The sequence below is a fragment of the Thiomonas islandica genome, assembly GCF_055383445.1.
In genome coordinates, this window is record NZ_AP042391.1 from 911,511 (window position 1) to 968,437 (window position 56,927).

The following is a 56,927-nucleotide window of genomic DNA, read 5'->3' on the forward strand; positions in this document are numbered from 1 at the left end:
CCGGCACGGCGCGGTACGGTGGGGTGATCGCGGTGGCTGGCGACGACCATGTGGCCAAGAGCAGCACCGCGGCGCATCAGAGCGACCACATTTTCAAGGCCTGCGGCCTGCCGGTGTTCTTTCCGAGCAATGTGCAGGACATTCTCGATCTGGGCCTGCACGCCTTTGCGCTGAGTCGCTATTCCGGCCTGTGGGCGGGGATGAAGACCATCCAGGAGGTGGTCGAGTCGTCGGCCTCGGTCGATGTGTCCACCGACCGCGTGCGCATCGTGCTGCCGGAGGATTTCGTCCTGCCCGAAGGCGGAGTACACATCCGCTGGCCGGACGATCCGCTATCGCAGGAAGCGCGGCTGATGGATGTCAAGTGGTATGCCGCGCTGGCCTATATCCGCGCCAACCGCCTGAACCACACCGTGATGGACAGCCCGGACGCGCGGCTGGGCATCATGGCCTCGGGCAAGGCGTACAACGACACCCGGCAGGCGCTGGCCGACCTGGGGCTGGATGATGCCGCCTGCGCGCGCCTGGGCATTCGCCTGCACAAGGTCGCGGTGGTGTGGCCGCTGGAGGCGCAGCTCACCCGCGAGTTCGCCGCTGGGCTGCAGGAGATTCTGGTGGTCGAGGAAAAGCGCCAGGTCATCGAATACCAGCTCAAGGAGGAGCTGTACAACTGGCGTGAGGACGTGCGGCCCAATGTCATCGGCAAGTTCGACGAGCGCGACGGCGACCGATCGGGCGGCGAATGGAGTCAACCCAACCCCGCGACCAACTGGCTGCTTCCGGCCAAGGGCGATCTGAGTCCGGCGGTCATCGCCCGCGCCATTGCCAGCCGGCTGGACAAGCTGGGAATCCTGCGTGATGCCGGGGTGGACCTGCAGCGTCGGGTGGCCGAGCGTCTGCGCGTGATCGACCAGACCGAGGCCGCGCTGGCCGTCGTACCGACGGCAGAGCGGCGGCTGCCCTGGTTCTGCTCGGGCTGCCCGCACAACACCAGCACCCGTGTGCCCGAAGGCTCGCGCGGGATGGCCGGCATCGGCTGCCACTACATGGTGGTCTGGATGGACCGCAACACCTCCACCTTCAGCCAGATGGGCGGCGAGGGCGTGGCCTGGGTCGGGCAGGCGCCGTTCACCCGGGAGCGGCATGTGTTCGCCAACCTGGGCGACGGCACCTACTACCACTCCGGTCTGCTGGCCATCCGCCAGGCCATCTCGGCCGGAGTCAACATCACCTACAAAATTCTGTACAACGGTGCCGTGGCGATGACCGGGGGCCAGCCGGTTGAAGGGCATTTGAGCGTGGCGCAGATCAGCCGCGAGCTGCTGGCCGAGGGGGTCAGGCAGATCGTGGTCGTCACCGACGAGCCGGACAAGTACCGGCAGGTCAACGACCTCGCCCCCGGCGTGACCGTGCACCACCGCGACGCGCTCGACGCCATCCAGCGCCGTCTTCGCGACGTGCCCGGCGTGAGCGTGATCATCTACGACCAGTACTGCGCCACCGAAAAGCGCCGCCTGCGCAAGCGCGGCAAGCTGCCCGATCCGCCGCGCCGCGTCGTCATCAATCCGCTCGTGTGCGAGGGCTGCGGCGATTGCTCAGAGCAGAGCAACTGCCTGTCTGTCGAGCCGCTGGACACCGAGTTCGGCCGCAAGCGCACCATCAACCAGAGCAGCTGCAACAAGGATTTCTCCTGCCTCAAGGGCTTTTGCCCCAGTTTCGTCATGCTCGAAGGGGCACAGCTGCGCAAGCCCGAAGCCCGCGCTGGTCTGCAGGCGCTGCCGCCGGTGCCCGTGCCCGATGTGCCCGACCCCATCAAGGCCGACCGCGCCGGCGGCGGCTGCTACGGCATTCTGGTGGCGGGAGTGGGCGGCACCGGGGTCATCACCATCGGGCAGCTGCTCGGCGTGGCGGCGCACATCGAGGGCAAGGGCATCGTCACCCAGGACGCCGCGGGGCTGGCGCAAAAGGGCGGCGCGACCTGGAGCCATGTGCTCATCGCGCAGACGCCCGAGCAGATCCACACCACCCGCATCGCCCTGGCCGAGGCCGAGCTGATCCTGGGCTGCGATCCCATCGTCACCGCCGACCGCGAAACCCTCTCGCGCATGCGCCAGGGACAGACCTGGGTGGCGCTCAACACCCACGGCTCGCCCACCGCTAGTTTCGTGCACCACCCCGACTGGCAATTCCCTGCTGCTGCCTGCCGCCGCGCGATCGAGCAGGCCGCCGGCCCCGGGCAGGTGGCCGGATTCGACGCCGAGACCGCGGCGCTGCACCTGCTGGGGGATGCGATTTACGCTAACCCCATGCTGCTGGGCTTTGCCTGGCAGAAGGGCTGGATTCCGCTGGGCCACGCCGCGCTGATGCGCGCGTTCGAGCTCAACGCAGTGCAGGTGGACAAGAACAAGGCGGCATTCGAGTGGGGCCGCCGCGCCGCGCACGACCCGCAGGGGATCGCCGCCCTCGCCGCTGCCGGGCCGTCCCAAGACGGCGAGCGCCCCCACGGAGGGCAGCGGACGCAGGCGAGCTTGGGGGCAGCCCAGTTCAGTGCGGCCGAGCAGGTGATCCAGCTGGTCAAGCGGCCCACCTTGGACGAGATCGTTCAGCGCCGCGTGGCGTTTCTCACGGCCTACCAGAACGCCGCCTACGCGCAGCAATATGCGGACCTGGTCGCGCAGGTGCGCGCCGCCGAGGCGTCGCTGGCGTCAACTGCACTGACCGAAGCCGTGGCGCGCAATCTGTTCAAGCTCATGGCCTACAAGGACGAGTACGAAGTCGCGCGCCTGCAGTCCGATCCGGCCTTTGCCCGGCAGCTACAGCAGCAGTTCGAGGGCGAATTCAAGCGCCACTACTTTCTCGCACCGCCGCTGTGGAGCAAACGCAATGCCAACGGCGAGCCGATCAAGCGCGAATTCGGGCCGTGGATGGGTGTGGTGTTTCGGCTGCTCGCGCCGCTGAAGGTGCTGCGCGGCACCGCGTTCGATCCCTTCGGTCATACCGCCGAGCGCAAGCGCGAGCGGGCGCTGATCCAGCGCTACCGCGAGACGGTCATCGAACTGCTGCGCGGGTTGGATCAGGCCACACCGCAGCGCCTGAGCCTTGCGGTGCAGATCGCCCGCCTGCCCGACGGCATCCGCGGCTTTGGCTATGTCAAGCAGCGCCATCTGGAGCAGGTGCTGCCGCAGTGGGATCGCTTCATGCAGCAGTGGCGACAGCCCGCGGCGCAGCAGGACACAGCGGCGCGTGCACCGCATACCGCTTGAAATGCGGGCCGGGCGATTTCGCCGATAATCGCCCGGCCCGCCGTTTTCGACCGATGCCATGCCCGCGACCTGGATGACCGCCATCAATACCGCGCTGCCGTATATCGAATCGGTGGCCAAGATCGCGCTGCCAGTGTTCAAGCAACGCAAGTCAGACAAAGAGGCTGCCGAGTCGCTGCAACGGCAGATCGAGGAGCTGCAAACCGCGGTCACGCACAACGCCGAACATGTGCGCGCGCTCGCACAGCAACTGCAAACCACGGTCTCTGCGCTGGAGCAGGCCGGCCTGCAACTCGCCCAGGCGCAGCGCAAACAGCAGCGCTGGGCCGCACTGGCGGTGGGCCTGGGCGCCGTGGCTTTGGTGCTGGCCCTCGCAGCGCTGCTGCGCTGAAGCGCTGCGGTTGGCGCGTTGGCACTCTGCCTGCGCGACGAGTTTTTGTTTGCCGTGCGGGCGGAATACAGGGGTCTGCACCCGGCCCTGCAGCAGGTCAACCCGTCCGCCGCCTGTCTGCCTGTCGCCGGGCGCCGGTTGCGACACTGTGTCGCAGTCCTTTGGCCTGCATCAACCCCGAGGGCCGCCACACTCCGTAACCTGATGACAGATTGTTGCGCTGCAAACTTTTTTTCATCGCAGCGCCGAACAGGAACAGGTATGAACCAGAAAATGGGGTGGCGTGTCATGCTGGCCGGGCTGCTGGCCGCGCAATGCGGTCTGGCGGCGGCCAAATTTTCCGACCAGCAGGTGCAGCGCGGGGCGTATCTGGCGCGCGCTGGAGACTGCGTGGCCTGTCACACCGCGCCGGGCGGCAAACCCTTCGCCGGCGGGCTGAAGATGGTCATGCCCATCGGCGTGATCTACTCGACCAACATCACCCCGGACAAGACCCACGGCATCGGCAACTACAGCTTTGCCGATTTCGACCGCGCGGTGCGGCATGGTGTGGCGCCGGGCGGCAAGCATCTCTATCCGGCGATGCCGTATCCCTCATACGCGCGCATCACCCAGGAGGACATGCAGGCGCTTTACGCCTATTTCATGCGTGGCGTGCCGCCCGAGCCGACACCGAATCGCAAGCCCGACATGATGTGGCCGATGACCATCCGCTGGCCGCTGGCCATCTGGAACTGGCTGTTCGTGCGTGACACCACCTTCCAGCCCGACCCTAAGCAAAGCGCGGCCTACAACCGCGGCGCGTATCTGGTCGAGGGTCTGGGACATTGCGGTGCCTGCCATACCCCGCGCGGCCTGTTCTTCCAGGAAAAGGCACTCAGCGCGAAAGGGCCGAGCGGCAAACTCTATCTTACCGGCGGCACGGTTGAGCACTGGTACGCGAGCAATCTGCGCAGTTCCTGTCTGCAAAAAACCCTGAGCGCACAGGATTTCGCGCAGCTGCTCAAGACCGGCAGCGTGAACAATTTCACCGTGGCAGGCGGCATGACCGAGGTCATCCACCACAGCACCCAGCATGTGACCGCTGACGATTTGCTCGCCATCGGCACCTACCTGAAGGCGCTGCCGCCCGAGGTCAGCGCGCAGCTGGCCAGTACCCGGCCCGACCCCGCCGCAGTGCAGCGCGGCAAGGCGCTGTACGAGCAGCACTGCGTGGCCTGCCATCAGCCCACCGGACAGGGCGTGCCAGCGGCCTTTCCCAGCCTGGTGGGGAATCCGTCAGTGCGTTGCCTGAACCCGACCAACGCGATCCACGCTATCCTGGCCGGAGCGACCACCGCGGTGACTGCCTCGGCGCCCACGCCGATGGTCATGCCACCATTCGGTGCGCAGCTGTCCGACCAGCAAGTGGCCGATCTGGTCACCTTCATCCGCACCAGCTGGGGCAACGCCGCTGAGCCTGTCTCAGCCGAGCAGGTCAAGGAGTTGCGGCGCGCCATCACCTCGCACTGATCGCAACCGGCCAATGTCAGCCGCAGTGGCACCGCCGCAGCGCTGCGACAATGCGCGGCATGGCCCGAACCAGCGCGCTGCAGCGCCAGGCGGCACCCGGTACGCAATGCCTTGCGCACTGATTTCGATCTGTTGCGTGATCGGCGCTTTATCGGCTGGGCCCTCAGCGGGGCGCTGGGCAGTCGGCCATGTTCGCCTACATCGCCGGAGCGCCGTTCGTGTTCATGCAGGTATTCGGGCTGAGTTCGGCGCAATTCGCCTGTGTGTTCGGCGCCAATGCACTGGGCCTGATTGCAGCGTCGCAAATCAATCACGCGCTGTTGGCTCGCGTGGGCAGCGGCGTGCTGTCGCGCCGCGCCATGCTCAGTCTGACGATCTGGGCGAGCGTGAGGTTGGCGCTGGCCGTGCTCAAGGTGGGCGGTTTCTGGGGCGTGGCCATTCCCCTGTTCATCGCCCCGTCCAGCTTGGGTTTTTCCCAACGCCACGGCGCTAGGGCCTGGCCTTGTGGGCGAACCAGCGCCTCGCGCCGCGTTGACGCAGGCCTTGTTAAACCGCGGCGATTGCCTGCTCCAGTTCGGCAAAGCTCTGCATCTGGCCGCTGGGCTGCAGTTCGATTCCCAGTTGCCGACCGATTCGCACCGCAGAGAAAATGCCGCGCACCGCTGGCTTGCCGTCAGACTCGAGCACCAGCGCATGCTGCCGCCCCGAGTGGCGCAGGGTGAGCACGATCTCGGCCACGGTGGATCGCAGCACCTCGGCATAGTCGAGCACCTCGATGTGCTGCTGCGGCACCATGCACTGCGCCACGGTGACCGCGTCGCGCGGGATCTGGTGTTCGGTGGCCACACGCACCGGTTTTTCGCCCATGAGGTCGCGCGCGGTGATCAGGCCGACCACATGCCCTGCCGGGTTGGTGACCAGCAGCAGCCGCACCCCGGCGTGCATCATTTTTTGCAGTGCGGTATTGACCGAGGCGTCAGGCTCGATGGTGAATGCCGGGGTACGGCGCAGGTCGGTCATGACATCGACTGCGGGGGACTCGGGGGTGACGCTGCCGGGGCGGTCCTGGTCGAAGGCGACGATCGGGGTGCCCGCAGGCAGCGGGTGGTGATGCAGCAGGCGTTGCGTGGACATGATGCAGCTCTCCAAAGCGAAAAGATGATTGCTGCGTTGCAATAAGCGGCTGATGGCTTGAATTTAATCCGCCCTGCCGCATCACGGTGTATCGAAATGTCGAAACCATGACCGGATGAGGCAAATCGGAGTTTCAGTATTCCAGCGGATCGACGTCGATCGCCCAGCGCACCCGTGCGCGCAGCGCGGCGAGCTCGGCGCGCCAGCGGGTGAGCAGGGTCTGCAGCGCGCCGCGGTGTGCGCCCTCGAGCAGCATCTGCATGCGGTGCACATCGGCTATGCGCGCCAGTGCGGCGGGAATGGGCGGATAGACGGTCACGCCCAGGTCCAGCGCAAGCGGCAGCGCGAGCTGACGGGCGCGGTCGAGAAATGCTTCCACCTCTTCGATCTGCCTGTGTTCCGCGCGCAGCAGGGCCTGAAAGGAAAACGGCGGCATACCCCCACGCTCGCGTTCGGCGAGTTCGGCCTGCGCGAATCCGGGGTAGTCGTGCGCCATCAGCGCGCGGTACAGCGGATGCTCGGGATGCGCGGTCTGCACCAGCATTTCGGGTTCAGAGGGTGCGGGCCGGTCGGGATGGCCGAGATCCTGCCCGCCGGGCGCGCTCCGCACGGCCCGTCCGGCGCGCCCCGCAGCCTGCATGAGCTGCGCGAACAGGCGCTCGGGGCCGCGCGGATCGTGGCTGAACAGCCCAGCGTCCGGGTTGAGCGCGGCCACCAGGGTGACGCGCTGGAAGTCGTGTCCCTTGGTCACCATCTGCGTGCCCACCAGGATGTCCACTTCGCCGGCGTGCACGCTGTCAAAGCGGCTGGCGGCCGCGCCCTTGCGCCGCGTGGTGTCGGCATCGATGCGGGCAATGCGGGCCTGCGGATAGCGCTCGGCCAGCGCCTCCTCCACCCGTTGCGTCCCCTTGCCCACGGGCTGCAGGTCGAGGCTGCCGCAATTCGGGCAGGCGCGCGGTACCGTGCTCTGGTGACCGCAGTGATGGCAGCGCAGGCTGCGGTCGGTGCGGTGAAACACCAGATGCGCGTCGCAATGCGGGCAGTCCGACACCCAGCCGCAGTCCGGGCAGATCAGCACCGGGGCGTAGCCGCGGCGGTTGAGGAACAGCAGGCTCTGCTCGCCGCGCTGCAGGCGCAGGCGGATCGCGGCATCTAGGGCCTGGCCGATCAGTGCCCCGCCGGTGCGCAGCAACGGGTCGCGGCGAATGTCGGCCAGTCGTACGCGGGGCAGCATGCCGCTGGCGCGCTGGGTGAGGGTGAGCAGTCGGTAGCGCCCGGTCTGCGCTGCTCGCCAGCTCTCCAGCGAGGGCGTGGCCGAGCCGAGCACCACGGCGATGCCCAGTTGCTGCGCCCGCCAGACCGCCAGATCGCGGGCCGAATAGCGTGCGCCCTCCTGCTGCTTGTACGACGCATCATGCTCCTCGTCGACCACGATCAGCCGCAGCCGCGGCATCGACGCCAGCGCCGCCAGCCGTGTGCCCAGCACGATGCGCGCCCGCCCGGTGTGGGCCGCCAGCCAGTGCCGCAGCCGTTGCCCTTCGGACAGGCCGCTGTGTAGCACGGCCAGGTGTGCAGCGCCGAAGCGTTGCTCGAATCGGCGAATGAGCTGTGGGGTGAGATTGATCTCGGGCGTGAGCACCAAAATCTGCGCCGCCGGGTCACGCTGCAGCGCCTGCGCTGCAGCGTGCAGATAGACCTCGGTCTTACCGCTGCCGGTCACGCCGAACAGCACAAACGGTGCAAACCCGGTGCTGGACGCAATCGCCTGCACGGCCTGCGCCTGCTGCGGGTGCAGCGCCGGCGGTGTGTCGCTGGCATCAGCGGGCGTGTCCTCCTGGACCACCTCGACCCACCCCGCCTGCTGCCATTGCCGCAACACCCGGGCGGCCTGTGGATGCAACCTGCGGGCCTGAGGCAGCGGCAGCAAACCAGTCGTCGAGGTCGAGCCCGAGTCTTGCTGCACAGCGTTGGGCACAGCCACGCCCAGCGCCTGCGCCAGCCGCCATTGCGCCGTGCTGCGCGGCCAGAGCTGCGCGGGCAGGGCGCTGCGGCCCAGTTCGGTGCAGCGGTATGCCTCGGTCGCGGTCTGTCGTGGTGCCGCGGCGACGGCCTGCGGTTGGCGGCTGCGCAGCAGGGCGGGCAGCGCCGCGCCGATCACCTCGCCCAGGGCGCGCTGGTAATACCGCGCGACGAACTGCAGCAGATCGAGCCAGTCGGGCCGCAGCGCGGGCACCGCATCGAAGACCGCGGCAATGTCACGTAGCGCCACCGTGCTGTCGGCGACAGACTCGGCCTGCCCTAGCACGACGCCGGTCACCGTCTGCCGCCCCAGCGGCACCCGCACCAGAGTCCCGGCGGGCAGCACCGCTTCGGTGCGGTAATCGAGCGGCTGCAGACCCGGCGCGTCGATGGCAACCTGGAGGACGACGGGCATGGAATCGGTGCGCAGGGACAGGACAGGCAGCTAAGTCGGGGCTAGATAAGGATTTATTTCGCTGCCCGGAGGGTGTGGATAACTCTGTGCATCAGTTGGGTGTGCGTCGTTACACGGCCTGTGGATAAAGCTGTGCAAAATCATTTGCCGGATCGTGAAATTTTGTGAAAACCATTATGAATCAATGAGTTGTAGCGGTAAATCTCAAGCCAAGTCTGTGATCAACTTGTTGCATTGCACATGCGCCAAAAATGTGCATAAGCCGGTTTGTCAAGCTTGACAAGCCGGGAGATTTCCGGTTTGCACAGCGGCTGCGCGCTGCCGGTGATGCACCGAAGGGCATCAATTGACGGCAGGGTGCAGCGCGCGGCTATGGGTGTGCACTGCCTCGACCAGCGCAGCCACATGCTCCGGCGGTGTGAACTGCGAAATGCCATGCCCGAGATTGAACACATGCCCCGCGCCGGCCTGCACTGGGCCGAAGCTGTGCAGCAGCCGCAGCACTTCCTTTTCGATCGCCGCAGGCGGCGCGAACAGCACATTGGGGTCGAGATTGCCTTGCAGCGCCACGCGCTGGCCGACGCGCGCGCGGGCTTGGCCGAGATTGGTCGTCCAGTCCAGCCCGAGTGCGTCGGCCCCCGTGTCGGCCATGGCTTCGAGCCACTGGCCGCCACCCTTGGTGAACAGGATCACCGGCACGTCCGCCGCACCCGGGCGCTGCTTGAGCGCGGCGACCACGCGCTGGCTGTACGCCAGAGAGAACTCTTGGAACGCGCCGTCGGCCAGCACCCCGCCCCAGCTGTCGAACACCATGACAGCCTGCGCGCCGGCGTCGATCTGCGCACCAAGGTACTGTGCCACCGCCTCGGCGTTGATCGCCAGAATGCGGTGCATCAGGTCGGGGCGGGAGTAGAGCAGGGTTTTGACCGTGCGGTAGTCGTCGCTGCCGCCGCCTTCGACCATGTAGCAGGCCAGCGTCCATGGGCTGCCGGAAAAGCCGATCAGCGGCACGCGCTGGCGGCCGTTTTGCACCAGCGCGCGGCGGATCTCGGTCACCGCATCGAACACATAGCGCAGCTTGTCCATGTCGGGTACCTGCAGCGCGGCCACATCGGCCTCGGTGCGCAGTGGGCGGTCGAACTTCGGCCCCTCGCCAGCCTCGAAGCGCAGCCCCAGCCCCATCGCATCTGGCACGGTGAGAATGTCGGAAAACAGAATGGCCGCGTCTAGCGCGTAGCGATCAAGCGGCTGCAGCGTTACCTCAGTAGCGAAGTGCGGGTTCTGCGCCAGCGCGAGAAAGCTGCCGGCGCGGGCGCGGGTGGCGTTGTATTCCGGCAGGTAGCGCCCGGCCTGGCGCATCAGCCACAACGGGGTGTAGTCGGTCGGCTGGCGGCGCAGTGCGCGCAGGAAGGTGTCATTGGCAATGGGCGCGGTCATGGGCGGTATTGTCGCAAACTGCAGCCGCAGCCCAGCACGCATTTTTCTCTGGGTGTTTCAATCCGGATGTTCTGTGGGGACAATGGACGACGGCGCGGGCGCGCCAGTCGCGCTCACCGGCCGGGATGGATCATCCGGGCTTGAGCCGGTTCAATCCATGCCGAATTCCCTGCGTTTGATATAAAGCTCGCCCAAGGTGCCGATGACTTGATTTGAAATGCGGGCGAAATCGCCTCCGCCTTGCAATTGCTGCAGCGCTTCTTTCTGCTGACCCGCCAAAGCGAGACGAGCCACATCGGCGGCCGCGCGATGAAATGCAGCGTGTTCTTCAAGCAGCTGTGTGAACAGACGCTGAGTGTCGGTGCTCAGCGACGGATGGCTTTCGCGAATGTGATGGAGCCATTTGCCCAGATCGCAGCGGTTGTCCAGCGCGATGGCGTCCGGGTCGAGTGTGGAGCAGGCGCCGCCGATGCAATCGTGCAAGCGCTTCTTCCACGCTTTGTGGGCGTTTGTCGCCGTAAAAAAGTTCAGTTCCATAAGGATTGGGTTGGCGATAGTTGGGCTGATGGCCCAAAAAATATAGTATTCATAATGAAACTTCGGCGGTGCGCTTCGGCGGTGCGCCTTGGGCTGAGGGGCATCAAGATTTGGCAGATGAGGGGCCAAGTCTGCACGCGGCTGATGCTTTTTAGCATCGCCCCACGATAGGCTGCACCTCATTATCAACTCGGGAGGATCTGTGCAACAAGAACCCAAACACGGACCACGCTTCTGGTTTGGCAACGGCATCCTGGCGCTGGCCGCGCTGTTTCTTCTGTATCTCGACCAGGCCGCGCAGTGGCTGGGCACGGGGGCGGTCGCGCTGTGGATGGGGTTGGTGGGGCTGGGCGTGTACCTGATCGTCAAGGACGGCGATTCTTGAGCGCCCGCCGGAAGATCAGCGAAAAAACAGCGCGCTCATCACCAGACCGATGAGCACAATGCCCCAGCGCATCCATTCGCGCGGCACGCGCCGCGCCGTGCGTGCGCCGACGTAGCCGCCGGCGAGCACGGCCGGCAGCATCAGCGCCACCCAGCCCCAGTGCACCATGCCCGCGCTGGCATAAATCGCCACCGCGAACACGGTCAACACCGCCGAAATGGCGCTTTTCAGCGCGTTCATGCGGTTGAGGTGAACTTCGCCGATCAGGGTCAGCAGCGCCAGCAGCAGCACCCCGAGTCCGCCGTTGAAATACCCGCCATACACGCTCACTGTGAACAGCCCGAGCAGGGCCTGCAGCATCGAGGCGTGCTGTCCGGGGTGGCGCCCGAGGGTGCGCAGCAGGGCTGGGCCGAAGGCGAACAGCGCGGTGGCGAACAGCAGTAGCCACGGCACCAGTGCCCGAAATGCATCATTGCTGGTGATGATCAACAGCCCGGCGCCGATGCCTCCACCCGCTAGACAGGTCAGCATCAGCGCGGCCATGCCCACTGCGCGCGGCGCGCCCAGATCTTCGCGGAATCCCCAGGTGCTGGCCAGATAGCCCGGCAGCAGCGCCGTGGTGCCGGTGGCATTGGCCGCAACTGGCGGCATGCCGGCGTAGATCAGCGCGGGCAGGGTGAGAAAGCTGCCGCCTCCGGCGGCGGCATTGAGTGCCGCACCGAAAAACGCAGCAGCAAACACCAGCGCAAGGGTTGGCAGATCGGCAGGCATGGGCGAGGGGATCGACGGCGGCTTAGCAGGCCGTTGAAAAACTACTGCGGTGGGCCATCTGCGGCGTTGCGCGGTGCGCGCTGCCACGCCTATCTATTTGATATGTCTTGGTCGCTGCGCGCCGTGCGCCTTGCATCTGGCCATCCTCGCGACGTTTTTCAACGGCCTGTTAGCGCGCGGGCAGCTTGGCCAGCCGATGCGCGGGATGCGGGCGTTCGGAGTTTATCTGCAGACAGCCTCATCGGCCGGTTGGCAGCAAGACCCACATTTTCCCCGGCCACTGCATGCGTCCGGCCAGCTCGCCCGCGGCGTCTCCGGTGCCGGTGAACAGATCGGCGCGCACCGAGCCGGTGATCGCCGCGCCGACATCCTGCGCGAACACCAGACGGTTGAGCGGCTGTACCGTCGGGGCGCTGGCGTCATAAGGCTGCTGGGTGGACAGCCACACCGGCAGCCCGAGGGCGATGCTGTTGCGATCGACCGCAATGCTGCGCATCGCTGTCAGCGGCACGCCCAGCGCGCCGGTGGGGCCACGCTGCGGGTCGGTGTCGATCGCGGCGCTGAAAAACACCACCCGCGGATTGGCCGCCAGCATCTCGGGCACCTCGTCGGGATGCATTCGTGCCCAGGCGCGGATGACGGACATGGTGACCGTTCCTTTCACCCGCCCGGTGTCGAGCAGCCAGCGCCCGACCGATTTGTACGGCCAGCCGTTGGTGCCGGCATAGCTCAGCCGCAAAATCTGTCCATCGGGCAGGCGCACCAGACCAGAGCCCTGCACCTGTAGGAACAGCGCGTCCACCGCGCTGTCGAGCCAGACCACCACCCGGCGATCGAGCAACGCCTGCACTGTCGGGTCGGACTGGATTTGCGCCCGGCTCCAAAACGGCATGACGCGCTGCTGGCCATCGACCCAGACCACGCGGCCGCCGCTGATGCCGTCTGGCCCCGCAGTGCGCGGCACCAGTTCGGCCGGAGGCCCCCAGACCGGCACCACATACGGCCAGCCGCGCTGCAGCGCGCCGTGCAGCACCGGCTCGTAATAGCCGGTGATCAGCCCCGGTTCGTCGCGGCCGCTGGCCGGTGCGATCTGCCAGGGGGCGAAATGCGCCTCGAAAAACGCGCGCTGCGCCGAGATGTCTGCGGCAGACACGGTGGCCGCGCGTGCGCACACAGCCGCCATTTGCGCGGGCAGCCGCGCGCTGCAGTCGCGTCGAAACGCCTGCCAGACCCCGGCAAAATCGTCCTGCGTCCAGCCGGGCAGATCGGCCCATTGCGCCGGCAGCAGGCGCACTGCGGGGCCGGTCAGCGCGGCGGAGCTTGCCGCCTGCGGCGCAGGCCAGGCCGCAGCAGCGGGCGACGGGCTTGCTGCCGGCGCGGGCGGTGCGGCGGGAGGGGCGGCAGCACACGCGGCCAGCAGCAGGGCAAGCAGACCAATCAGCGCAAGCCACGCCCGGCGCGGCCAGTCGGTCAAGGACGGCAGGTATGGCATCACGCAGCTTGGTCGGTCTCGGCTGCAGCCCGGCGCGGAGGCAGGACGAAACTCCACGGACGGCGCAGCAAACGGCTGGCAATGCTGGCATAGATCGCGCGGCGTTCCTTGACCTGAATGCCGCGCGCCCGCAGCGCTAGGCGGTAGGCTAGATAGAAGCTCACTCCGACATTGAGCACGCCGTTGACCGCGATGCCCGCCAGTGCCCACCAGAACGCCGGATCGTTGACCACCGCCGGTCCCAGGCTGGCGCAGGCCGCGCCGAACAGGCCCGAGGACAGGGTGACATGGCGTACCTGCAGGTCGATGCCGAAAATGTGGAAAAACTCCGGAGTCAACCCCAGCAGCAGACCGAGCGACACATTGCCCGCGGTCACGCCCACGTTGCGCCGCCACCACGCCGCCCAGCGCGCTGCGCGCTGCGGCCCCAGACGACGGCGGATGCGCGGGTTCCAGGCAATTGCGCTGTCCAGCCGGTGCAGCACGAACGCGTTTTCCGCCCAACCGGCAATCAAAGCCGACAGAAACAGCAGCACCCCGGTGAACGCGGCAAACAGCGGCGTGGGGCCGAGCAGCGACAGCGAGCGCAGCTCATGTTCGGCCTTGGGCACCGGCATGAACTGCGGCCCGAACCAGGCTAGCCCGCCCAGTCCGATCAGCAGCGCCACCGGCATGACCACCAGCACATTGCCGAACACCCCGGCTGATTGTGAGCGGGTGAGATTGGCCACTTCGTCGACAAAGCGCTCTACCCCGCCGGGCTTGGACAGCTCTCCCAACTTGTCGGCCAGTGCCGGAGCGGTCATCGCCGGCTGCTTGGTGGCAATCGTCCAGTGCATCAGCTGCACGATAACAAAACTCACCGCATAGTTCAGCCCCGCGAGCAGCCCGGTCCAGAACAGCGCGGTGTGCAGGCTCAGAATGCCCACCTTGATCCAGGTGGTCAGCCCCATGACCAGGCCGCCGCCCATGGCCGCGCGCAGCATGGCGCGGTACTCGCGGCGGTCACGGGTGATGTACTGCTCGCCCGATTCGGCGTGGCGCTCGGCCATCTTTTTCGCCAGCAGCGCGGTGTTTTGCCGCCACAGCGCGCGCACGCTGCGGCGCTGGGTGTTCAGCCACGCGAAATCCGACAGCAGATGCGCGGTGTCGCGTGCTGGATTGTCGCCCACCAAGCAGTTGAGCAGCGCCTCGGCGCGGTCGATGCGCTGGTGCAGTTCGTGCAGTGCATAGACCAGGCTGACCGACGTGCCATAGTCCTCCAGATGGGCGTTGACCGCGTCAGCCTGCTGGCGACAGGCGGCGAGCCCTGCGCGAAACAGCGCCAGCGCCTGTGGCAGCGCGTTGGATGGGGTGTCGGGCGCGGGGCGGTCGAGCTGCGCCAGCACCGCATCGGCCTGCGCCGCAAGTTGCCGGAACGGCGCCTGGGCGTCCATTCCCTGCGGGGCGGAGCCGGCCATGCGCAGCCGCAGATCGGGCGAAAACCCGGCGGCGCGGATCTGGCTGACGGTGAAGATCAGGGCATCGGTCAGCGCAGCACGCCACAGCGTCGCTGCAGACCGTTCGGTGTTGCTTTGCGGTGCGGCGGCAAGCAGGTCGGTCAGGCGCGCGAGCAGCGTGGCGTCGAGCGCGTCGAGCCACACCACGTCGCCGGGCTCGGGAAAGAACAGCGAAAACAGCACGGCCAGATCGCGGGTTTCGGGTGTCGCCGGCAGCAGCTTGCGCGCCAGCCGCTCAGTGAGTTCGCTGAAAAACGACGAACGCGTGCTGAAGCCGAAATCCGCCAGCAGCAGCGTCGGGTCGGTGTGCCGCAACAGCCCGGTGAGGATGGCCGCAACCTGCGCAGCCTGCTGCGGCTGATGCGCCAGCAGGTCGAGCAGTGCGTCCAGACGCTGGATTTCCGCCGGAAGGTCTGCGGCGCCGGGTGTGGGCGGCTGGTCCTGGGCGGTGCGGTTCAGCCCCTCGCGCAGGGCGTGCGCAGGCGGGCCGTGGCGCAGCCAGTCCAATGCGTCGACCAGCCACAGCACTTGCTCCACCGGCGGCAATTCGGCATTCGCCCGCGCCAGCAGCGTTTGTGCGCTGGCGAGGGCTTTGCTTGCGGCCTTGCGCCGGGAGCAAAGCCAGAGCATCAGTGCAGGCTCCGCGGCTGCACCAGCGCGAATTCGGGAATAAATGCCTCGAAGCGGGTGCCGTCCTCGGAGACGCAAAAGTAGCTGCCGCGCATGCTGCCGGTGGGCGTGCCCAGTTGCGCCCAGCTGGTGTACTCGAACGCCTCACCTGGCTTGAGAAAGGGCTGCTGCCCCACCACCCCGAGCCCGCGCACTTCTTCCACCTTGCCGGCGCCGTCGGTGATGATCCAGTGGCGCGAGATGAGCTGCGCGGCCACGCGGCCGGTGTTGATCACCGTCACCGTATAGCTGTAGGCATACACCCCCCGATCCGGATCGGACTGTTCGGGCAGGTATTGCGGAATGACGGAAACGGAAAACTGATAGGCAGACATGCGCCGGATTCTAGAGATCGTCGGGCCGCGCGGGTGTTCCCCTAGAATGATCTCTCATGAAAACCTACCGCATCGCCCCCAGCATTCTGTCGGCCGACTTCGCCCGTCTGGGTGAGGAAGTGCGCAACGTCATCGACGCCGGCGCCGACTTCATCCACTTCGACGTGATGGACAACCATTACGTGCCCAACCTGACCATCGGCCCGCTGGTGGCCGAGGCGATCAAGCCCTACTGCAAGAAGGCCGACGGCACCCCCGTCACCCTCGACGTGCACCTGATGGTCGAGCCGGTGGATACGCTGGCGGCGATGTTCGTCAAGGCCGGGGCCGACATCGTCAGCTTCCATCCCGAGGCGAGCAAGCATGTCGACCGCACCCTGCAGATGATCCGCGACAGCGGTGCCAAGGCCGGACTGGTGTTCAACCCGGCTACCCCGCTGAACCTCCTCGACCATGTGATGGACAAGGTCGATCTGGTGCTGCTGATGAGTGTGAACCCCGGTTTTGGTGGCCAGAGCTTCATCGAAAGCGCGCTGCCTAAGGCTCGCCAAGCGCGCGCCAGGCTCGACGCTTACAAAGCGCAGACCGGCCGCGACATCCTGCTGGAGATCGACGGCGGCATCAAACCCGACAACATCGCCGCCGCCGCTGCTGCCGGTGTCGACACCTTTGTTGCTGGTAGCGCCATTTTCGGCAAGCCCGACTACAAGGCCGTGATCGACGCCATGCGCGCCAAGCTCGCGCAGGTCGCCTGATGGACGCGCGCACCGCCACGCCGCCTGCGGTCACCATCGCAGGCCATGCCGTGCTGGCCGCCATCGTCGATCTGGACGGCACCATGGTCGACACCTTGGGCGATCTGCACGCCGCGGCCAATGCCACCATGCGGCTGCTGGGGCTGCCCGAACTGTCGCGCGAGGACGTCGAGCACCGCATCGGCAAAGGCTCCGAATACCTGGTGCTGCAATGCCTGCGCCTGCACCTGCCAGACGAGCAGGCACAAGCCCTCTATCCCCAGGCGATCGAGATCTATCTGCAGGAATACACCCAGCTCAACGGCCAGTTTGCCGACCCGTTTCCCGGCGTCCCCGAAGGCGTGGCTGCGCTCAAGCGCGCCGGCCTGCGGCTGGCCTGTGCGACCAACAAACCCACCGCCCTGGCGCGCGAACTGCTGCAGATGAAGAGTCTGCTGCAGTATTTCGAGATCGTCAACGGCGGTGATGCCTTCCCGCGCAAAAAGCCCGACCCGATGCCCCTGCTCGAAACCTGCAAGCAGCTCGGTCTGCCGCCCGCGCAGGTGTTGATGATCGGCGACTCGCAGAACGACGCGCTGGCCGCACGCGCCGCCGGCTGCCCGGTGGCGCTGGTGACCTACGGCTACAACCACGGCGAGCCCATCCGCAGCGCGGATGCCGACGCGTTTGCCGACCGCATCGGCGATCTGCTTCTTGCCTGAGCCGGCTGTCCGAGCGCATCGAAAAAGCCGGCCGGTAATAGAAAAGCAGAAAAGCCCGCCCTGCGCCAAGCCCCTCGCCTCACCTGTCGAAAAGCAGCGCCTGATCGGCATACTCCCGGTTGGCAAGACTGAGTAGCCGCGTTCTCGGCCGAATGCGATGCGAACCCGCAGCGCGATGAGGACCCGGTCAAGGGGCGCATGATGAAGCGGGAGCTCGCTGCGGCGGCCGCCATCGGCAAGTCGCCAGCCCGCTGTGCGACCCACCCGTTCCCGAGCCAGGCCGAACCCGAGAAGGCAGTCTGCTACCTCACCGACTTCGGCGACCTGGACGATGACCACAAGGCCCGGTTGCACCCGAAGGCCAGCCTGCACGCCATCGACCGATTCTTCTCATGTCCGTGCGCTGGCGTCTGAACATGCTGGAGCGGCCGGTGGCGACCTCCAGCAAGCCTTAGCAGGCCGTTGAAAAACTACTGCGGTGGGCCATCTGCGGCGTTGCACGGTGCGCGCTGCCTCGCCTATCTATTTGATATGTCTTGGTCGCTGCGCGCCGTGCGCCTTGCATCTGGCCATCCTCGCGACGTTTTTCAACGGCCTGTTAGTCAAGGCCGTCTCCAGCCCCTTGCTTGAACTCGTTAAGCGAAGGGCTTGAGCGTGCGCTGGCTTTTTTGAGCCAACTACTTGCAAGGCGGCGGACGAGGCCGCGGCCTTGCAAGCGGCGTGATGCGATTCTCAGCTCACATTCTGCTTTTGCACCGCGGGGCTGGACAGCACACCGGCGGGCAGCATGCGCAGCATGGCCTGGTACAGCTCGGCATTGCCGGTGCCGGGGATGATGTGCGCGCCAGGGCCCATCAGCACGATGCCGTTGGACGGCTCGAATAGCAGTTCCACGGTCTCGCCCTTGGGAATCTGCTTGACACTGGCGAGCTGTTTGGCGAAGGTCTCCATCGCCGGCTTGAAGGCGGCGTATTGCGCGGTCGACACGCTCTTTTTCACGCCCGCTTCCAGCGCCTTGGCCAATGCGGGGCCGGAGATATCGGCCAGCGCGGTCAGGCGGATGGACTTGGCGCCCGGCATCGTCATGATGTCGCTGGTCGAGGTCGTGTTCTGCGGAAGATACACCGCAGCGGCCATCTTGCCGCCCAGGTTGACGACGCCCGCGCCGTTGATGAGCAACGGCACGCCGTTGGCCGGGGCGGTTTGCATCAGAGGCACGCCGCTCACTTTGATGGCGGCATGAGCGCTTGCAGCGCCGAAGGTCGTCGCCAGCGCGAACGCGGTGGCAGCCCAAACGTTTTTCATGTTGGATCCTCGGGTGGTCGAATATCAGTCAAATCTTATTTGATCAGCCAACCGCTTGCCTGTTCGGGTTTTCACCGAAAGTCGGGCCAAGCCGAGTGCGCGCTCTTTTCTGCGAGCGACTTGTTCAGTGGCGTCTTAGTTGCTGTCCGCCGCATTGCCGAGCAGCGCCCGCTTCAGGCCTTCCTCGGCGGGAGCCTTGCCCAGCCAGATCTTGAGCATGGAGTTGAAAAACTGCGGGTCGGTGAACGTGCCGCCGCTGGGCACGCCGTCGATCGCAATCGTGCTGCCTTTGCCGGGGATGTCGCGAATGGTCACGGTCTCGCCGGTCTTGAGCTGACTTTTCTGAGCAAACAGGGCGCCGAGCTGCGCCAGACTGGGGATGAAGCTGGTGAATTCCTCGGGCGTGAGGTTGTTCTTGATGCCCTCGTTGAGCTTGTCGCCGAGCTCCTTGCCGCTCACGTCGCGCAGCATGGTGAGCTTGAGTTCCTTGGGGCCGGGCATGTTGAAAATCGCCTGCGGCTGCGTGCTTTTCTGCGGCAGATACAGCGCCGCGGTGTAGACCTTGAACAGGAACACATAGCGGGTTCCTGCGCCGTTGAGCACCAGTGTCTTACCGGCGACTTCCACCTGCGGGGGAATGTCCACGCCGTGCAGGGTGAGCGCCTGCGCGCCCGGGGCGAATCCTGCAAATGCCAGGAGGGCGGTGCAAAGCGCAAGGGCTGCGCCGGGTCGGTGCGGAAGGCGTGAGGTGAGGCAGGGCATGGCGTCTCCTGTTATCGAACGGTCGTTCATTTTTAGCAAAACGCCGCGTGTTGACAAGCCGATTCGATTGCAGGGGCGTCTATGATTCATACACGAAAAGCGCAAAAGGAGATGCCATGCCCAAGGCGTTTCAGGACTTTTACCCCGACAATCTGGCGCAGTGCTACGGCTGCGGCAGGCACAACCCGCACGGACACCAGATTAAGACGGTCTGGGAGGGCGAAGAATCGGTCACCCGCTTCACTCCACAGCCCTATCACACGGCGGTTCCGGGATTCGTCTACGGCGGGTTGATCGCCTCGCTGATCGATTGCCACAGCACCGGCACCGCGGCTGCGGCGATGTGCCGCGCCGAAGGACGCGAGATGGACACGCTTGCGGCGTTTCGCTTTGTCACCGGTTCGCTGCACGTGGATTTTCTCAAGCCCACGCCGCTGGGCGGCGAGCTGGAAATCCGCGGCCGGGTCAAGGAACTCAAGGGCCGCAAGGTGATCGTGGAATCCACCGTCTTTGCCGGCGGTGTGGCCACGGCGCGCGGCGAGGTGGTTGCAGTGCAGATGCCGCCGGATTTCGGCGCCAAGTCGGCTCAAACGGCGCATTAGCTGGCGGGCGGCCCGCGCCAATTTGCTACATTTTGCGGCTGGCCACGTGCTGCGGTCATTCGCATCTCTTCCATGTTCGTTCATCGGCAACACGCGTCGGGTTCTGGCGACCGGGGGGGCCTGGCCCTGGCGAACGGCGCGCCTGTCTGCCTTCGACATTGCCGCGTGCACCGGCCCTGCCTGAGCGTCAGGTGCCGGGTTGCCGCGTGGATGCGTTGATTTCCCGCGGCGCTGCCAACGCCGCCGCACCTCTCCGGAGCCGTCCATGACCGAACACGATTTTGCCCAACTGGCCCAGCAGGGTCACAACCGGATCGCCCTGACCGCACAGGCGCTGGCCGACCTGGAAACCCCGCTGTCGCTCTACCTCAAGCTGGTGCCGCGCGGTGCGGCCGGGCGCAACAGCTTTTTGCTCGAATCGGTGGTCGGTGGCGAGCGCTTCGGGCGGTTTTCGTTCATCGGTCTGCCGGCGCGCACCCAGCTGCGGGTGAAAAACGGCATCACCGAGGTGTTGCAGGACGGCGAGGTGATCGAGCGGTCCACCGACAATCCGCTGGATTTCATCGATGCCTATTACAAGCGCTTCAAGGTGGCCATGCCCGCGGGCCTGCCGCGCTTCTGTGGTGGCCTCGCAGGCTACTTCGGCTATGACGCAGCGCGCTATATCGAGCCGCGGCTGGCGCGCTCGGCGCAGAAACATCCCAAGCCCGACCCGGTCGATCTGCCCGACATCCAGCTCCTGCTGACCGAGGAGCTGGCGGTGATTGACAACCTCAGCGGGCGGCTGCATCTCATCGTCTATGCTGACCCGACGCAGCCGCAGGCCTACACCCGCGCGCAGGCGCGGCTGGATGCGCTGCGGGCGCAGCTGCGCAGCCCGGTCGAGGCCCCCGCGCTCACGCCGGGCGAGGTCACGCCGATCGAGCGCGAGTTCGACAAGGCCGACTATCTGCGCGCGGTTGCAGTGGCCAAGGACTACATCGCTGCGGGCGATTACATGCAGGTGCAGATCGGCCAGCGGCTGCGCAAGGCCTACACCCAGCCGCCGCTGAACCTGTACCGCGCGCTGCGCGCGCTCAACCCGTCGCCGTACATGTATTTCTACGACTTCGGCGACCATCAAGTGGTCGGCTCGTCGCCGGAAATCTTGGTGCGGCAGGAGCGCACCCCGCAGGGGCAGAAGGTCACCATCCGTCCGCTGGCGGGAACGCGGCCGCGCGGGGCGACGCCCGAGCAGGACGCGGCCTTTGAGGCTGAACTGCTGGCCGACCCGAAGGAGCGTGCCGAGCATCTGATGCTCATCGACCTGGCACGCAACGACATCGGTCGCATCACCCAGACCGGCACCGTCAAGGTGACCGAGGCGTTTGCGATCGAGCGTTACTCGCATGTGATGCACATCGTCAGCAATGTGGACGGCTTGCTGCGTGAGGGCATGGACGCGATGGACGTCTTTCGCGCCACCTTCCCCGCGGGCACGCTGTCGGGCGCGCCCAAGATTCGCGCGATGGAGGTGATCGACGAACTCGAACCGACGCGTCGCGGCCTGTACGGCGGCGCGGTGGGCTACTGGAGCTTTGCCGGCGACATGGACCTGGCCATTGCCATTCGCACCGGCATCGTCAAGCAGGGGCAGCTTTATGTGCAGGCGGCTGCCGGCATCGTCGCCGACTCCCTACCCGAGATGGAGTGGCGCGAAACCGAGGTCAAGGCCCGCGCCGTGCTGCGCGCGGCCGAACAAGTGCAGGAAGGGCTGGACGGCTGACCCTGCCATGCATGCTCACGGGGCCCTCTGGTCGATCAGCACCTGGCCCAGATCGTCCTTGAGCTGCACCTCATCCACACGCAGGTGCAGGGTGTGCCTGCTGGCACCGAGCACCGTGGCGAAAATCGTCATGTGAAAGTGCGCATAGTCGGCGATGTGGCGGTCGATGATTTTCATCACCCCCGTGTCGGTGCAACGCAGGCGGCGGAAGGCCTCGGGGTGGTCATAGGTGAAGTGATACGGCGAGTTGTCGAAGTAATATCCCGCGCCGTGGATGAACAGCCGGTTGTCGATTGGGTAATCCTTGCTCGCCGTCGCATACGGGTCGAGCGCGATGTCTTCCACGTCGATGCGCAGCCGGGGGTGCGCCCTGTCGAACGCGACCATCGCCTCGATCTGCCGCTGCTCCTCGGCGGTGGCGTGCACCGGCTGGGGCGGATCGATCATTTCGGTGTTCGGCGTGAGGATCGCCGTGTCGTCGAGCGGCTGCTTCGCATACGCATAGACATAAGTTTTGAGCAGCACCGCGTTGTCGAGCACCACTAGGCCATCGCGCTGCTTGATGGCATGCACACCCAGCCCCTGGTCGATGCGCACCCTTGACGGTGAACCGGGCAGGTCGGTGTTGGACGCGCTCTGCAGATTGACCGGCTGCGCCGAGGCGGCAGGTGCGGCAGCCGGGGTGGCGGCATATGCGCCAACGGCTAGCCCGGTGCAGAGCAGCGCCGCAGCGAGCACGCTGCGCAGTGCGCTCGGGGTGCTGAGATTGAGGCGAGAATCAGCCATGGTGAGAAGTCCTGATCGGAGGGCGCGACAATTGCAGCGCAGGATGTTCAGTGTTTGTCGACGGCCGCTGCGGGGGCAGACGCGTGCTCGTCTTCCCAGCCGGTGATCATCGATTTGATGTAGGCGGTAGGCGGGTGCGCGGTGGTGGCCAGATAGACATGCAGGATGAAGAACAGCAGCATCATGTACGCGGCTGCGGTATGCGTGAGCGCCACCCAGTCAAGCTGCAGTCCCAGCGGGGATAAGCGAATCCAGTCGTAGCTGAAGAACAGCAGCAGCAGGCCGCTAGCCCAGATCAGCGGGTTGATCATCAGCTTGAGCCACAGATACGCCAGACGCTGCAGCGGGTTGTGCTTGCGGTCGGGCGCGGGGTGGTAAGGGTGGCTTTCGCCGATGAACATGCCCCAGGCGTAATAACGCGCCACCGTCCACAGGCTTTGCGGGCGCAGGTCGGGGATGTAGTTCTTCCACGCCCCGGTGGTGAAGTGCCAGAAGATGGCAAACGTCCACAGGGTGATGAGCATCCAGGCGGCGTATTCGTGAATGAGCAGCGCGGTCTCGAACTGCAAGCCACCGAGATAGCCGTGAATCTCAAAGCCGGTGAACAGCATGGTGATGATGAGCGCGGCCTGGCTCCAGTGCCAGAAGCGCTCGAAGCGGGTGAACTTGTAGACGCGGTGCGTTGCCGGGTTTTGGCTTGACATGGCGATGTCCTTTCAATGACGACGGCGGCGCAGCCACAGGCCGAAGCGGATCAGGCCGTGCAGGGTGACACCGGCGAGGGCGAGCGCAGCAGCCAGCAGGCCGATGCGCTCGATCCACGGGTTGTGGTCTCTCGGTCGGTGCGGCATGTACACGCCGTCGATGTTTTGCAACCGGCCGTCGTTGGCGTGGCACTGCATGCAGGAGAGCGCCTGCGTCTTGGGAGCGACCATGTGCTCGATCGGCCAGTACATCTCGGTCTTGACGAAGCCGTAGTGGCCGGAATACGGCAGATGCGCGGCCTTCATCCCGGCGGCGATCGCGGTCTGCCAGTTGTAACTCATGGTGTAGGAGTCTTTGTCGAAACCGAAGGAATGGAACACCGCGAGGATGCCCGTCTGGGTGTCATACGGCTGGTTGTTGCGCATGATCTTGAACGGGAAGATCTTGGACTTGCCGTCGGTCGGGCTGCCCTCGATCGCGTTGAGCTGCACCACGCCGTTGGTGTTCTTGAAGTCCTGCACCTTGTCGCCGACATTCATCCAGCGCTCCACGCCGTTGAACCAGCGGTACTGCGGCACCACGTTTACCGCCCACTTGAAGCTGCCTTTGACGCCCCAATAGGTGTTCCAGCCGTGGCGGTCGTTGATGACCAGCGGCGAGCCGTTGGGCGCGAGCTTGCCCGCGGTGGCGTAGTTCCACTCCATCTTGGTCGGCAGGCCGCCGCGCGCGAACTCGGGGATATGGCAGGTCTCGCACGCAATGTCGTGGGTATGCATGTTCAGCGTCGCGGCCTGAATCTGGCTGTTGAGGTCGTTGCCCTTGTGCGGCGTCTGTCCGTGGCACGACACGCAGCTCGCTGCCTGGGTGTTGTGCGGGTTGCCGCGCATGAACTGACGATCGTGGATCATCATGTCGGTGACGTAGCGCGAGCCGCTGACATTGTGGTTCTCGGTCTTGTGGCATTGCTGGCAGGAGAAGTTCAGGCCCTTGGCGTCCATGTGCACGTCCTCGGTGCGCGACGGGCTGACCAGCGAGCTGTCCATGTCGCCGTGCTTGACGCCGTCACCGCCGCCGCCGTAGAAGTGGCACTGGCCGCAGGTGTAGCGCGTGGGCGCGCCGACGCTCTGCGCGATCTTGGCCAGATCCTCGGCCTCGACATAGGGCTTGTCGGTGCCGTACACCTCGCCGCAGCCGGGACGCACCGCGATTTTTTCCATCGCCGGATTGCCGCCGATGAACGGAATCTTGTGGTAGGTCTTGGTCTGGTCGTGGCACACCAGACAGTCCACATGATCTTGGCTGCGGTGGACAAACGGCACGAACTTGTTCGGGTCGGTGCTGCCATAGCCCACATGGCACACGGTGCAGAACTGCTCGTTGCTGATCGGGCTGACGCAGAAGTTGTTGTAGACGTGGTTCTTGCCCACCAGCGTCCTGGTCTTTGGGTCGTAGGCCTTCCAGGTCCAGTGAATGGTGGACATGACCTGCTTGGCCGCGTCGGTATGGCAGCTCAGGCAGGCCTGGGTCACCTGCTCGGGTGAGGTGAACGGCCCCTTGAGCTGCGGAAACTGGCTGTGATCCTGCGGCATTTCCTTGCCTACGTCGCCCTGGCCTACCGTGGGCACCGCAGCCGGCACCACATGCCAGTCGTCGGCCGACGGCCCGGCAGTCTGAACCTGGACACCGCTGTGCGCCACAAAGCCGGCTGCGTCCTGCGCATGGGCCACTGCTGCGCAGGCCAGCAGGCAGGTGGCAATGCGGGTGACGGGCGTTAACCGCCGCCATGCTGCGTGCCATGGATGGCAGGCTCGGGCTTGTCGATTCGTTTGCATGACTCGCGCTCTCGTCGAAAGGAATTGGGGCAACACTGAACAAGTCCCCAGCGCGCTGCGCATCCGGGCTGCTGCGCTGCACCTCCTGGCCATTGCTCGGGCTATTGTCTCGGTATGCGCCTTGCATCCCATCCCGCGGCATCACAAGGACTGATTCAGTGTTGCATTGGCAAATGCTGCGCCCGCAGGTCAGCCGCAAGATTGACGGTTCGCAATCAGATCTGGGCGGCTGGCGCAGTAAGTTCGCCGCGCTTGACTTGACCCCGCGTTTGTCACAGAGAGATACAGAAAAATGCGATCTGTCACATATGCCGGAGCGCGTCATAGCGCAGCCAGGCAGGCTACAGTTCGAGGCTTCGACGACACCCGCAGGCGCTGCGCTCAACCCCCATCGTTCGGCCATGCAACACGACCACGACCACGACCATACCCACCACGATCACACGCTGCCGCAGGATTTCAGCGCTCGGTTCGCGCTGGGCATCGGGTTGAACCTCGTTTTCGTCGCGGTTGAAGCAATCGTCGGCTGGCGCGCGGGATCGCTGGCGCTGCTGGCCGACGCCGGGCACAACTTGGGCGATGTCGGCGGGCTGGCGCTGGGCTGGGCCGGGCTGGCCGCCGGCCGGCTGCAGGCGAGCGACCGCCACACTTACGGCTGGCAGCGTGCCTCCATCCTGGCGAGCTTTGCCAATGCCACGCTGCTGTTGGTGCTCATGGGCGGGCTGGCGTTCGAGGCATTCCAGCGCCTGACCCATCCTGGGCTGGTCGATGAATGGCCGGTGCTCATCGTCGCGGCGGTGGGCATCCTGGTCAATGGCGCCACCGCCTGGTTGTTCTTCTCCGGTGCGAAGACCGATATCAACATCCGCGGTGCCTTTTTGCACATGGCGGCCGACGCACTGGTGTCACTCGGCGTCGTGGTGGGCGCAGTCGTGGTGCTGGCCACGGGCTGGCAGTGGCTGGATCCGGCGATTTCGCTGGTGATCGCCGCGGTGGTGGTGTGGGGAACCTGGTCGTTGTTCTCGCAGTCGCTGCACCTGATGTTCGACGGCGTGCCGCAGGCGGTCGATCTGCCCGCCGTGCGCGGCAGACTGCTGGCGCAGCCGGGGGTGGTCGGGCTGCATGATTTGCACGTCTGGGCGCTGTCGACCTCCAAGATCGCACTGACCGCGCATCTCGAGGTGCGCGAAGGGGTCGACTCCGCCGTGCTGCTCGATCAGGCCGGGCACATGCTGCACGAGACATTCGAGATCACCCATGTCACGCTGCAGATCGAGCCGCAGACCTTCGCCGCACAGTGCGCGCTCGCCGGCGCATCTGCCGCTTGTCCAGGCAGTGCGGCAGGGGAGGCAGCGAGGTCGGGCCCCGCGTTGCCATAGTCGCGATCAATCCCGGACATTGCTGCGTCCAATTGGACTTGGTCATCTTCCGGGGCTATCGTTGCGTCGTCGCGCGGCGACAGCCGCATGCGACAGGGTCCCATCCACCACCTTCAAGGAGAATCTCATGCCAGCACTCAAAGGCTCGCGCACCGAGCAATGCCTCAAAGACGCCTTTGCCGGCGAATCGATGGCCAACCGGCGCTACCTCTACTTCGCCAACAAGGCCGATGTCGAGGGCCAAAACGACATCGCCGCGCTGTTCCGCTCGACCGCAGAAGGCGAGACCGGCCACGCCCACGGCCACCTCGAGTTTCTGGAGCAGGCCGGCGACCCGGCCACCGGCATGCCGATCGGCACCACACGGCAAAACCTCGAGTCGGCGGTTGCCGGCGAAACGCACGAGTACACCGACATGTACCCGGGCATGGCCAAGACCGCCCGTGAGGAAGGCTTCGACGAGATCGCCGACTGGTTCGAGACGTTGGCCAAGGCCGAGCGCTCGCACGCCAACCGTTACACCAAGGCGCTGAACGAGCTCGTCGAATAAATCGTGCGCTGGGTGTCGGGCGCCGCTGGATGCGGTGCCCCACGCACAGCGGCACGACGCCGCGCGCAACTCCGGACCAAGGACCAAAAGAGGAAGCCGACCCATGGCCACCGAAGGCAATCTCGAAGCCCCCACCCGCCATCCGCTCGACTGGAAAAACCCCGACTTCTACGACGAGGCCAAGTGCCTGACCGAGCTCGAGCGCATCTTCGACATCTGCCACGGCTGCCGGCGCTGCATCAACCTCTGCGGCGCGTTTCCCACGCTGTTCGATCTGGTCGATGCCAGCGCGACGATGGAGGTCGATGGCGTCGACAAGAAGGACTACTGGAAGGTTGTCGAGCAGTGCTATCTGTGCGACCTGTGCTACATGACCAAGTGTCCGTACACCCCGCCGCACCCGTGGAACCTCGACTTTCCACACACCATGCTGCGCGCCAAGGCGATCCGGTTCAAGAAGGGCGAGGTGAAGACGACCGAGCGACTGCTTGCCTCGACCGATGTGCACGGTCAGTTCGCCGGCATTCCGATCGTCGTGCAGGCTGCCAACGCCGCCATCCACAACAAAACGGTGCGCGGGGTGCTGGAGCGGGTCGCCGGGGTCGACAAGGAGGCTTGGCTGCCCGAGCTGGCAGGCAAACGCTTTCGTTCGGCAGCGCCGAAGGCCCAGTCGCAGCACGTGGTCGATGGCGAGAAAACGCCGGGCAAGGTGGCGATCTTCTCCACCTGTTACATCAACTACAACGAGCCGGGCATCGGTCTGGACTTGCTGAAAATCCTCGACCATAACGCGATCCCTTACGTCATCGTCGAGAAAGAACGCTGCTGCGGCATGCCCAAGCTCGAGCTTGGCGACCTCGAATCGGTCGATGCTGCCAAGCGTGCCAACATCCCTGTGCTGGCACGCTATGCCCGCGAGGGCTACGCCATTCTCGCCGCAGTGCCAAGCTGCGCGCTGATGTTCAAGCAGGAAATCCCGCTGATGTACCCCGACGATGCCGATGTGCAGCTCGTCAAGGCACACATGTGGGACCCGTTCGAATACCTCTGGGCGCGCCGGCGCGACGGTCTGCTCAAGACCGACTTTAGCCGACCACTCGGCAAGGTCAGCTACCACATCCCCTGCCACGGCCGGGTGCAGAACATCGGCCGCAAGACCGAGGAAATGCTCAAGTTCATCCCAGGCACCGAGCTCAACACAGTCGAGCGCTGTTCGGGCCATGCCGGCACCTTCGGCGTGAAAAAGGCCACGCACCAGATGGCGATGAAAATCGGCAAACCCGTGTTCAAGGCCATGGCGAGCATGAAGGACGGCAGCGCGCCCGACGTCATCAGCTCGGACTGCCCGCTCGGCGGTCACCACATCGCGCAAGGGTTCGAGGTCAACCAGCTCGGGGTGCCCGCGCTCAAGCACCCGCTGACGCTGGTGCGCGAGGCGTACGGGCTCGACTGAACAAGGGTCCATCGGCTGCGCACCGACCGAACGAGGAGACCGCGATGCAACTCACCGGAAAAATCACCCCCGACAACCTCATGAGCCTCGAGGCCTACAGCAAGTGGCGCAAGGCGCACAAGGCCGAAGTCATCGCCCACCGCAAGCTGCGCACCGTCTACTTGGGCGAGCATCTGGCAGTGCAGTTCGAAAGCGAGTTGTCGATGCGCTACCAGATTCAGGAGATGCTGCGCATCGAAAAAATCTTTGAGGAAGAGGGGGTCCAGCAGGAGATCGACGCCTACGCGCCGCTCGTGCCCGATGGCAGCAACTGGAAAGCCACGCTGTTGATCGAGTACCCTGACGTCAACGAGCGGCGGCGTGAGCTCGCGCGGCTGATTGGCATCGAAGACCGCATGTTCGTCGAGGTCGAGGGCTACGGGCGGGTCTATGCGATTGCCGACGAAGACCTCGACCGCGAAACCGCGGACAAGACCAGCGCGGTGCACTTCCTGCGCTTCGAGTTCACTTCGGCGATGCGCGCGGCGATCCGCGCCGGCGCCGCGGTCAAGCTCGGCTGCGATCACACCCACTACCCCGCGCACACCATGATCCCGCCCGAGACGCTGGCGTCGTTGGCTGGCGATCTGGCCGAGGACGCCCCGAGTGGGCGTCGCCAGCACGAGGGCTGAGGCACGCGACGAACGCGGTGCTGTTCGTGACAGAGTTGGGCCTTGGCCATTTTCTTGACCGACGTCTTCCTGTCCTTCATGCAGCCTGCGCCGCGCGGGCAGATACGACCGGGTGATTAAAGCCTGGACCGATGAGTCAATCGGTTCGAGGGCAGTTTCTTCTTCCGGGGTTCGGCGCCGATCTGCACGGCCCTATCGCCCGCATGACCCGCGTGCGTGCCGCTTGGGCACGGGCCCAAAAGGAGCAACTGCGCAAGTTCCTCGAACGCAAGCAGATCAACGTCGTGTGCGCCGTGCTCGCAGCTTCACCCGCTTCGACGCGATCAAGACCGTCATCTTCTTCATCGCCGGCCAGCTTGACTTCACAACCCTCACGCACGATAACCCGCTCGAAATTCAACAGAGCCCACATTTCTATTTGAGCGCAGGCCCGCGTCGCAGAGATAATTCAAGCTTTTGGGTGTGCGTGGTTTGGCCGGGAGGTTCAAACAAGGTATTCCGGCGAAAAAACCGGGCACATCAACGGGTACAAAAAGCGCGCCAAGCAGACAAAATATTTATTGTCAATGAGTTAGGATTGATATGCTGCTAATGATCGACAACTACGACAGCTTCACCTACAACCTGGTGCAATACTTCGGCGAGCTTGGCCAGGAGGTGCACACGGTGCGCAACGACCAGATCGACCTCAAGGCCATCGCCGCGCTCAATCCGCAGCGCATCGTCATTTCACCGGGCCCGTGCTCCCCCGCCGAAGCGGGGATTTCGGTGCCGGTGCTGCAGTATTTCGCTGGACGTCTGCCTATCCTGGGCGTGTGCCTTGGGCATCAGGCCATCGGGGCGGCGTTTGGCGGCCGGATCGTGCGTGCCCGGCAGATCATGCACGGCAAGACCAGCCCGGTCAGCCACGACGGCCGGGGCGTGTTCGCCGATCTGCCCAGTCCCTATACCGTGGTGCGCTATCACTCGCTGGCGATCGAGCGCGAGAGCCTGCCGGCCTGTCTGGAGGTCACCGCGCAGACCGAGGACGGCGAGATCATGGGGGTGCGCCATCGGCATTTTGCGATCGAGGGCGTGCAGTTCCACCCCGAGTCCATCGAGACCGAGCACGGCCACAAGCTGCTGCAGAATTTTCTGGCGATGAAAGAAACCCATTTCCATGACCATCAGTAATCACGACGCGCTGGTGCGCGTCATCGAGCACCGGGAAATCTTCCACGATGAGATGATCGCACTGATGCGCCGCATCATGACCGGGGAGATGTCGCCCGTCATGATGGCAGCGATCATCACCGGCCTGCGGGTGAAAAAGGAGACCATCGGCGAGATTGCCGCGGCGGCCGCGGTGATGCGCGAGTTCGCAACGCCGGTCGAGGTGGCCGACAAGACGCGGTTGGTCGACATCGTCGGCACCGGAGGCGATGCGGCGCGCACGTTCAATATTTCCACCGCCAGCATGTTCGTCGCTGCTGCGGCCGGCGCCCGGGTCGCCAAGCACGGCGGGCGCAGCGTGAGTTCCTCTTCCGGCTCGGCCGATGCGCTCGAGGCGCTTGGTGCGAGCATCCAGCTGACTGCCGAGCAGGTGGCGCAAAGCCTAGCGCAGTGTGGCATCGGCTTCATGTTCGCGCCCAACCACCATCCGGCGATGAAACATGCCGCGCCGGTGCGCAAGGAACTGGGGGTGCGCACCATTTTCAACATCCTCGGGCCGTTGACCAACCCGGCGGGCGCGCCCAATCAACTGCTCGGTGTGTTTCATCCCGATCTGGTGGGCATTCTGGTGCGGGTGCTGCAGCGCCTAGGCAGCGAGCATGCGGTGGTGGTGCACGGCCTGGACGGGCTCGACGAGGTGTCGCTGTCTGGCGAGACGCTGGTGGGCGAGCTGAAAAACGGCCAGATCACCGAATACACCATCCATCCCGGCGACCTGGGGCTCAAGGCTGCTCCGCTGGATGCGCTGCGGGTCGATGGTCCGGCACAATCGATCGAAATCATGCACGAGGCGCTCAACGACGTCGACGGCCCGGCGCGCGACATTGTTGCCCTCAACGCCGGGGTGGCGCTCTACGCCGCCAATGTGGCCACGAGTCTTGCCGACGGCGTGCAGCTGGCCCGCGAAGCCATCTCCCGCGGCGAGGCGCGCGACAAGCTGCAGGAATTCGTGCGCGTGACCCGTGCGTTGCAGACTCCGCAGGTGGTAGCGTGAGCGATATTCTGCAGCGCATCCTGGCCACCAAAGCCGAAGAAATCGCTGTCAATCGTCGGCGTCGTCCGCTCGAAGCCCTGCGCGAGCTTGCCGCGCAGCGCGACCCGCCCCGCGGATTTGCCGGCGCCTTGCAGCGCCGGGTCGCGCAGGGCGGACCTGCGGTCATTGCCGAAATCAAGAGGGCCAGCCCGTCGCGCGGCGTGCTGCGGGCCGATTTCGATCCGGCGGCGATCGCGCGCAGTTACGCCGAAGCGGGCGCGGCCTGTCTGTCGGTGTTGACCGATGTGCAGTACTTCCAGGGGGATGCCGCGTTTTTGCAGCAGGCGCGGGCCGCCTGCCCCCTGCCGGTGTTGCGTAAGGATTTCATCATCGACGCCTACCAGATTGCCGAGGCCGCGGCGATGCAGGCCGACTGTATTTTGCTGATTGCCGCGGCCATGCCGGCATCACGCCTGCGCGACCTGGAGGCGCAGGCGCATGCTTGGGGGCTGAACGTGCTGGTCGAAGTGCACGACGCCAACGAGCTGGACGCCGCGCTGACCCTGCGCACTCCGCTGCTGGGCATCAACAACCGCAATTTGCGCACCTTCGACACCCGGCTCGATGTCACCTTGGATCTGCTGCCGCGCATTCCGCCGGACCGCCTGGTGGTCACCGAAAGCGGCATCCTGGCACCGGATGATGTGCGCCGCATGCGATCGGCTGGGGTGCAGGCTTTTCTGGTTGGCGAGGCTTTCATGCGCGCGCCCGACCCGGGCCAGGCGCTGCGCAGGCTGTTTTTCTCGGCGCCCGAACCCCTTTGATTTGACACCGCTGAAAAAATCTCCGAGAATCTGCGGTTCGCCTCGGAGAGGTGGCCGAGTGGTTAATGGCAGCAGACTGTAAATCTGCCCTCTAACGAGTACGCTGGTTCGAATCCAGCCCTCTCCACCAGGCGCAGGAATGTGTGGTGCATTGCCGCAAGCGCAGCGGAATGCTGCGGGTGCGGCAATGTCGGGCGGCGGCACCGGTCGCACCGCGGTGGTGCAAGCAAAGTGCGGCGAGGCGGGAGTAGTTCAATGGTAGAACCTTAGCCTTCCAAGCTAATGACGCGGGTTCGATTCCCGTCTCCCGCTCCAGGCGCGCATGCTGCGTCGCGGCAACGGTTTGAACTCGAGCGCGCGAGCGTTCAGGCCCATGTGGCTCAGTGGTAGAGCACTCCCTTGGTAAGGGAGAGGTCGCGGGTCCGATTCCCGCCATGGGCACCAATTGATATGTTCTTGATTTGTCGATCTTTGTTGGCTTGAGGAGTTTGAATCATGGCGAAGGAAAAGTTTGAGCGGACCAAGCCGCACGTCAACGTGGGCACGATTGGTCACGTCGACCACGGCAAGACCACGCTGACGGCGGCCATCACCACCGTGCTGTCGGCCAAGTATGGTGGTTCGGCCAAGAAGTACGACGAGATCGACGCCGCTCCTGAAGAGAAGGCTCGTGGCATCACCATCAACACCGCCCACGTCGAATACGAGACTGCCAACCGGCACTACGCCCACGTCGACTGCCCTGGCCATGCCGACTACGTCAAGAACATGATTACCGGGGCTGCCCAGATGGACGGCGCCATTTTGGTGGTCTCTGCGGCCGACGGCCCCATGCCCCAGACGCGCGAGCACATTCTGCTGGCCCGTCAGGTGGGTGTGCCCTACATCGTTGTCTTCCTCAACAAATGCGACATGGTCGATGACGCCGAGCTGCTCGAACTCGTCGAGATGGAAGTGCGCGAACTCCTGTCCAAATACGACTTCCCTGGAGACGACACCCCCATCATCAAAGGCTCGGCCAAACTTGCCCTCGAAGGCGACAAAGGCGAGCTGGGCGAACAAGCCATCTTCCGTCTGGCCGACGCCCTTGACAGCTACATCCCCACGCCCGAGCGCGCCGTTGACGGCGCCTTCCTCATGCCTGTCGAGGACGTCTTCTCCATCTCCGGCCGCGGCACCGTGGTGACCGGGCGGATCGAGCGCGGCGTCATCAAGGTCGGCGAAGAAATCGAAATCGTCGGTCTGCGCCCCACCCAGAAAACCACCTGCACCGGCGTGGAAATGTTCCGCAAGCTGCTCGACCAAGGCCAGGCTGGCGACAACGTCGGCATTCTGCTGCGCGGCACCAAGCGCGAAGAAGTCGAGCGCGGCCAGGTGCTGTGCAAGCCCGGCTCGGTCAAGCCCCACACCCACTTCACCGCCGAGATCTACGTCCTCTCAAAGGACGAAGGCGGCCGTCACACCCCCTTCTTCAACAACTACCGTCCGCAGTTCTACTTCCGCACCACCGACGTAACCGGTGCGGTGGAGCTGCCCAAGGACAAGGAGATGGTCATGCCCGGCGACAACGTGCAGATCACCGTCAAGCTCATCGCCCCGGTCGCGATGGAAGAAGGTCTGCGCTTTGCCATCCGCGAAGGCGGCCGCACCGTCGGCGCCGGCGTGGTGTCGAAGATCATCGAGTGACGCCGTCCGCTTGAAACATGGTTTTTGTGGCGCGGCCAGCATGGCGCGCCTGGATCTGTTTGAATCGTGGCCGTTGTCTGTTTCGCGGGCAACGGCTTTCATGCCAGAAGACACAGGGGCATAGCTCAATTGGCAGAGCGTCGGTCTCCAAAACCGAAGGTTGGGGGTTCGATTCCCTCTGCCCCTGCCACTCCGAGTCGAATCGGGGCTGAACGCGCGTAAATCCGTATGGCAAATCCGTCTGTCGAAACCGTCTCCACCGGGGCGGACAAAGCCAAGCTGGTGGCGGCCGCCGTCCTGCTGCTGGCGGCGCTGGGCTTGTTCTATGGCCTGGGCAGTCAGCCGATGTGGGTGCGGGTCCTGGTGCTGCTGGCGCTGCTGGCGGGGGCGGCGATCGCGTTTCTTCTGTCCGAGCCGGGTCGAGCGCTGATTGCCTACGGGCAGGACGCCATTCGCGAAACCCGCAAGGTGGTCTGGCCGACCCGCAAAGAGGCGATGCAGATGACCGGCATCGTGTTCGCCTTCGTCATCCTGATGGCGCTGTTCCTCTGGATCACGGACAAATCACTGGAATATGTGCTCTACGACCTGATTTTGGGTTGGAAGCGTTAGGAGCATGACAATGGCACAGACGCAGTCCAAAACCGCTCAGCCCGGCAAGCAGTGGTATGTCGTCCATGCCTACTCGGGCATGGAAAAAGCGGTGCAGCGCAATCTGATGGAGCGCATCGAGCGCTCTGGCATGCAGTCTAAGTTTGGTCGCATCCTGGTGCCGACCGAGGAAGTGGTCGAGATCAAGAACGGCCACAAGAGCATCACCGAGCGTCGCTTTTTCCCCGGCTATGTGCTGGTGGAAATGGAGATGGATGACGCCACCTGGCATCTGGTCAAGCACACCAGCAAGGTGACCGGTTTCGTCGGCGGAGCGAAGAACCGCCCGGTGCCGATCAGCGAGGCCGATGTCAACAAAATCATGAGCCAGATGCAGGAGGGTGCAGAAAAACCACGGCCCAAGGTGCAGTTCGAGGTCGGCGAGATGGTGCGCATCAAGGAAGGCCCGTTCACCGACTTCAATGGCAATGTCGAAGAGGTGAACTACGAAAAATCCCGCCTGCGCGTCTCGGTCACCATTTTCGGTCGCGCCACGCCGGTGGAGCTGGAGTTTCAGCAAGTCGAGCGCTTGTAGCCCGACCTGCGGTACGACGCCGGGACGCTGTCTCGGCGCCATGCGCTGCGTCCAGACCCGCCCGGGTCGCAGCGCTTCATCGAAGGGCGGATTCCGGGGAGCCTGTGAACCAGGCGCTCGCACCCATCTGGAGTCCATATGGCAAAGAAAATCGTCGGCTTTATCAAGCTGCAAGTCCCGGCTGGTAAAGCCAATCCTTCGCCGCCGATCGGCCCGGCACTCGGTCAGCGCGGCCTCAACATCATGGAGTTCTGCAAGGCGTTCAACGCGCAGACCCAGGGTGTCGAGCCCGGTCTGGCGCTGCCGGTGGTGATCACCGCCTACGCGGACAAGTCGTTCACCTTCGTCATCAAGACCCCGCCGGCCGGTGTACTGATCAAGAAGGCGCTCAAGCTCGAAAAGGGTTCGGCCAAGCCGCTGACCGACAAGGTGGGCAAGATCACCCGCGCGCAGCTCGAGGAGATCGCCAACACCAAGATGAAGGACCTGACCGCCGCCGATCTGGACGCGGCGGTTCGCACCATCGCGGGGACGGCCCGCTCGATGGGCGTGACCGTGGAGGGCGTGTAAATGGCCAAGATGTCCAAACGTTATGCAGCCTTGCGCGCCAAGGTCGATTCCAACAAGCTCTACGCGCTCGATGATGCGCTGGCCTTGGTCAAGGAATGCGCGGTGGCCAAATTCGACGAGTCGATCGATGTGGCCGTGAGCCTGGGTGTGGATACCCGCAAGTCCGACCAGGTCGTGCGCGGCTCGGTGGTGCTGCCTGCCGGGACTGGCAAGGTCAAGCGCGTGGCGGTGTTCGCGCAGGGCGCCAAGGCCGAGGAGGCCAAGGCCGCCGGCGCCGATATCGTCGGCTTCGACGACCTGGCCGAGCAGATCAAGGCCGGCAATCTCAATTTTGATGTGGTCATCGCCTCCCCCGACGCGATGCGCGTGGTTGGTACCCTGGGTCAGATTCTCGGCCCGCGCGGCCTGATGCCCAACCCCAAGGTCGGCACGGTCACTCCCGATGTGGCTACCGCGGTGAAGAACGCCAAAGCCGGCCAGGTGCAGTTCCGTGCGGACAAGGCGGGTATCGTGCACGGCACGATCGGCCGAGCCTCGTTCGGTGCCGATGCCCTGCGCAGCAATCTCACCGCACTGATCGACGCGCTGCAAAAGGCGCGTCCGCAGGCGGCCAAAGGGGTCTATTTGAAAAAGGTGGCGCTGTCGTCAACCATGGGCGTGGGCGTGCGCGTCGATACCGCCACGGTGAATGCGGCGGTGGCTGGGCAGTGATGTTTGAACCCGCCAAGGCGCAAGCCACGGCGGACAGGAATTGGTGGGCCGGGGCGATGCTTGCGTCGCCCCGGGCGATCCAAGACCGCAGGCGCGAGGCGCTCGCCCCGCTTAATTCGGCATCCGCATGCGGAGCCAGGCCTGCGCAGATGGCGAACCCGCTGGACGAGAGAATGGGCAAGGTGCGAACCCGGCCCGTGGTCACTCCAGAGGACGCTTGTACAGGCGCCCTGCACCAACCGGTGCAAGGCAATTTCTTCAGGAGTCAATCTTGAGTCTCAACCGCTCTGAAAAGCAAGCCTCAGTCGAGGAAATCTCGGCGCTGGCGGCCAAGGCCCAGTCCTTGGTGCTGGCCGAGTACCGCGGCATTGCAGTCGAGCAGATGACCAAGCTGCGCAAGCAGGCTCGCGAAAACGGGGTGCACCTGCGGGTGTTCAAGAACACCCTGGCGCGACGCGCCGTCAAGGGCACGCCGTGCGAGCCGATTGCCGCAGACATGACCGGGCCGCTGATCTACGGATTTTCCGAAGATGCCGTGGCCGCGGCGCGGGTCATCCACGACTTTGCCAAGACCAACGACAAGCTGGTGATCCGCTCCGGCATGGTCAACGGCAAGCCACTCGATCCTGCTGGCGTCAAAGACCTCGCCAGCATCCCGCCGCGCGACGTGCTGCTGGCGCGTCTGCTGGGGGTCATGAAGGCGCCGGTGTCCGGCTTTGCCGTGGCACTGGGTCAACTGGCGAAAAAACGCGAAGAGCAAGCCGCGGCCTAACCGGGCTGCAGCCTCCCCCCCTTTCATCCAAACCATTCTCTCGGAGTCAACACATGGCGATTTCTCAACAAGACATTCTCGATGCGGTCGGCAACATGACCGTCATGGAACTCAACGACCTGGTCAAGGCGTTCGAAGAAAAATTCGGCGTGTCCGCCGCGGCGATGGCCGTGGCTGCCCCGGGCGCGGGCGGTGCCGCAGCCGCTCCGGCCGAGGAGCAGACCGAATTCACCGTAATGCTGCTCGAAGCCGGTGCCAACAAGGTCAGCGTGATCAAGGCGGTGCGCGAGCTCACCGGCCTGGGCCTGAAGGAGGCCAAGGACCTGGTCGATGGCGCGCCCAAGGCGGTCAAGGAAGGCATTGCCAAGGCGGACGCCGAAGCCGCCAAGAAGAAGCTCGAGGAAGCTGGCGCCAAGGCCGAAATCAAGTAAGCCCCTGGCGTTGCGCGGGCCCGGAAAGTCGAATCGGCTTTCCGGGCTTTCGCGCTTTCTGCCGGTTCGTGCCGGCAGAGCGGTTGCCCCATGGTCTGGGTGATTCCCGGGCCATGCGACAACTGATTTTGTCCCTGTGGAGCGGAGCGTATCCATGTCCTACTCGTTCACTGAGAAAAAGCGCATTCGGAAGAGTTTTGGCAGCCGCCAGAGCGTCCTGGATGTTCCCTATCTGCTGGCTACGCAGATCAACTCTTACGAGGCCTTTCTGCAGAAAGATCTCCCGCCCGCGCAACGCAAGGACGAAGGTCTGGAGGCGGCGTTTCGCGCCATTTTCCCCATCGTGTCGCACAACCAGAACGTGCGCATGGAATACCACGGCTACACCTTGGCCAAGCCGGTGTTCGACGTGCGCGAGTGCCAGCAGCGCGGGCTGACCTATGCCAGCGCGTTGCGCGCCAAGGTGCGGCTAATCGTCATGGACCGCGAGGCGGCCAAGCCCACGGTCAAGGAAGTGAAGGAGCAGGAGGTCTACATGGGCGAGATTCCGCTCATGACCGACAAGGGCTCGTTCATCATCAACGGCACAGAACGGGTGATCGTCAGCCAGCTGCACCGCTCGCCCGGCGTGTTCTTCGAGCACGACAAGGGCAAGACCCACAGCTCGGGCAAGCTGCTGTTCTCCGCGCGCATCATTCCTTACCGCGGCTCGTGGCTGGACTTTGAATTCGACGCCAAGGACATCCTGTATTTCCGTGTCGACCGTCGCCGCAAGATGCCGGTGACCATTCTGCTCAAGGCCCTTGGACTGAATCCCGAGCAGATCCTCGCGCATTTCTTCGCCTTCGACCACATGCAGCTGATGGACGACGGCGCGCTGCTCGAATTCGTGCCGGATCACTTCAAGGGCGAGGTCGCACGCTTTGACATCGTCGACAAGAACGGCAAAGTGGTGGTTGCCAAGGACAAGCGCATCAACAGCCGCCACTTGCGCGAGCTCGAGCAAAGCGGCACGCAGCGCCTGTCGGTTCCCGAGGACTTTCTCATCGGCAAGGTGCTGGCGAAGAACCTGGTGTCGCCGGATACCGGCGAGATTGTCGCCAGGGCCAACGACGAGCTGACCGAGCCGCTGCTGAAAAAAATCCGCGAAGCCGGCATCCAGCAGATCCAGACCCTCTATGTCAACGACCTCGATCAGGGTGCGTTCATCTCGCAAACCCTGCGCATCGACGAAGTGGCCGACCAGCTCGCCGCGAAGGTGGCGATCTACCGCATGATGCGCCCCGGCGAGCCGCCGACCGAGGATGCGGTCGAGGCGCTGTTCAACCGCCTGTTCTTCGACCCCGATGCCTACGACCTGTCACGCGTAGGTCGCATGAAGTTCAACCGCCGCCTCGGCCGCGAGGAGGTCGAGGGCGACATGGTGCTGTCGCACGAGGACATCATGGCGGTGATCAAGACCCTGGTCGATCTGCGCAATGGCCGCGGCGAGGTCGATGACATCGATCACCTGGGCAACCGCCGCGTTCGCTGCGTCGGCGAACTGGCGGAAAACCAGTTCCGTGCGGGGCTGGCGCGGATCGAGCGCGCGGTCAAGGAGCGCCTGGGCCAGGCCGAGACCGAAAATCTGATGCCGCACGACTTCATCAACTCCAAGCCCATTTCCGCGGCGATCAAGGAGTTTTTCGGCTCGAGCCAGCTGTCGCAGTTCATGGATCAGACCAACCCGCTGTCGGAAATCACGCACAAACGGCGGGTGTCGGCGCTCGGTCCCGGCGGTCTGACCCGCGAGCGCGCCGGCTTCGAGGTGCGCGACGTGCATCCCACCCACTACGGCCGCGTCTGCCCGATCGAAACGCCGGAAGGGCCGAACATCGGCCTGATCAACTCGCTTGCGCTGTTCGCACGGCTCAATGAATACGGCTTCATCGAGACGCCGTATCGCCGCGTGATCGACCGCAAGGTGACTGACCAGATCGACTACCTGTCGGCGATCGAGGAAGGCAAGTTCGTCATCGCGCAGGCCAATGCCGGCATGGACGAAAACGGGATGCTCAACGACGAGCTGGTGTCGGCGCGTGCGGCGGGCGAGTCCATCATGGTCTCGCCCGAGCGCGTACAGTACATGGACGTCTCACCCAGCCAGATCGTCTCGGTGGCCGCCTCGCTCGTGCCCTTCCTCGAGCACGACGACGCCAACCGCGCGCTGATGGGCGCGAACATGCAGCGCCAGGCGGTGCCGGTGCTGCGCCCGGAAAAGCCGCTGGTCGGCACCGGGGTCGAGCGTGTGACCGCGGTCGACTCGGGCACCGTGGTCACCGCGCTGCGCGGTGGTGTGGTCGATTATGTCGACAGCGCCCGCATCGTGGTGCGGGTCAATGACGATGAAACCCAGGCCGGTGAGGTCGGGGTGGACATCTACAACCTCATCAAGTACCAACGCTCCAACCAGAACACCAACATCCACCAGCGTCCGCTGGTCAAGCGTGGCGACCGGCTGGCCAAGGGTGACGTCATCGCCGACGGTGCCTCCACCGATCTGGGCGAGCTGGCGCTGGGACAGAATATGCTGGTGGCCTTCATGCCGTGGAACGGCTACAACTATGAAGACTCCATCCTGTTGTCCGAGCGCGTGGTGGCCGAAGACCGCTTCACCTCGATCCACATCGAGGAGCTGAGTGTGCCGGCCCGCGACACCAAGCTGGGCGCAGAAGAAATCACCCGCGACATTCCCAATCTGTCCGAACACCAGCTCGCGCGGCTGGACGAGTCGGGCATCATCTATGTCGGCGCCGAGGTCGAGGCGGGCGACGTGCTGGTCGGCAAGGTCACGCCCAAGGGCGAAACCCAGCTCACGCCGGAAGAGAAGCTGCTGCGCGCGATCTTCGGCGAGAAGGCCTCCGACGTAAAGGACACCTCGCTGCGCGTGCCCTCGGGCATGTACGGCACCGTGATCGACGTGCAGGTCTTCACCCGTGAAGGCATCCCGCGCGACAAACGGGCGCAGCAGATCATCGACGACGAACTCAAGCGCTACCGCCTGGACCTGAGCGACCAGATGCGCATCGTCGAGGCTGACACCTTCGATCGTCTGGCCAAGCTGCTCACCGGCAAGACCGCCAACGGTGGCCCGAACAAGCTGGCCAAGGGCGCGACCATCACCGCCGACTATCTGAACGAGATCGAACGCTATCACTGGTTCGACATCCGTCCGGCCGACGAGGCGTTGGCGCAGCAGATGGAACAGCTCAAGGACTCACTGGAAAAGCGCCGCCACGCCTTCGACCTGATGTTCGAGGAAAAGCGCCGCAAGCTCACGCAGGGCGACGAACTGCCCACCGGTGTGCTCAAGATGGTCAAGGTCTACCTGGCGGTCAAGCGCCGGCTGCAGCCCGGTGACAAGATGGCCGGCCGCCACGGCAACAAGGGTGTGGTGTCCAAAATCGTTCCGGTCGAGGACATGCCGCACATGCCCGACGGCACCCCGGTGGACATCGTGCTCAATCCGTTGGGCGTGCCCTCGCGGATGAATATCGGGCAGATTCTCGAAACTCACCTCGGCTGGGCTTCGGTGGGCATCGGCAAGCGTATCGACGACATGCTGCAGGCGCATGCCAAGGCGGCTGAGCTGCGCAAGTTTCTGGGCACGCTGTACAACTTCAGCGGCAAGCAGGAGAAGCTCGACGCGCTCAGCGACGCCGAGATCCTGGAGCTGGCCAATAATCTCAAGGCCGGCCTGCCGATTGCCAGCCCGGTATTCGACGGCGCCAGCGAGGCCGAGATCGGCCAGATGCTCGATCTGGCCTACCCGGACGACATCGCGCAGAAACTGCAACTCACTGCATCGAAAAAACAGGTCACGCTCATCGACGGCCGCACCGGCGAAGCGTTCGAGCGTCCGGTGACCGTGGGCATCATGCACATGCTCAAGCTGCACCACCTGGTCGACGACAAGATGCACGCCCGTTCCACCGGCCCGTACTCGCTGGTCACCCAGCAACCGCTGGGTGGTAAGGCGCAGTTCGGTGGCCAGCGCTTTGGCGAGATGGAAGTCTGGGCGCTCGAGGCCTATGGTGCGTCTTACGTGCTGCAAGAAATGCTCACCGTCAAGTCCGATGACACCCAGGGGCGCACCAAGATGTACGAGAACATCGTCAAGGGCGACCACATCATCGAGGCCGGGATGCCCGAGTCGTTCAACGTGCTGATCAAGGAAATCCGTTCCCTGGGTCTGGACATCGAACTCGAACGCAATTGATCGATGCCGTGCCGGGCGCCCTGGGCGCACCCGGCGGGCAACTGAAGGAGTGAAAGCATGAAAGCGCTACTCGACCTGTTCAAGCAGTTTCACCAGGATGAGCATTTCGACGCCATCCGCATCGGCCTGGCGTCGCCGGAAAAGATCCGTTCCTGGTCGTTCGGTGAGGTGAAAAAACCCGAGACTATCAACTACCGCACGTTCAAGCCTGAGCGCGACGGCCTGTTCTGCGCCAAGATTTTCGGCCCGATCAAGGACTACGAGTGCCTGTGCGGCAAATACAAGCGCCTGAAGCATCGCGGCGTGATCTGCGAGAAATGCGGGGTCGAAGTCACGCAGAGCAAGGTGCGCCGCGAGCGCATGGGGCACATCGAGATGGCCAGCCCGGTGGCGCACATCTGGTTCCTCAAGAGCCTGCCGTCCCGCCTGGGCATCGTGCTCGACATGGCACTGCGCGACATCGAGCGGGTGCTGTATTTCGAAGCCTATGTGGTCGTCGATCCGGGCATGACCCCTCTAAAGGCCGGGCAGGTGCTCTCCGAAGAAGAGTACGCCACCAGGCGCAGCGAGTTCGGCGACGAATTCGTCGCGCAGATGGGTGCCGAGGGTATCCATGCGCTGCTGCACAACATGGATCTTGACCTGGAGATCGAGAAGCTGCGCGGCGACATGACCGGCTCGGACACCAAGGTGAAAAAAAACGTCAAGCGGCTCAAGGTGCTGCAGGCGTTCAAGGACTCGGGCACCAAGCCTGAATGGATGATCATGACCGTGCTGCCGGTGCTGCCGCCCGATCTGCGGCCGCTGGTGCCCCTGGACGGTGGGCGCTTTGCCACCTCGGACCTCAACGACCTGTACCGCCGGGTGATCAACCGCAACAACCGCCTGCGCCGCCTGCTCGAGCTCTCGGCGCCGGAAATCATCGTGCGCAACGAAAAGCGCATGCTGCAGGAGGCCGTGGACTCGCTGCTCGACAACGGGCGCCGCGGCAAGGCGATGGTCGGGCAGAACAAGCGTCCGCTTAAATCGCTGGCCGACATGATCAAGGGCAAGAGTGGGCGCTTCCGCCAGAATCTGCTCGGCAAGCGCGTGGACTACTCGGGCCGCTCGGTCATCACCGTGGGCCCGACCCTCAAGCTGCATCAGTGCGGCCTGCCCAAGCTGATGGCGCTCGAACTGTTCAAGCCCTTCATCTTCCACAAACTCGAAACCATGGGCGTGGCCACCACCATCAAGGCGGCCAAGAAGGAAGTCGAGGCGCAGACGCCGATCGTCTGGGACATTCTCGAAGAGGTCATCCGCGAGCATCCGGTGCTGCTCAACCGCGCGCCAACGCTGCACCGCCTGGGCATCCAGGCGTTCGAGCCGCTGCTGATCGAAGGCAAGGCCATTCAGCTGCATCCGCTGGTGTGCGCGGCGTTCAACGCCGACTTCGACGGTGACCAGATGGCGGTGCACGTGCCGCTGTCGCTCGAGGCGCAGATCGAGGCGCGCGCGCTGATGCTGGCGTCGAACAATATCCTGTTTCCGGCCAACGGCGAGCCGTCGATCGTGCCATCGCAGGACATGGTGCTCGGGCTGTATTACGCCACGCGCGAGCGCATCAACGGCAAGGGCGAGGGCATTGTGTTTGCCGACGTGGCCGAGGTGCAGCGCGCGCTCGACGCCAAGGAAGTGGAAATCACCAGCCGCATCAGCGTGCGCCTGACCGAGTATGAGAAGGACAAGGCCACCGCAAGCCTCACGCCCAAGACCACGCTGGTCGAGACTACCGTGGGCCGTGCGCTGCTGTCGGAAATCCTGCCCAAGGGTCTGCCGTTCAGCCTGATGAACAAGGCGCTGAAGAAAAAAGAAATCTCCCGCCTGATCAATGCCTCGTTCCGGCGTTGCGGCCTGCGCGAAACCGCGATCTTCGCCGACAAGCTGCTGCAGGCGGGCTTCTCACTGGCGACCAAGGCCGGCATCTCGATCAGCATCGACGACATGCTGATCCCCGAGGAGAAGTACAAGGTTATTTCGCGTGCGGAAAAAGAGGTCAAAGAGATCGAGCAGCAATACGCCTCCGGCCTGGTGACGCAGGGCGAGCGCTACAACAAGGTGGTCGATATCTGGGGTCGCGCCGGTGACGAAGTCGGTAAGGCGCTGATGAACCACCTGTCCAACCAGACGGTCAAGGACCGGCACGGCAACGAGGTGCGGCAGGAATCGTTCAACTCCATCTACATGATGGCCGACTCGGGCGCACGCGGTTCTGCGGCGCAGATCCGCCAGCTCGCCGGCATGCGCGGCCTCATGGCCAAGCCCGACGGCTCGATCATCGAGACGCCCATCACCGCGAACTTCCGCGAAGGGCTGAACGTGCTGCAGTACTTCATCTCCACGCACGGCGCGCGCAAGGGGCTGGCCGACACGGCGCTCAAGACCGCCAACTCCGGCTATCTGACCCGCCGCCTTGTGGATGTGACGCAGGATCTGGTGGTCACCGAGCACGACTGCGGCACGGCCAACGGCAGCAATATGCGTGCGCTGGTCGAAGGCGGTGAAGTCATCGAATCGCTGCGCGACCGCGTGCTCGGTCGAGTGGCCGCGGTGGACGTGGTCAACCCGGAAACGCAGGAGGTCATCGTCCCCGCTGGCGAGATGCTCGACGAGGATGCGCTCGACCTGGTCGAAGCCGCCGGCATCGACGAAATCAAGGTGCGCACCGCGCTGACCTGCGAAACCCGCTACGGCATCTGTGCCAAGTGCTACGGCCGCGACCTGGGCCGCGGTACCCTGGTGACCAACGGCGAGGCGGTTGGCGTGATCGCCGCGCAGTCCATCGGCGAGCCCGGCACCCAGCTGACCATGCGCACCTTCCACATCGGTGGCGCCGCGTCGCGTGCGGCGGTCGCCTCCAGCGTGGAAGCCAAGAGCGCCGGCACGGTGCGATTCACCGCCACCATGCGCTACGTCACCAACACCAAGGGCGAGCAGGTGGTCATCTCCCGTTCGGGCGAAGTGCTGGTCACCGACGACCACGGCCGCGAGCGCGAACGCCACAAAGTCCCGTACGGTGCCACCCTGTTCGTCAAGGACGGCATGGTCATCAAGGCCGGCACCCTGGTGGCCAACTGGGATCCGCTGACCCGGCCAATCATCACCGAATATGCCGGGCGGGTGAAATTCGAGAATGTCGAAGAAGGCGTGACCGTGGCCAAGCAGGTCGACGAGGTCACCGGCCTGTCCACCCTCGTGGTCATCGACCCCAAGCGTCGCGGTTCCGCCAAGGTGGTGCGCCCGCAGGTCAAGCTGCTCAACGAGCAGGGGCATGAGGTCAAGATTCCCGGTACAGATCATGCCGTGACCATTGGCTTTACCGTGGGCGCGCTGATCCAGGTGCGCGACGGTCAGGACGTCGGCCCGGGAGAGGTGCTCGCGCGCATCCCGATGGAAGGCCAGAAGACCCGAGACATCACCGGCGGTCTACCGCGTGTGGCCGAACTGTTCGAGGCCCGCTCGCCCAAGGATGCCGGCATGCTGGCCGAAACCACCGGCACCGTGTCCTTCGGCAAGGAAACCAAGGGCAAGGTGCGCCTGATCATCACCGACCTCGACGGCAACTCGAGCGAATTCCTCATCCCGAAGGAGAAAAACATCCTGGTGCACGAAGGCCAGGTCGTCAACAAGGGCGAACTCATCGTCGACGGCCCCGCAGAGCCGCAGGATATCCTGCGGCTGCTCGGCGTGGAAGCGCTGGCCCGCTACATCGTCGACGAGGTCCAGGACGTCTACCGTCTGCAGGGCGTCAAGATCAACGACAAGCACATCGAAGTGATCGTGCGCCAGATGCTGCGCCGGGTGGAAATCAAAGATCCGGGTGACAGCGACTACATCGCTGGCGAACAGGTCGAGCGCTCACAGGTGCTGGCCCGCAACGACGAACTCCTGCGCGAAGGCAAGATGCCCGCCACCTTCAACAACCTGCTGCTGGGCATCACCAAGGCCAGCCTGTCCACCGATAGCTTCATCTCCGCCGCGTCCTTCCAGGAAACTACGCGTGTGCTGACCGAAGCGGCCATCATGGGCAAGCGTGACGCCCTGCGCGGCCTGAAGGAAAACGTCATCGTCGGTCGTTTGATCCCGGCGGGCACTGGCTTGGCGTTCCACCAGGCACGCAAAGCCAAGGACGCGATGGACCAGGCTGACCGCGCCGCGCAGGCAGCAGCCGAACTGCAGGCGCTCGAGGACAGTACCCTGCACTCGACCGAGTCCGACAGCGCGCCGGACGCATGAAGCGCAGCGACCCGGCAACTTCCATGCCAGGTCGCTTGCGCGGACTGCGATTTTCAAATATGATTGATTGCTTCCGACGCGGGGTGGAGCAGCTCGGTAGCTCGTCGGGCTCATAACCCGAAGGTCACAGGTTCAAATCCTGTCCCCGCAACCAACAGATTCAAGCACTTAGCCCAGCTTTTTAGCTGGGCTTTTTGCTTTTTCGACCCGTGCATAGCCACGCTTTTAAGACGCAGTGTCCCAACAGTGTCCCAACTGGGACACGTTGGGACTGCGTGTATGTCCCTTCTCTGTCCCACAAGCCCATGAGGTAATCATGGTGAACTTCTATTTTGATGGGCGGCGAGATCTAACTGCGGATTTCAAGCAAACCAAGACAAGTTCGTCGAGCAAAGCTCTTGGGTTTCTTTCCCCCCAGGGGGGCGTGCTCTGCCTTTTTGTCTTCGCCGTCGCCCAAAGCGACGGCATGTGCGCTGTCGGTTGTCACTGTCGGGCTACGGCCCTCATCGCATTCTCAACGGTTCCCTTGGCATAGGCCCGCGCTCTTGCGCTGTCCCCCCGTTTGCCTCTCGATAGGGCGTGTTGCGCTATCGCCTCCACGATTCGCTCTGGCGGCCATCCAGCCCGCAAGCGATGACATGCAAAGGCAAACTCACGTCGGCTGGCATCATCACCGCCAGCCGACACGGCACATGCCGTCGCTTTGGGCGACGGCACAGAAAGCTGCCGTGAGGAATGTGAGTGCACACCGCCCCCCCTTGGGGGGATAGAAGAACTGACAGGAAGCGGGGCGTTCTCGTCGGTGGTGTCGCGTGTCAAATTGGTCCAGGCTGGCGGCTTACCTGGCTTCGTCTGGCAAAAGCCGACCATCCGACCCCATCGTGGTTCAGAGACGGCGTACGGGTCGGCACCATACTGGCGGGCCAGATCCCTGTTGACCTCAACCCGTTGATCGGGAGACAACGCGGTGTCGAGCAACACCCACGCCTGGTAGTTGTGGTCGGCCGAGGTTTGCACGAGCACTGCCGGCAACTTGCTGGCCAGTCGTGTGGCCTCTGCCTGCGACAGGTCGTCTAGAAAGCCCCATCTGTGCTCGGAGTCTGCTGGGCGGATCCAAATATTGGCCCTCGTTTGCACGGTTGGAGTCGCGTCGTGCCAATACTGTGGCAATTTCACGGGGCCGGTGTTCATGGCGCCGGCCCACTTCAACGCCGATTCCAGGTCGGCCAGCGACCCGAGTATGCGTCCGAAGGGTCGCGGCGCAAACGGCACCTTCCCGTTGGTGTTGTAAAAGCCCGCCGCGAATTCAAGTTGGCGGCAATGTGCCAACAGTGTGGAGACGAACTTTTGCGCCTGAACCAGCCGGTGGGACATGGCGTGAACCTCCCTGGAAATGCGTTCGCCGGGTGTACCCCCCTGTCGACACGAATAACAGGCCATTGGCGGCGATCTTGTTGGCGCCGATGCAATTCTGAACCACCGTGCCGACGCAATTGTGAGCCAGGGGTGGAAGCCGGTTTGTTGTTGCCCGGCTGTGAATCAGTGTAGAGGTTTGCCTTGGTCGTGGTCTCCTTCGTTGGTGGGTTGATGCCGAGAGGGAAGCTGCGCAGGGCGTCGCCCGGAGCGGCTTCCCTCTCGGCTGCGTCAGTCACTTGGCATTGCTGTCTGCGCGGCCTTGCGAGCCTGTTCGCGCGCCTTGATCCGAGTCTTGGCCTCAGCGGTGCTGCGCAGGAAGCGGATCGAGTCGTTGCCGGTTTCGACGATGTGGCAGTGGTGGGTCAACCGGTCGAGTAACGCCGTCGTCATCTTCGCGTCGCCGAACACGCTGGACCATTCGGCGAAGTCCAGATTGGTCGTGATCATCACGCTGGTGTGCTCATAGAGCTTGCTCAGCAGATGGAACAGTAGCGCGCCGCCAGCCTGGCTAAACGGCAGGTAGCCCAGTTCATCGAGGATCACCAGATCCAGCCGCAGCAAGCTGGCAGCGATGCGTCCAGCCTTGCCCTGAGCCTTCTCCTGCTCCAGTGCATTGACCAGGTCGACGGTTGAATAAAAGCGCACACGCTTGCCATGCTGCGTGATGGCGGACACGCCAATGGCTGTGGCCAGATGCGTCTTCCCCGTGCCCGGGCCGCCCACCAGGACCGCATTGTGGGCGGCCTCGGTGAACGTGGTCTCGGCAAGCAGCGCGATGAGCTTGCGGTCGATTGGTGAGACGTCGAAGTCGAAACCGGCCAAGTCCCGGTGCATCGGGAACTTCGCCGTATGCATCTGGTAGTTCACAGAGCGCATGGCGCGATCGGTCACCTCGGCCTGCAGCAGGTGTTCGAGTAGCCAGCGGCTGCTGGCGGCTTCCGAACGGTCTCCTTGCTCGGTCAGGTCGGCCCACGCTCCAGCCATGCCATGCAGCCGCAACTGCCTGAGTTCCACAGCGAGGTCACGCATGGTCCGCTCCCTCGTCGCAGGTCCGCAGGGCGTCATATCGCGCGGTATTGGCGATGGGCACGATGTTGACCTGCAGTGTCGTGGCCGCGTTCTGTGGCACGACCGTGGGCGTCAGTCGGCCCAGCACGTTGATCACATGTTCCACGCTGACGCGCCCCGATGGCGGCGCGTTCTCCAGGGCCAACTCCGCAGCGACGAGCACAGCGTCCAGTCCAGCGGTGGGCACAATCGCCAGCACTTGCGCCATGATGCGGTCGCCCCCTGCCGTGCGGAGAAGGCTGCGCCGCAAGCGCTGCAGTGGCTCGGGCATGTCGGCGAAGGGTGCCCCATTGCGCAGGGCGCCCGGCTTTCTCTGCACCAGCGGCACGTAGTGCTGCCAGTCGTAGCGGGTCTCACCCGCATTGCTCAGCCGCGCATGGCGCGCGACCTCCTTGTCGTCGGCAACGATCACCACCTGGCCGGGATACAGCCGCGTGCTGACGATCTGCCCGGCCCACTCGCTGGGCACCGAGTAGCGGTTGCGCGCCACCGACACGAGGCAGGTGCTGGACACGCGCGCGGGCTTCTCCACATAGCCGTCGAATGACATCGTCATTGGCAGCAGGTGCGGACGTTCGAGGTCGAGCATCTCGGCCACCGTGAACTGGTCGTGCTCGGGATGTCGCACCTCATCCCACAGCGCCCGGCAGCGATCGCCCAGCCACGCGTTGAGCTCGGCAAAGCTACCGAATCGCTCCTTGGCGGCTTGAATCCAGATGCGCCTGCGGCTGTCCTGCACGTTCTTCTCAACGACCCCCTTCTCCCAGCCAGAGGCCACGTTGCAGAAGTCCGGGTCATAGAGGTAGTGTGCGCACATCACAGCGAACCGCGCGTTGACCACCCGACCCTTGCCCTTGCGGACCTTGTCCACGGCGGTCTTCATGTTGTCGTAGATGCCGCGCCGAGCCACGCCACCCAGCGCCGCAAAGCAGCGTGTGTGCGCATCGAACAGCATCTCGTGACCCTGGCTCGGGTAGGCCACCAGCCAGAAGGCACGGCTGGCACATAGCTTCATGTGGGCCACCTGCACCCGGTAGTAGATCCCGCCGACCACCAGCCCCTCTTCGCTCCAGTCAAACTGGAATGCCTCACCCAACTCAAAGCGCAGCGGAACGAACGCCTTGCCGCCGGACTCTTGGCCGGCGGCTCGCCGCCATGCACGAATGAAGTCCGTCACGCGGCTGTAGCTCCCCGTGTAACCCGCCGCCTTGATCTCGGCGAACAACGCCTGCGCCGTGCGCCGCTCCTGCGGCGGCCGCCTCGCATCCACTTTGAGGGCCAGCTTGATGCTGTCCTCAAACGGCGTGAGCTTGCACGCCTGCGCCGTGCGCTGATACTTCGGTGGCTCTGGCACCTCGCCGTGCAACCACTTGCGCACGGTGTTGCGCGATAGGCCCGTCTTGCGCGCAATCTCGCGCTCGCTGAGATGGTCCCGGCGGTGTAGTCGCCGAATCTTGCCGATCATGTCCATGGTGATCATTCCTGCTGTCCCCCACCGCACAGAAATGCAGCAGGGTAGGTCGAACACCTGGTTCAGTTTTCGGTCGGCACAACCCTCAAAAGTGGCTCAATTTTCGGTCGGTAACAACAGGCCAAGGCGCCGCCAGCGGCCTGACCGATCTCAGCCCCGAGCAGCTCGCCTTGTTCGACCAGCTTCAACTCGACGTCCCCACCAAAGACCCCTTCGACATCGCCCCGTAGTGCCAATTTCGACTGCCGAAACATAGGCGAATCAATGACTTACGCAAAAATATGTCGAACTCGAGTGGCCGAGACGGCAGCCCTGCTGGTGCTGTCAAAAAAAGTTGCGGTGATCTTCCACAAGGGCGAGGACGCATGATTGGCCTCGAAGATCGCCAAGCCCTGGCCCATGACATTGATACGGCCCACAGTGCCGGAGCACGGCTGCAGCCGGCCTGCGAGATGGTCGGCATCGATGTGCGCACCCTGCAGCGCTGGAAGGCCCAGGATGGTCTCACGGCGGGCGATGGCAGGCCGCAGGCGCAGCGCCCCACACCAAGCCACGCCCTGAGCCCGGCCGAGCGCGCTGCGCTGCTCGCAGTGGCCAACGCGCCGCGTTTCGCCTCGGTGCCACCGGCGCGCATCGTGCCGATGCTGGCAGACGAGGGAATCTATCTGGCCAGTGAGTCAACCTTCGCCCGTGTGCTGCGTGCGCAGGGTCAGAACGCCCGTCGGGGCCGGGCCAAGCCGCCCAAGGCCACACGCCCACCCACCACCCACATCGCGACGGCCCCTGGCCAGGTCTGGTGCTGGGACATGACCTACCTGCCAGCCAACGTGCTGGGCCGTTGGTTCTATTTGTATCTGATCCTGGATCTGTACAGCCGCAAGATCGTGGGTTGGGAACTGCACGACAGTGACGATTCCACGCATGCCGCGCATCGGGTGCGCCGCACCGCGCTGGCCGAGGGCATCGCCACCCTGGAGACCAAGCCCGTGCTCCACGGCGACAACGGCTCCACCCTGAAGGCCACGACGGTGCTGGCCATGCTGCAGTGGCTGGGGGTGAAGCCGTCGTACTCGCGGCCTCGCGTCAGCGATGACAATGCCTACGCCGAGGCGCTGTTCCGAACGGCCAAGTACCGGCCCGAGTTCCCTGTCAAGGGCTTCGCCAGCTTGGACGAGGCAAGATCCTGGGCGGCTGGATTCGTGCATTGGTACAACGTCGATCACCGCCACAGCGGCATTCGCTACGTCAGCCCGCAACAGCGCCATGCTGGTGAGGATCGCGCCATTCTGGCTGCGCGACATGACCTCTACCTCCAGGCCCAGCAGCGCCACCCGGCACGCTGGTCCGGCAACACACGGAACTGGTCGCCCATCGGGGTGGTAACCCTCAATCCAGAGCGCGACACCGTGGTCAACGCGACTGCCAGCGCTCAACAGACTCAGCAAAAAACTGCGTGACTCAGGCGACAACTACCTTGACGCGCGCCGGAGGACTTTGTCCGTCGCGTCAATCACAAACCACTCATGCGTCACTTCGGCCGGTTTGGCGCTGAAGGTTTTCATGGATGTGGGTTCATTCACTAAGGTTGTGGCGCTTTTATCCTGCTCGGATGCTGCGGCAGGCTCTCTCACATGGCCTTCGGGTCTCGCTGAAGCACGATCCATGCAGCACTGGCTGATTCCGGAGAGGGCGGATTCTGCGGGTCGTGCGGCATGGCCCTGGGACCATGGCTCCGGCGGCCGAAAAAACCGGAACTGCGCATTCTAAGCTGGAAACCGAGGCCGAGTTCTGAATGGGCTTCAAATACGCGCTCAGGCCTTCATCGATGCGATGCCGTTGCAGGCATCCAGCAGGGCGATGCGTGGGCGGAAGCTGCGCGCGGTGGCATCGACCATCGGGCTGTAGGTGCAGATGATGAGCAGGTCGCCTACGGCGGCATGGCGCGCGGCCGAGCCATTCAAGGTGATGTTGCCGCTGCCCGCCGGCTCGGCAATGGCGTAGGTGCTCAGGCGCGCGCCATTGGTCACGTTGTAAATCTCGATTTGCTCGCCGGCAATGATGTCGCAGGCATCCAGCAGTCGCTGGTCGATGCCGCAAGAGCCTTCGTAATGCAGATCGGCGCCGGTGAGTGTGGCCCGGTGAATTTTGGCGCGCAGCATCACCCGGGTGGGCGTGGCGCTTGAGGCTGTGGAGTCAGGCATGTCGGCGGGTGGGTAAAGTTGCTGCGGCAAGCCGGCATCGTAGAACGCTCTAAAACTCGCGCTCCGCCATCACCCAGGTTGACCACTGCGGTTGCGAACGGTCTTGCTGAATCGATGCCTGCTCCCCGACTGCCAGCAGCCAAACGGTGGAGGCGTGATAAGCGATCTGCGGCATCACCGAGCCCTCCATGCCGCGCCGGCCGTCATCCAAGGTCAACTGGTTGTCCATCTCCACCTCCAACTGGGCGGCGTAAGCCGTGTTGATGGATCTGCCCAGGCTGGTGTTGACAAACCAGCCGCTGGTGATGCCGGCGCCCACGCGCTGGGTGTAGCCCGCTTCGCCCTGGGTGAACCAGGGATACCAGAGCTGCGCCCACATGACTTGTGCCGAAACGGCGTTGCCCTGACCCGGCAGCACGGAGGGGCGTGGATCGGCCCAATACTGCCCTTCAACCTCGAACGTGAGCAGCGTGGCCTTGCCCTGGCTCATATTGCACTCGTGTAGCGCCGCCAACTTGAGCCCGGCCGCTGCGGGGCCGAAGGCTGAAGGGGCGCTTCCAACAGGCGTGTTCGCGGTGTAGGCCGGCAAATCGAGTTCCATCCCGACGCGATCGCTCAGCTTCGTTTCGACCTCGGGCGCTAGCGTCAGGGAGCCTGGATGCCCGTTGCTGACCTGGGAGAACAGATAGCCGGCATTTTCCAGCCAAGGCTCCTCAATGCCGATGGCTTTGGTGATGTAGTCGTCCACATCACAGTTCCACTGCTGCGCGGATGCCGGCTGAGCGCAGCCCAAGCCGAGCAGTGTGAAAAGAAAAATGCCGCCAAAACGCCGAATGTGCATGGAACCGACCCCAGAAAATAGGAATCATTCTTGTTGCTATTGCTGGCGGCGTCAACCCCCAGCCTTGTCCAACGTGGAATGAGCCTGAACGAAGTGCGTCATTCCACTGAGGGATGAGCCTGAACGTGGGTTGGGGTCTGCGTTTCAAGCGGGTTGATCATCTCCAGGATGGTGATCAACATGGACGACACGCGACTGACCACAATCGCGCAACTCGAGCAATTTCTCAGCGCCAATGCACAAGTCGAGTTTTCACCGCATGGCGACGATGCGCAGCGCTACGCCCACATCAGTCGGGTTCTGCGGCGGTTTGACGACCCCGGTCGCACCAAGCGCGAACGCGGGGTCGTGCTGGCCTATTTGCGCCACACCAGCGGCTACAGCCGCGCGCAACTCACGCGCCTGGTGCGCCGGTGGCAGGCCAACCGCCTGGCCGCACAGCCGCTGGTCAAGCGTTACGGCGCCCCGGCAGCCCCCTTCGCCCGCAAGTTCACGCCCGGCGATGTCACGCTGCTGGTGGAGATGGATCGCGCCCATGAGGATGTCTGCGGCCCGGCCATCGCGCACCTGCTGCATCGGGCTTACCACGTCTATGGCGACGCGCGCTATGCCCGCTTGGCGACGCTGTCGGTCTCGCACCTGTACAACCTGCGCAAGAGCGCGGGCTACCGCGCCCAGCGCCTGCATCTCACCAAGACCCGCCCGGTGAACAACCCCATTGGCACGCGGCGCGCACCGCAACCCCAGGGGCGCGCGGGCTTTGTGCGCATCGATACCGTGCACCAGGGCGACCTGGACGGCATCAAGGGGGTGTATCACATCACCTGCGTGGACGCAGTCAGCCAATGGCAGGTGCAGGCGTGCGTGCAGGGCATCAGCGAGGCGTACCTGTTGCCCGTGCTGGCCCTGGTCATCGCCCAGTTCCCCTTCGAGATCGCAGGCTTTCATTCGGACAACGGCTCGGAATACATCAACGCCCGCGTGGCCAAGATGCTGGAGAAGCTGCGCATTGAGCAGACCAAGTCCCGCTCCCGCCACAGCAACGATAACGCGCTGGCCGAGAGCAAGAACGCCAGCGTGGTGCGCAAGCACATGGGGTACAGCCACATCCCGCAGCAGCATGCCCAGATCATCAATGCCTTCTACCAAACGGTCTTCAACCCTTGGCTCAATGGGCATCGCCCGTGCTTGTTCGCCACCGAGATCACGAGCCCCAAGGGCAAGATCGTCAAGCGCTACGCCCACGCCGATGTGAAGACGCCCCTGGCTTGCCTGGCGCAGCTCAGTGCGCAGGGCTTGGTGCGTTTCAAGGCGGGCGTCACGCTGGAGGCTTTGCAGGCTCAGGCGGCTGCGCAAACCGATTTGGCCGCCGCTCAGGCCATGCAGAAGGCCAAGGCGGCGCTCTTTGCCCGGTTCAACACGCCCCGGCAACAGGCCTGACAGGAGGCCGCTCTGCGCCGCAGGGAGCGGGTCCATCCCAACCCACTCAGATCCCTGCGGGAAGGACGGCGCAGGTCGGCAGCGCTTGCAGCAAGACTGGAGGGGGGCCTCCGGCGGCCTGGCAGGGGCCTTCCAATGAAACGATCCAAGCCTCAACCCAACCCTCTTTACACTGCCCCTTTCAACCTCGATCAACCCGACTTCAAAGAACCCAACTCATCCCGGCTTCAGGCTCATACCTGAATTGGAAAATACTCCCCCCTGCGTCAGAATAGTTGTCGCCTCGATAGAACAATCCCAGGGGCGGCGATGAAAGACGGACATGGCACGATACGGACAGGCATTCAAGGACAGGGCGGTTGCGAGGTTGCTGCCGCCGGAGAGCGCAGCGCTGGAGGCTGTGGCGCGGGAAGTTGGCATTGGAGCGGGAACCCTGGGGCGCTGGCGCGAGGATGCGCAGTCCAGGCCCGCCCGAGGGCGGGCCTGGACTGCCGGCGCCCGGCTTGAGGCGGTCATCGCCACGGCGGCACTGAACGAGGCGGGCATGAGCGCCTGGTGCCGCGAACACGGCGTGTACCCGACCGAGCTGAGCCAGTGGCGGGCGAGTTGCACCGCCGCGCTGACCAACCCCGAGGACGCACGCGCCAGCCCCCAGGCCACGCGTGCCTCGGTCAAGCGCATCAAGGAGCTCGAGCGCGACCTGCTACGCAAGGACCGGGCTCTGGCCGAGACGGCAGCCCTGCTGGTGCTGTCAAAAAAAGTTGCGGTGATCTTCCACAAGGGCGAGGACGCATGATTGGCCTCGAAGATCGCCAAGCCCTGGCCCATGACATTGATACGGCCCACAGTGCCGGAGCACGGCTGCAGCCGGCCTGCGAGATGGTCGGCATCGATGTGCGCACCCTGCAGCGCTGGAAGGCCCAGGATGGTCTCACGGCGGGCGATGGCAGGCCGCAGGCGCAGCGCCCCACACCAAGCCACGCCCTGAGCCCGGCCGAGCGCGCTGCGCTGCTCGCAGTGGCCAACGCGCCGCGTTTCGCCTCGGTGCCACCGGCGCGCATCGTGCCGATGCTGGCAGACGAGGGAATCTATCTGGCCAGTGAGTCAACCTTCGCCCGTGTGCTGCGTGCGCAGGGTCAGAACGCCCGTCGGGGCCGGGCCAAGCCGCCCAAGGCCACACGCCCACCCACCACCCACATCGCGACGGCCCCTGGCCAGGTCTGGTGCTGGGACATGACCTACCTGCCAGCCAACGTGCTGGGCCGTTGGTTCTATTTGTATCTGATCCTGGATCTGTACAGCCGCAAGATCGTGGGTTGGGAACTGCACGACAGTGACGATTCCACGCATGCCGCGCATCGGGTGCGCCGCACCGCGCTGGCCGAGGGCATCGCCACCCTGGAGACCAAGCCCGTGCTCCACGGCGACAACGGCTCCACCCTGAAGGCCACGACGGTGCTGGCCATGCTGCAGTGGCTGGGGGTGAAGCCGTCGTACTCGCGGCCTCGCGTCAGCGATGACAATGCCTACGCCGAGGCGCTGTTCCGAACGGCCAAGTACCGGCCCGAGTTCCCTGTCAAGGGCTTCGCCAGCTTGGACGAGGCAAGATCCTGGGCGGCTGGATTCGTGCATTGGTACAACGTCGATCACCGCCACAGCGGCATTCGCTACGTCAGCCCGCAACAGCGCCATGCTGGTGAGGATCGCGCCATTCTGGCTGCGCGACATGACCTCTACCTCCAGGCCCAGCAGCGCCACCCGGCACGCTGGTCCGGCAACACACGGAACTGGTCGCCCATCGGGGTGGTAACCCTCAATCCAGAGCGCGACACCGTGGTCAACGCGACTGCCAGCGCTCAACAGACTCAGCAAAAAACTGCGTGACTCAGGCGACAACTACCTTGACGCGCGCCGGATGACAAGTCACCCTAACTTCTGGGCCAGCTTTGCTGCGTCCATATGTGTGTATCGCGTGAGCATCGAAAGGCTCTTGTGTCCTGTCATTGAAGCAACCTCCATGGTGCCTAAACCCTTCTCGAATAATCTTGAAGTCGCTTCATGGCGCAGGTCATGGAAGCGCAGATCGGTGAAAAATGGATCGGATTCCTCAATACGCTTGTACAGCGCTAAAGTGGCTGGCAGAGGCTCGCGCTTGTGATACACGAGAGCACGGACCTGTGCTTCGCCGTCCACCCCCTGTGCTATGAGTTCGTCACGAACCCGGCCCAGGATGTAATTCCTGCGAGCCTGTGCGCGGTGTCGTTTCCAGACGGACGAAAAACCGTCGCCAGTCTTCCAGGGGAACACGTTTCCGTCGCTGCGTCTTGGCAGGTCGGCCAAGGTTGCAACGGCCAAAGACGACAGCGCGACAGTACGCGACTCGCCGTTTTTGCTGGTTGGCAGATGTGCGGTGCGACGCTCCAAATCGACGTGCTTCCAGCGGAGGTTTACAAGCTCCCCCCTGCGC

At 64.5% G+C, this 56,927-nt stretch carries 46 protein-coding genes, 5 tRNA genes and 3 pseudogenes (2 of these 54 cut by a window edge); 33 read left to right on the top strand and 21 right to left on the bottom strand.

Annotation, left to right across the window (positions count from 1 at the left end; all coding sequences use genetic code 11):
- The 3 genes from ACZ47F_RS04380 to ACZ47F_RS04390 form a co-directional block, all read left to right on the top strand.
- Positions 1-3,263 carry the 3' portion of an indolepyruvate ferredoxin oxidoreductase family protein gene (locus ACZ47F_RS04380; protein ID WP_464926078.1) on the top strand. It extends 427 nt beyond the left edge of the window, so 3,263 of the gene's 3,690 nt are visible here — the last part of the coding sequence; the start codon falls outside the window, past its left edge; it ends in the stop codon at positions 3,261-3,263.
- 58 nt (positions 3,264-3,321) lie between these two features.
- Positions 3,322-3,654 carry a chemotaxis protein gene (locus tag ACZ47F_RS04385; protein ID WP_464926079.1) on the top strand — a complete coding sequence of 111 codons (333 nt, stop codon included), beginning with the start codon at positions 3,322-3,324 and terminating at the stop codon, positions 3,652-3,654.
- Between the two features lie 261 nt (positions 3,655-3,915).
- Positions 3,916-5,166, top strand: coding sequence for a c-type cytochrome (locus ACZ47F_RS04390; protein WP_464926080.1), 1,251 nt, complete (start codon positions 3,916-3,918; stop codon positions 5,164-5,166).
- A gap of 310 nt (positions 5,167-5,476) precedes the next feature.
- Here the strand turns inward: ACZ47F_RS04390 and ACZ47F_RS04395 are convergent, their stop codons facing one another.
- From ACZ47F_RS04395 to ACZ47F_RS04415, 5 genes are all read right to left on the bottom strand, one after another.
- Positions 5,477-5,605 (bottom strand): hypothetical protein, encoded by a 129-nt coding sequence (locus ACZ47F_RS04395; protein WP_464926081.1) that lies wholly within the window; start codon positions 5,603-5,605, stop codon positions 5,477-5,479.
- Between the two features lie 107 nt (positions 5,606-5,712).
- A complete protein-coding gene (locus ACZ47F_RS04400) occupies positions 5,713-6,300 on the bottom strand; it encodes a CBS domain-containing protein (RefSeq protein ID WP_464926082.1) in 588 nt (195 codons plus the stop codon).
- A 133-nt stretch (positions 6,301-6,433) separates the two neighbouring features.
- Positions 6,434-8,734 (bottom strand): primosomal protein N', encoded by a 2,301-nt coding sequence (locus ACZ47F_RS04405; protein ID WP_464926083.1) that lies wholly within the window; start codon positions 8,732-8,734, stop codon positions 6,434-6,436.
- Positions 8,735-9,076: 342 nt separating this feature from the next.
- Positions 9,077-10,171, bottom strand: a complete 1,095-nt coding sequence (hemE, locus tag ACZ47F_RS04410; protein WP_464926084.1) for a uroporphyrinogen decarboxylase — start codon at positions 10,169-10,171, stop codon at positions 9,077-9,079.
- 150 nt (positions 10,172-10,321) lie between these two features.
- Positions 10,322-10,837, bottom strand: a complete 516-nt coding sequence (locus ACZ47F_RS04415) for a CZB domain-containing protein (RefSeq protein WP_464926085.1) — start codon at positions 10,835-10,837, stop codon at positions 10,322-10,324.
- A gap of 73 nt (positions 10,838-10,910) precedes the next feature.
- Here ACZ47F_RS04415 and ACZ47F_RS04420 point away from each other — a divergent pair, with 73 nt between their 5' ends.
- A complete protein-coding gene (locus tag ACZ47F_RS04420; RefSeq protein WP_464926086.1) occupies positions 10,911-11,093 on the top strand; it encodes a hypothetical protein in 183 nt (60 codons plus the stop codon).
- 15 nt (positions 11,094-11,108) lie between these two features.
- On the opposite strand, the gene ACZ47F_RS04425 is transcribed toward ACZ47F_RS04420, so the two are convergent.
- From ACZ47F_RS04425 to apaG, 4 genes are all read right to left on the bottom strand, one after another.
- Positions 11,109-11,864 carry a sulfite exporter TauE/SafE family protein gene (locus ACZ47F_RS04425; protein ID WP_464926087.1) on the bottom strand — a complete coding sequence of 252 codons (756 nt, stop codon included), beginning with the start codon at positions 11,862-11,864 and terminating at the stop codon, positions 11,109-11,111.
- Between the two features lie 238 nt (positions 11,865-12,102).
- Entirely contained in the window at positions 12,103-13,356 is a 1,254-nt protein-coding gene (gene mltA / locus ACZ47F_RS04430; RefSeq protein WP_464926088.1) for a murein transglycosylase A, read from the bottom strand.
- Positions 13,356-15,485: a site-specific recombinase gene (locus tag ACZ47F_RS04435; protein WP_464926089.1), complete on the bottom strand. Its 2,130-nt coding sequence runs from the start codon at positions 15,483-15,485 to the stop codon at positions 13,356-13,358. Before ACZ47F_RS04435 ends, mltA begins: the two co-directional genes overlap by 1 nt.
- Positions 15,485-15,859 (bottom strand): Co2+/Mg2+ efflux protein ApaG, encoded by a 375-nt coding sequence (gene apaG / locus ACZ47F_RS04440; RefSeq protein WP_464926090.1) that lies wholly within the window; start codon positions 15,857-15,859, stop codon positions 15,485-15,487. Before apaG ends, ACZ47F_RS04435 begins: the two co-directional genes overlap by 1 nt.
- A 56-nt stretch (positions 15,860-15,915) precedes the next feature.
- Here apaG and rpe point away from each other — a divergent pair, with 56 nt between their 5' ends.
- The 3 genes from rpe (at position 15,916) to ACZ47F_RS04455 (ending at position 17,729) form a co-directional block, all read left to right on the top strand.
- Positions 15,916-16,614: a ribulose-phosphate 3-epimerase gene (gene rpe, locus ACZ47F_RS04445; RefSeq protein ID WP_464926091.1), complete on the top strand. Its 699-nt coding sequence runs from the start codon at positions 15,916-15,918 to the stop codon at positions 16,612-16,614.
- The gene (gph, locus tag ACZ47F_RS04450) at positions 16,614-17,315 is read left to right on the top strand and encodes a phosphoglycolate phosphatase (RefSeq protein WP_464926092.1); all 702 of its coding nucleotides are present in this window, start codon (positions 16,614-16,616) and stop codon (positions 17,313-17,315) included. Before rpe ends, gph begins: the two co-directional genes overlap by 1 nt.
- Before the next feature lie 201 nt (positions 17,316-17,516).
- Positions 17,517-17,729 carry a hypothetical protein gene (locus ACZ47F_RS04455; protein WP_464926093.1) on the top strand — a complete coding sequence of 71 codons (213 nt, stop codon included), beginning with the start codon at positions 17,517-17,519 and terminating at the stop codon, positions 17,727-17,729.
- A 318-nt stretch (positions 17,730-18,047) separates the two neighbouring features.
- Here ACZ47F_RS04455 and ACZ47F_RS04460 read toward each other — a convergent pair whose 3' ends face one another.
- Together ACZ47F_RS04460 and ACZ47F_RS04465 are read right to left on the bottom strand one after the other, a co-directional pair.
- A complete protein-coding gene (locus ACZ47F_RS04460) occupies positions 18,048-18,620 on the bottom strand; it encodes a chalcone isomerase family protein (protein WP_464926094.1) in 573 nt (190 codons plus the stop codon).
- Between the two features lie 135 nt (positions 18,621-18,755).
- Positions 18,756-19,382 (bottom strand): chalcone isomerase family protein, encoded by a 627-nt coding sequence (locus ACZ47F_RS04465; protein ID WP_464926095.1) that lies wholly within the window; start codon positions 19,380-19,382, stop codon positions 18,756-18,758.
- Positions 19,383-19,498: 116 nt separating this feature from the next.
- Here ACZ47F_RS04465 and ACZ47F_RS04470 point away from each other — a divergent pair, with 116 nt between their 5' ends.
- Together ACZ47F_RS04470 and trpE are read left to right on the top strand one after the other, a co-directional pair.
- Positions 19,499-19,984, top strand: a complete 486-nt coding sequence (locus tag ACZ47F_RS04470; RefSeq protein ID WP_464926096.1) for a PaaI family thioesterase — start codon at positions 19,499-19,501, stop codon at positions 19,982-19,984.
- 265 nt (positions 19,985-20,249) lie between these two features.
- Positions 20,250-21,749 carry an anthranilate synthase component I gene (gene trpE / locus ACZ47F_RS04475; RefSeq protein WP_464926097.1) on the top strand — a complete coding sequence of 500 codons (1,500 nt, stop codon included), beginning with the start codon at positions 20,250-20,252 and terminating at the stop codon, positions 21,747-21,749.
- Between the two features lie 15 nt (positions 21,750-21,764).
- Here trpE and ACZ47F_RS04480 read toward each other — a convergent pair whose 3' ends face one another.
- From ACZ47F_RS04480 to ACZ47F_RS04490, 3 genes are read right to left on the bottom strand one after another with little or no spacing between them, the layout of a single operon-like run.
- Complete coding sequence (locus ACZ47F_RS04480) at positions 21,765-22,535, bottom strand: hypothetical protein (RefSeq protein ID WP_464926098.1); 771 nt, start codon at positions 22,533-22,535, stop codon at positions 21,765-21,767.
- A 47-nt stretch (positions 22,536-22,582) separates the two neighbouring features.
- Entirely contained in the window at positions 22,583-23,239 is a 657-nt protein-coding gene (locus tag ACZ47F_RS04485) for a cytochrome b/b6 domain-containing protein (RefSeq protein ID WP_464926099.1), read from the bottom strand.
- Between the two features lie 12 nt (positions 23,240-23,251).
- Positions 23,252-25,072, bottom strand: a complete 1,821-nt coding sequence (locus tag ACZ47F_RS04490) for a tetrathionate reductase family octaheme c-type cytochrome (protein ID WP_464926100.1) — start codon at positions 25,070-25,072, stop codon at positions 23,252-23,254.
- Between the two features lie 401 nt (positions 25,073-25,473).
- On the opposite strand from ACZ47F_RS04490, the gene ACZ47F_RS04495 reads away from it, so the two are divergent.
- The 21 genes from ACZ47F_RS04495 to ACZ47F_RS04595 all read left to right on the top strand — a co-directional run bounded on the left by ACZ47F_RS04495 (position 25,474) and on the right by ACZ47F_RS04595 (position 46,177).
- Positions 25,474-26,451, top strand: coding sequence for a cation diffusion facilitator family transporter (locus tag ACZ47F_RS04495; protein WP_464926101.1), 978 nt, complete (start codon positions 25,474-25,476; stop codon positions 26,449-26,451).
- 127 nt (positions 26,452-26,578) lie between these two features.
- Positions 26,579-27,001 (top strand): rubrerythrin family protein, encoded by a 423-nt coding sequence (locus ACZ47F_RS04500; RefSeq protein ID WP_464926102.1) that lies wholly within the window; start codon positions 26,579-26,581, stop codon positions 26,999-27,001.
- 103 nt (positions 27,002-27,104) lie between these two features.
- Positions 27,105-28,454: a heterodisulfide reductase-related iron-sulfur binding cluster gene (locus tag ACZ47F_RS04505; RefSeq protein ID WP_464926103.1), complete on the top strand. Its 1,350-nt coding sequence runs from the start codon at positions 27,105-27,107 to the stop codon at positions 28,452-28,454.
- Between the two features lie 44 nt (positions 28,455-28,498).
- Entirely contained in the window at positions 28,499-29,125 is a 627-nt protein-coding gene (locus ACZ47F_RS04510; RefSeq protein ID WP_464926104.1) for a DUF3501 family protein, read from the top strand.
- 582 nt (positions 29,126-29,707) lie between these two features.
- A complete protein-coding gene (locus tag ACZ47F_RS04515; protein ID WP_464926105.1) occupies positions 29,708-30,298 on the top strand; it encodes an anthranilate synthase component II in 591 nt (196 codons plus the stop codon).
- Complete coding sequence (gene trpD, locus ACZ47F_RS04520) at positions 30,285-31,331, top strand: anthranilate phosphoribosyltransferase (protein WP_464926106.1); 1,047 nt, start codon at positions 30,285-30,287, stop codon at positions 31,329-31,331. The genes ACZ47F_RS04515 and trpD overlap by 14 nt, the downstream gene beginning before the upstream one ends.
- On the top strand, positions 31,328-32,134 hold the full coding sequence (gene trpC, locus ACZ47F_RS04525; RefSeq protein WP_464926107.1) for an indole-3-glycerol phosphate synthase TrpC: 807 nt from the start codon (positions 31,328-31,330) through the stop codon (positions 32,132-32,134). Before trpD ends, trpC begins: the two co-directional genes overlap by 4 nt.
- Positions 32,135-32,178: 44 nt before the next feature.
- Positions 32,179-32,264: transfer RNA gene (locus ACZ47F_RS04530), tRNA-Tyr, on the top strand.
- Positions 32,265-32,375: 111 nt separating this feature from the next.
- Positions 32,376-32,449, top strand: a tRNA-Gly gene (locus ACZ47F_RS04535).
- Between the two features lie 54 nt (positions 32,450-32,503).
- Positions 32,504-32,578: transfer RNA gene (locus ACZ47F_RS04540), tRNA-Thr, on the top strand.
- A 51-nt stretch (positions 32,579-32,629) separates the two neighbouring features.
- A complete protein-coding gene (gene tuf / locus ACZ47F_RS04545; protein ID WP_464925879.1) occupies positions 32,630-33,820 on the top strand; it encodes an elongation factor Tu in 1,191 nt (396 codons plus the stop codon).
- A gap of 114 nt (positions 33,821-33,934) precedes the next feature.
- Positions 33,935-34,010 (top strand) — tRNA-Trp (locus tag ACZ47F_RS04550).
- A gap of 38 nt (positions 34,011-34,048) precedes the next feature.
- On the top strand, positions 34,049-34,432 hold the full coding sequence (gene secE, locus ACZ47F_RS04555; protein ID WP_464926108.1) for a preprotein translocase subunit SecE: 384 nt from the start codon (positions 34,049-34,051) through the stop codon (positions 34,430-34,432).
- A gap of 10 nt (positions 34,433-34,442) precedes the next feature.
- The gene (gene nusG, locus ACZ47F_RS04560; RefSeq protein WP_464926109.1) at positions 34,443-35,006 is read left to right on the top strand and encodes a transcription termination/antitermination protein NusG; all 564 of its coding nucleotides are present in this window, start codon (positions 34,443-34,445) and stop codon (positions 35,004-35,006) included.
- 138 nt (positions 35,007-35,144) lie between these two features.
- On the top strand, positions 35,145-35,576 hold the full coding sequence (gene rplK, locus ACZ47F_RS04565; RefSeq protein ID WP_464926110.1) for a 50S ribosomal protein L11: 432 nt from the start codon (positions 35,145-35,147) through the stop codon (positions 35,574-35,576).
- Complete coding sequence (gene rplA / locus ACZ47F_RS04570; RefSeq protein ID WP_464926111.1) at positions 35,577-36,287, top strand: 50S ribosomal protein L1; 711 nt, start codon at positions 35,577-35,579, stop codon at positions 36,285-36,287. It abuts the gene before it with no gap.
- 271 nt (positions 36,288-36,558) lie between these two features.
- Positions 36,559-37,059, top strand: coding sequence for a 50S ribosomal protein L10 (rplJ, locus tag ACZ47F_RS04575; RefSeq protein ID WP_464926112.1), 501 nt, complete (start codon positions 36,559-36,561; stop codon positions 37,057-37,059).
- A gap of 53 nt (positions 37,060-37,112) precedes the next feature.
- Positions 37,113-37,490: a 50S ribosomal protein L7/L12 gene (rplL, locus tag ACZ47F_RS04580; protein WP_464926113.1), complete on the top strand. Its 378-nt coding sequence runs from the start codon at positions 37,113-37,115 to the stop codon at positions 37,488-37,490.
- A gap of 154 nt (positions 37,491-37,644) precedes the next feature.
- Complete coding sequence (gene rpoB / locus ACZ47F_RS04585; protein ID WP_464926114.1) at positions 37,645-41,748, top strand: DNA-directed RNA polymerase subunit beta; 4,104 nt, start codon at positions 37,645-37,647, stop codon at positions 41,746-41,748.
- A gap of 57 nt (positions 41,749-41,805) precedes the next feature.
- Positions 41,806-46,023 carry a DNA-directed RNA polymerase subunit beta' gene (gene rpoC / locus ACZ47F_RS04590; protein ID WP_464926115.1) on the top strand — a complete coding sequence of 1,406 codons (4,218 nt, stop codon included), beginning with the start codon at positions 41,806-41,808 and terminating at the stop codon, positions 46,021-46,023.
- A 77-nt stretch (positions 46,024-46,100) separates the two neighbouring features.
- A tRNA-Met gene (locus tag ACZ47F_RS04595) sits at positions 46,101-46,177 on the top strand.
- A 329-nt stretch (positions 46,178-46,506) separates the two neighbouring features.
- Here ACZ47F_RS04595 and ACZ47F_RS04600 read toward each other — a convergent pair.
- The 3 genes from ACZ47F_RS04600 to istA form a co-directional block, all read right to left on the bottom strand.
- Complete coding sequence (locus ACZ47F_RS04600) at positions 46,507-47,397, bottom strand: DNA-primase RepB domain-containing protein (protein ID WP_464926116.1); 891 nt, start codon at positions 47,395-47,397, stop codon at positions 46,507-46,509.
- 270 nt (positions 47,398-47,667) lie between these two features.
- Complete coding sequence (gene istB / locus ACZ47F_RS04605; RefSeq protein ID WP_464924246.1) at positions 47,668-48,468, bottom strand: IS21-like element helper ATPase IstB; 801 nt, start codon at positions 48,466-48,468, stop codon at positions 47,668-47,670.
- Complete coding sequence (istA, locus tag ACZ47F_RS04610; RefSeq protein WP_464926573.1) at positions 48,461-49,978, bottom strand: IS21 family transposase; 1,518 nt, start codon at positions 49,976-49,978, stop codon at positions 48,461-48,463. The genes istB and istA overlap by 8 nt, the downstream gene beginning before the upstream one ends.
- 198 nt (positions 49,979-50,176) lie before the next feature.
- Here istA and ACZ47F_RS04615 point away from each other — a divergent pair.
- Positions 50,177-51,435 (top strand): annotated as a pseudogene (locus tag ACZ47F_RS04615) (IS3 family transposase); the annotation flags it as partial.
- 18 nt (positions 51,436-51,453) lie between these two features.
- On the opposite strand, the pseudogene ACZ47F_RS04620 reads toward ACZ47F_RS04615, so the two are convergent.
- The 3 genes and pseudogenes from ACZ47F_RS04620 to ACZ47F_RS04630 form a co-directional block, all read right to left on the bottom strand.
- Positions 51,454-51,540: pseudogene (locus tag ACZ47F_RS04620) on the bottom strand (50S ribosomal protein L13); the annotation flags it as partial.
- Between the two features lie 249 nt (positions 51,541-51,789).
- The gene (panD, locus tag ACZ47F_RS04625) at positions 51,790-52,137 is read right to left on the bottom strand and encodes an aspartate 1-decarboxylase (protein WP_464926574.1); all 348 of its coding nucleotides are present in this window, start codon (positions 52,135-52,137) and stop codon (positions 51,790-51,792) included.
- A 91-nt stretch (positions 52,138-52,228) separates the two neighbouring features.
- A complete protein-coding gene (locus ACZ47F_RS04630; RefSeq protein WP_464926117.1) occupies positions 52,229-52,927 on the bottom strand; it encodes a hypothetical protein in 699 nt (232 codons plus the stop codon).
- A 273-nt stretch (positions 52,928-53,200) separates the two neighbouring features.
- Here ACZ47F_RS04630 and ACZ47F_RS04635 point away from each other — a divergent pair, with 273 nt between their 5' ends.
- Complete coding sequence (locus ACZ47F_RS04635; protein ID WP_464926118.1) at positions 53,201-54,460, top strand: integrase catalytic domain-containing protein; 1,260 nt, start codon at positions 53,201-53,203, stop codon at positions 54,458-54,460.
- A gap of 322 nt (positions 54,461-54,782) precedes the next feature.
- Positions 54,783-56,344 (top strand): annotated as a pseudogene (locus ACZ47F_RS04640) (IS3 family transposase).
- Positions 56,345-56,383: 39 nt separating this feature from the next.
- On the opposite strand, the gene ACZ47F_RS04645 reads toward ACZ47F_RS04640, so the two are convergent.
- Positions 56,384-56,927: the 3' end of a tyrosine-type recombinase/integrase gene (locus ACZ47F_RS04645; RefSeq protein WP_464926119.1), read on the bottom strand. Its footprint extends 596 nt past the window's final position; 544 of the gene's 1,140 nt are visible here — the last part of the coding sequence; its start codon lies beyond the right edge, outside the window; the stop codon is at positions 56,384-56,386.

What these genes read in the sequence shown, in the direction of transcription:
- panD (WP_464926574.1), bottom strand. Translation starts at nt 52,137, where the DNA reads ATGCTGCGCGCCAAAATTCACCGGGCCACACTCACCGGCGCCGATCTG.
- ACZ47F_RS04395 (WP_464926081.1), bottom strand. Translation starts at nt 5,605, where the DNA reads ATGGCCACGCCCCAGAAACCGCCCACCTTGAGCACGGCCAGCGCCAAC.
- ACZ47F_RS04600 (WP_464926116.1), bottom strand. Translation starts at nt 47,397, where the DNA reads ATGTCCCACCGGCTGGTTCAGGCGCAAAAGTTCGTCTCCACACTGTTG.
- trpE (WP_464926097.1), top strand. Translation starts at nt 20,250, where the DNA reads ATGACCGAACACGATTTTGCCCAACTGGCCCAGCAGGGTCACAACCGG.
- secE (WP_464926108.1), top strand. Translation starts at nt 34,049, where the DNA reads ATGGCAAATCCGTCTGTCGAAACCGTCTCCACCGGGGCGGACAAAGCC.
- ACZ47F_RS04485 (WP_464926099.1), bottom strand. Translation starts at nt 23,239, where the DNA reads ATGTCAAGCCAAAACCCGGCAACGCACCGCGTCTACAAGTTCACCCGC.
- tuf (WP_464925879.1), top strand. Translation starts at nt 32,630, where the DNA reads ATGGCGAAGGAAAAGTTTGAGCGGACCAAGCCGCACGTCAACGTGGGC.
- ACZ47F_RS04465 (WP_464926095.1), bottom strand. Translation starts at nt 19,382, where the DNA reads ATGCCCTGCCTCACCTCACGCCTTCCGCACCGACCCGGCGCAGCCCTT.
- ACZ47F_RS04400 (WP_464926082.1), bottom strand. Translation starts at nt 6,300, where the DNA reads ATGTCCACGCAACGCCTGCTGCATCACCACCCGCTGCCTGCGGGCACC.
- ACZ47F_RS04390 (WP_464926080.1), top strand. Translation starts at nt 3,916, where the DNA reads ATGAACCAGAAAATGGGGTGGCGTGTCATGCTGGCCGGGCTGCTGGCC.
- rpoB (WP_464926114.1), top strand. Translation starts at nt 37,645, where the DNA reads ATGTCCTACTCGTTCACTGAGAAAAAGCGCATTCGGAAGAGTTTTGGC.
- ACZ47F_RS04425 (WP_464926087.1), bottom strand. Translation starts at nt 11,864, where the DNA reads ATGCCTGCCGATCTGCCAACCCTTGCGCTGGTGTTTGCTGCTGCGTTT.
- ACZ47F_RS04500 (WP_464926102.1), top strand. Translation starts at nt 26,579, where the DNA reads ATGCCAGCACTCAAAGGCTCGCGCACCGAGCAATGCCTCAAAGACGCC.
- istA (WP_464926573.1), bottom strand. Translation starts at nt 49,978, where the DNA reads ATGGACATGATCGGCAAGATTCGGCGACTACACCGCCGGGACCATCTC.
- rplL (WP_464926113.1), top strand. Translation starts at nt 37,113, where the DNA reads ATGGCGATTTCTCAACAAGACATTCTCGATGCGGTCGGCAACATGACC.
- ACZ47F_RS04455 (WP_464926093.1), top strand. Translation starts at nt 17,517, where the DNA reads ATGAAGCGGGAGCTCGCTGCGGCGGCCGCCATCGGCAAGTCGCCAGCC.
- ACZ47F_RS04385 (WP_464926079.1), top strand. Translation starts at nt 3,322, where the DNA reads ATGCCCGCGACCTGGATGACCGCCATCAATACCGCGCTGCCGTATATC.
- ACZ47F_RS04405 (WP_464926083.1), bottom strand. Translation starts at nt 8,734, where the DNA reads ATGCCCGTCGTCCTCCAGGTTGCCATCGACGCGCCGGGTCTGCAGCCG.
- ACZ47F_RS04480 (WP_464926098.1), bottom strand. Translation starts at nt 22,535, where the DNA reads ATGGCTGATTCTCGCCTCAATCTCAGCACCCCGAGCGCACTGCGCAGC.
- ACZ47F_RS04635 (WP_464926118.1), top strand. Translation starts at nt 53,201, where the DNA reads ATGGACGACACGCGACTGACCACAATCGCGCAACTCGAGCAATTTCTC.
- ACZ47F_RS04490 (WP_464926100.1), bottom strand. Translation starts at nt 25,072, where the DNA reads ATGCAAACGAATCGACAAGCCCGAGCCTGCCATCCATGGCACGCAGCA.
- ACZ47F_RS04515 (WP_464926105.1), top strand. Translation starts at nt 29,708, where the DNA reads ATGCTGCTAATGATCGACAACTACGACAGCTTCACCTACAACCTGGTG.
- rplA (WP_464926111.1), top strand. Translation starts at nt 35,577, where the DNA reads ATGGCCAAGATGTCCAAACGTTATGCAGCCTTGCGCGCCAAGGTCGAT.
- ACZ47F_RS04470 (WP_464926096.1), top strand. Translation starts at nt 19,499, where the DNA reads ATGCCCAAGGCGTTTCAGGACTTTTACCCCGACAATCTGGCGCAGTGC.
- istB (WP_464924246.1), bottom strand. Translation starts at nt 48,468, where the DNA reads ATGCGTGACCTCGCTGTGGAACTCAGGCAGTTGCGGCTGCATGGCATG.
- trpD (WP_464926106.1), top strand. Translation starts at nt 30,285, where the DNA reads ATGACCATCAGTAATCACGACGCGCTGGTGCGCGTCATCGAGCACCGG.
- rpoC (WP_464926115.1), top strand. Translation starts at nt 41,806, where the DNA reads ATGAAAGCGCTACTCGACCTGTTCAAGCAGTTTCACCAGGATGAGCAT.
- mltA (WP_464926088.1), bottom strand. Translation starts at nt 13,356, where the DNA reads ATGCCATACCTGCCGTCCTTGACCGACTGGCCGCGCCGGGCGTGGCTT.
- ACZ47F_RS04505 (WP_464926103.1), top strand. Translation starts at nt 27,105, where the DNA reads ATGGCCACCGAAGGCAATCTCGAAGCCCCCACCCGCCATCCGCTCGAC.
- rpe (WP_464926091.1), top strand. Translation starts at nt 15,916, where the DNA reads ATGAAAACCTACCGCATCGCCCCCAGCATTCTGTCGGCCGACTTCGCC.
- nusG (WP_464926109.1), top strand. Translation starts at nt 34,443, where the DNA reads ATGGCACAGACGCAGTCCAAAACCGCTCAGCCCGGCAAGCAGTGGTAT.
- ACZ47F_RS04510 (WP_464926104.1), top strand. Translation starts at nt 28,499, where the DNA reads ATGCAACTCACCGGAAAAATCACCCCCGACAACCTCATGAGCCTCGAG.
- ACZ47F_RS04435 (WP_464926089.1), bottom strand. Translation starts at nt 15,485, where the DNA reads ATGCTCTGGCTTTGCTCCCGGCGCAAGGCCGCAAGCAAAGCCCTCGCC.
- ACZ47F_RS04495 (WP_464926101.1), top strand. Translation starts at nt 25,474, where the DNA reads ATGCAACACGACCACGACCACGACCATACCCACCACGATCACACGCTG.
- ACZ47F_RS04460 (WP_464926094.1), bottom strand. Translation starts at nt 18,620, where the DNA reads ATGAAAAACGTTTGGGCTGCCACCGCGTTCGCGCTGGCGACGACCTTC.
- hemE (WP_464926084.1), bottom strand. Translation starts at nt 10,171, where the DNA reads ATGACCGCGCCCATTGCCAATGACACCTTCCTGCGCGCACTGCGCCGC.
- rplK (WP_464926110.1), top strand. Translation starts at nt 35,145, where the DNA reads ATGGCAAAGAAAATCGTCGGCTTTATCAAGCTGCAAGTCCCGGCTGGT.
- gph (WP_464926092.1), top strand. Translation starts at nt 16,614, where the DNA reads ATGGACGCGCGCACCGCCACGCCGCCTGCGGTCACCATCGCAGGCCAT.
- apaG (WP_464926090.1), bottom strand. Translation starts at nt 15,859, where the DNA reads ATGTCTGCCTATCAGTTTTCCGTTTCCGTCATTCCGCAATACCTGCCC.